The sequence below is a fragment of the Pantoea sp. Lij88 genome, assembly GCF_030062155.1.
In the GTDB taxonomy this organism is placed as follows: Bacteria; Pseudomonadota; Gammaproteobacteria; order Enterobacterales; family Enterobacteriaceae; genus Pantoea.
Window position 1 is genome coordinate 2,414,769 of the sequence record NZ_CP118269.1, and the last position, 56,677, is coordinate 2,471,445.

Annotated in this window: 57 protein-coding genes and 1 pseudogene (2 of these 58 only partly in view); 26 read left to right on the plus strand and 32 right to left on the minus strand. The window is 56.8% G+C overall.

Annotated features, from left to right (window positions below):
• The 10 genes from tssC to exaC all read right to left on the minus strand — a co-directional run.
• A protein-coding gene (tssC, locus tag PU624_RS15045; protein ID WP_003853307.1) for a type VI secretion system contractile sheath large subunit crosses the window boundary here: on the minus strand, nt 1-1,402 show its 5' portion. It extends 98 nt beyond the left edge of the window; the window shows 1,402 of its 1,500 coding nt (coding positions 1-1,402); its start codon is at nt 1,400-1,402; the stop codon falls past the left edge of the window.
• Complete coding sequence (tssB, locus tag PU624_RS15050; protein WP_008925979.1) at nt 1,399-1,932, minus strand: type VI secretion system contractile sheath small subunit; 534 nt, start codon at nt 1,930-1,932, stop codon at nt 1,399-1,401. Before tssB ends, tssC begins: the two co-directional genes overlap by 4 nt.
• 79 nt (nt 1,933-2,011) lie before the next feature.
• Entirely contained in the window at nt 2,012-3,028 is a 1,017-nt protein-coding gene (gene tssA, locus PU624_RS15055) for a type VI secretion system protein TssA (RefSeq protein ID WP_283548004.1), read from the minus strand.
• Nucleotides 3,029-3,044: 16 nt separating this feature from the next.
• Nucleotides 3,045-3,761, minus strand: coding sequence for a type VI secretion system-associated protein TagF (gene tagF, locus PU624_RS15060; RefSeq protein ID WP_003853313.1), 717 nt, complete (start codon nt 3,759-3,761; stop codon nt 3,045-3,047).
• Between the two features lie 14 nt (nt 3,762-3,775).
• A complete protein-coding gene (gene tssM / locus PU624_RS15065) occupies nt 3,776-7,405 on the minus strand; it encodes a type VI secretion system membrane subunit TssM (protein WP_283545634.1) in 3,630 nt (1,209 codons plus the stop codon).
• Nucleotides 7,406-7,408: 3 nt separating this feature from the next.
• A complete protein-coding gene (locus PU624_RS15070; RefSeq protein ID WP_502921573.1) occupies nt 7,409-8,647 on the minus strand; it encodes a DotU family type VI secretion system protein in 1,239 nt (412 codons plus the stop codon).
• A gap of 17 nt (nt 8,648-8,664) precedes the next feature.
• On the minus strand, nt 8,665-10,005 hold the full coding sequence (gene tssK, locus PU624_RS15075) for a type VI secretion system baseplate subunit TssK (protein WP_283548006.1): 1,341 nt from the start codon (nt 10,003-10,005) through the stop codon (nt 8,665-8,667).
• A gap of 5 nt (nt 10,006-10,010) precedes the next feature.
• A complete protein-coding gene (tssJ, locus tag PU624_RS15080) occupies nt 10,011-10,508 on the minus strand; it encodes a type VI secretion system lipoprotein TssJ (RefSeq protein ID WP_283545635.1) in 498 nt (165 codons plus the stop codon).
• A gap of 23 nt (nt 10,509-10,531) precedes the next feature.
• The gene (locus PU624_RS15085) at nt 10,532-11,131 is read right to left on the minus strand and encodes an SH3 domain-containing protein (RefSeq protein ID WP_283545636.1); all 600 of its coding nucleotides are present in this window, start codon (nt 11,129-11,131) and stop codon (nt 10,532-10,534) included.
• 1,054 nt (nt 11,132-12,185) lie between these two features.
• Nucleotides 12,186-13,706 carry an acetaldehyde dehydrogenase ExaC gene (gene exaC / locus PU624_RS15090; RefSeq protein WP_283545637.1) on the minus strand — a complete coding sequence of 507 codons (1,521 nt, stop codon included), beginning with the start codon at nt 13,704-13,706 and terminating at the stop codon, nt 12,186-12,188.
• Nucleotides 13,707-13,938: 232 nt separating this feature from the next.
• Between exaC and PU624_RS15095 the strand changes: the two genes are divergently transcribed.
• The gene (locus tag PU624_RS15095; RefSeq protein WP_283545638.1) at nt 13,939-14,502 is read left to right on the plus strand and encodes a class I SAM-dependent methyltransferase; all 564 of its coding nucleotides are present in this window, start codon (nt 13,939-13,941) and stop codon (nt 14,500-14,502) included.
• Here PU624_RS15095 and PU624_RS15100 read toward each other — a convergent pair.
• Nucleotides 14,490-15,215 carry a glutamine amidotransferase gene (locus PU624_RS15100; RefSeq protein WP_283545639.1) on the minus strand — a complete coding sequence of 242 codons (726 nt, stop codon included), beginning with the start codon at nt 15,213-15,215 and terminating at the stop codon, nt 14,490-14,492. The genes PU624_RS15095 and PU624_RS15100 overlap by 13 nt on opposite strands.
• 173 nt (nt 15,216-15,388) lie before the next feature.
• On the opposite strand from PU624_RS15100, the gene PU624_RS15105 reads away from it, so the two are divergent.
• Together PU624_RS15105 and PU624_RS15110 are read left to right on the plus strand one after the other, a co-directional pair.
• The gene (locus PU624_RS15105; protein WP_283545640.1) at nt 15,389-16,273 is read left to right on the plus strand and encodes a DMT family transporter; all 885 of its coding nucleotides are present in this window, start codon (nt 15,389-15,391) and stop codon (nt 16,271-16,273) included.
• 46 nt (nt 16,274-16,319) lie between these two features.
• Nucleotides 16,320-17,699 (plus strand): CoA transferase, encoded by a 1,380-nt coding sequence (locus PU624_RS15110; RefSeq protein WP_283545641.1) that lies wholly within the window; start codon nt 16,320-16,322, stop codon nt 17,697-17,699.
• 1 nt (nt 17,700) lies between these two features.
• Here PU624_RS15110 and PU624_RS15115 read toward each other — a convergent pair whose 3' ends face one another.
• The 3 genes and pseudogenes from PU624_RS15115 to PU624_RS15125 form a co-directional block, all read right to left on the minus strand.
• On the minus strand, nt 17,701-18,267 hold the full coding sequence (locus PU624_RS15115; RefSeq protein ID WP_283545642.1) for a TorD/DmsD family molecular chaperone: 567 nt from the start codon (nt 18,265-18,267) through the stop codon (nt 17,701-17,703).
• 28 nt (nt 18,268-18,295) lie between these two features.
• A pseudogene (locus tag PU624_RS15120) lies at nt 18,296-18,478 on the minus strand (phosphatase); the annotation flags it as partial.
• Nucleotides 18,479-18,846: 368 nt separating this feature from the next.
• Nucleotides 18,847-19,536, minus strand: coding sequence for a hypothetical protein (locus tag PU624_RS15125; protein ID WP_283545643.1), 690 nt, complete (start codon nt 19,534-19,536; stop codon nt 18,847-18,849).
• An 80-nt stretch (nt 19,537-19,616) separates the two neighbouring features.
• Here PU624_RS15125 and PU624_RS15130 point away from each other — a divergent pair, with 80 nt between their 5' ends.
• The gene (locus tag PU624_RS15130; protein WP_283545644.1) at nt 19,617-19,871 is read left to right on the plus strand and encodes a hypothetical protein; all 255 of its coding nucleotides are present in this window, start codon (nt 19,617-19,619) and stop codon (nt 19,869-19,871) included.
• Between the two features lie 274 nt (nt 19,872-20,145).
• On the opposite strand, the gene PU624_RS15135 is transcribed toward PU624_RS15130, so the two are convergent.
• Both PU624_RS15135 and ghrA read right to left on the minus strand, forming a co-directional pair.
• A complete protein-coding gene (locus PU624_RS15135) occupies nt 20,146-20,883 on the minus strand; it encodes a phosphatase (RefSeq protein WP_283545645.1) in 738 nt (245 codons plus the stop codon).
• A gap of 39 nt (nt 20,884-20,922) precedes the next feature.
• Nucleotides 20,923-21,864, minus strand: a complete 942-nt coding sequence (ghrA, locus tag PU624_RS15140; protein WP_283545646.1) for a glyoxylate/hydroxypyruvate reductase GhrA — start codon at nt 21,862-21,864, stop codon at nt 20,923-20,925.
• A 210-nt stretch (nt 21,865-22,074) separates the two neighbouring features.
• On the opposite strand from ghrA, the gene treA reads away from it, so the two are divergent.
• Both treA and PU624_RS15150 read left to right on the plus strand, forming a co-directional pair.
• Nucleotides 22,075-23,760, plus strand: a complete 1,686-nt coding sequence (gene treA, locus PU624_RS15145) for an alpha,alpha-trehalase TreA (protein ID WP_283545647.1) — start codon at nt 22,075-22,077, stop codon at nt 23,758-23,760.
• A gap of 191 nt (nt 23,761-23,951) precedes the next feature.
• Nucleotides 23,952-26,051 carry a TonB-dependent siderophore receptor gene (locus PU624_RS15150; RefSeq protein WP_283545648.1) on the plus strand — a complete coding sequence of 700 codons (2,100 nt, stop codon included), beginning with the start codon at nt 23,952-23,954 and terminating at the stop codon, nt 26,049-26,051.
• Nucleotides 26,052-26,118: 67 nt separating this feature from the next.
• Here the strand turns inward: PU624_RS15150 and PU624_RS15155 are convergent, their stop codons facing one another.
• Complete coding sequence (locus PU624_RS15155; protein WP_013357556.1) at nt 26,119-26,367, minus strand: GlsB/YeaQ/YmgE family stress response membrane protein; 249 nt, start codon at nt 26,365-26,367, stop codon at nt 26,119-26,121.
• A gap of 211 nt (nt 26,368-26,578) precedes the next feature.
• Here PU624_RS15155 and PU624_RS15160 point away from each other — a divergent pair, with 211 nt between their 5' ends.
• Together PU624_RS15160 and PU624_RS15165 are read left to right on the plus strand one after the other, a co-directional pair.
• Nucleotides 26,579-27,313 carry a flagellar brake protein gene (locus PU624_RS15160; RefSeq protein WP_283545649.1) on the plus strand — a complete coding sequence of 245 codons (735 nt, stop codon included), beginning with the start codon at nt 26,579-26,581 and terminating at the stop codon, nt 27,311-27,313.
• Nucleotides 27,314-27,409: 96 nt separating this feature from the next.
• Nucleotides 27,410-28,540, plus strand: coding sequence for a mechanosensitive ion channel family protein (locus PU624_RS15165; protein ID WP_283545650.1), 1,131 nt, complete (start codon nt 27,410-27,412; stop codon nt 28,538-28,540).
• A gap of 51 nt (nt 28,541-28,591) precedes the next feature.
• On the opposite strand, the gene PU624_RS15170 is transcribed toward PU624_RS15165, so the two are convergent.
• From PU624_RS15170 to PU624_RS15205, 8 genes are all read right to left on the minus strand, one after another.
• Entirely contained in the window at nt 28,592-30,010 is a 1,419-nt protein-coding gene (locus PU624_RS15170) for an L-fucose/L-arabinose isomerase family protein (protein WP_283545651.1), read from the minus strand.
• 20 nt (nt 30,011-30,030) lie between these two features.
• A complete protein-coding gene (locus tag PU624_RS15175) occupies nt 30,031-31,518 on the minus strand; it encodes an FGGY family carbohydrate kinase (protein ID WP_283545652.1) in 1,488 nt (495 codons plus the stop codon).
• A 2-nt stretch (nt 31,519-31,520) separates the two neighbouring features.
• Nucleotides 31,521-32,465: a transketolase family protein gene (locus tag PU624_RS15180; RefSeq protein WP_283545653.1), complete on the minus strand. Its 945-nt coding sequence runs from the start codon at nt 32,463-32,465 to the stop codon at nt 31,521-31,523.
• Nucleotides 32,458-33,288: a transketolase gene (locus tag PU624_RS15185; protein ID WP_283545654.1), complete on the minus strand. Its 831-nt coding sequence runs from the start codon at nt 33,286-33,288 to the stop codon at nt 32,458-32,460. Before PU624_RS15185 ends, PU624_RS15180 begins: the two co-directional genes overlap by 8 nt.
• A gap of 133 nt (nt 33,289-33,421) precedes the next feature.
• Nucleotides 33,422-34,528: an ABC transporter permease gene (locus PU624_RS15190; protein WP_283545655.1), complete on the minus strand. Its 1,107-nt coding sequence runs from the start codon at nt 34,526-34,528 to the stop codon at nt 33,422-33,424.
• Between the two features lie 2 nt (nt 34,529-34,530).
• Entirely contained in the window at nt 34,531-36,045 is a 1,515-nt protein-coding gene (locus tag PU624_RS15195; protein ID WP_283545656.1) for a sugar ABC transporter ATP-binding protein, read from the minus strand.
• Complete coding sequence (locus tag PU624_RS15200; RefSeq protein WP_283545657.1) at nt 36,045-36,644, minus strand: DUF2291 family protein; 600 nt, start codon at nt 36,642-36,644, stop codon at nt 36,045-36,047. The genes PU624_RS15195 and PU624_RS15200 overlap by 1 nt, the downstream gene beginning before the upstream one ends.
• A gap of 2 nt (nt 36,645-36,646) precedes the next feature.
• Nucleotides 36,647-37,588, minus strand: coding sequence for a D-ribose ABC transporter substrate-binding protein (locus tag PU624_RS15205; protein ID WP_283545658.1), 942 nt, complete (start codon nt 37,586-37,588; stop codon nt 36,647-36,649).
• Between the two features lie 183 nt (nt 37,589-37,771).
• Between PU624_RS15205 and PU624_RS15210 the strand changes: the two genes are divergently transcribed.
• Entirely contained in the window at nt 37,772-38,728 is a 957-nt protein-coding gene (locus PU624_RS15210) for a sugar-binding transcriptional regulator (protein ID WP_283545659.1), read from the plus strand.
• A gap of 10 nt (nt 38,729-38,738) precedes the next feature.
• Here PU624_RS15210 and emtA read toward each other — a convergent pair whose 3' ends face one another.
• Nucleotides 38,739-39,368, minus strand: a complete 630-nt coding sequence (emtA, locus tag PU624_RS15215) for a membrane-bound lytic murein transglycosylase EmtA (protein ID WP_283545660.1) — start codon at nt 39,366-39,368, stop codon at nt 38,739-38,741.
• A gap of 164 nt (nt 39,369-39,532) precedes the next feature.
• On the opposite strand from emtA, the gene ldcA reads away from it, so the two are divergent.
• The gene (ldcA, locus tag PU624_RS15220; protein WP_283548007.1) at nt 39,533-40,456 is read left to right on the plus strand and encodes a muramoyltetrapeptide carboxypeptidase; all 924 of its coding nucleotides are present in this window, start codon (nt 39,533-39,535) and stop codon (nt 40,454-40,456) included.
• A gap of 22 nt (nt 40,457-40,478) precedes the next feature.
• Nucleotides 40,479-41,141 carry an MBL fold metallo-hydrolase gene (locus PU624_RS15225; RefSeq protein WP_283545661.1) on the plus strand — a complete coding sequence of 221 codons (663 nt, stop codon included), beginning with the start codon at nt 40,479-40,481 and terminating at the stop codon, nt 41,139-41,141.
• On the opposite strand, the gene PU624_RS15230 is transcribed toward PU624_RS15225, so the two are convergent.
• From PU624_RS15230 to PU624_RS15240, 3 genes are all read right to left on the minus strand, one after another.
• A complete protein-coding gene (locus tag PU624_RS15230) occupies nt 41,142-41,555 on the minus strand; it encodes a GNAT family N-acetyltransferase (RefSeq protein ID WP_283545662.1) in 414 nt (137 codons plus the stop codon).
• Between the two features lie 16 nt (nt 41,556-41,571).
• Nucleotides 41,572-41,955 carry a hypothetical protein gene (locus PU624_RS15235; RefSeq protein ID WP_283545663.1) on the minus strand — a complete coding sequence of 128 codons (384 nt, stop codon included), beginning with the start codon at nt 41,953-41,955 and terminating at the stop codon, nt 41,572-41,574.
• 183 nt (nt 41,956-42,138) lie between these two features.
• A complete protein-coding gene (locus tag PU624_RS15240) occupies nt 42,139-42,318 on the minus strand; it encodes a hypothetical protein (RefSeq protein WP_283548008.1) in 180 nt (59 codons plus the stop codon).
• A 214-nt stretch (nt 42,319-42,532) separates the two neighbouring features.
• Between PU624_RS15240 and PU624_RS15245 the strand changes: the two genes are divergently transcribed.
• The 3 genes from PU624_RS15245 (at nt 42,533) to PU624_RS15255 (ending at nt 44,515) form a co-directional block, all read left to right on the plus strand.
• Nucleotides 42,533-42,862, plus strand: coding sequence for a hypothetical protein (locus PU624_RS15245; RefSeq protein ID WP_283545664.1), 330 nt, complete (start codon nt 42,533-42,535; stop codon nt 42,860-42,862).
• 61 nt (nt 42,863-42,923) lie between these two features.
• Nucleotides 42,924-43,481 carry a hypothetical protein gene (locus tag PU624_RS15250; RefSeq protein WP_283545665.1) on the plus strand — a complete coding sequence of 186 codons (558 nt, stop codon included), beginning with the start codon at nt 42,924-42,926 and terminating at the stop codon, nt 43,479-43,481.
• Nucleotides 43,482-43,504: 23 nt separating this feature from the next.
• A complete protein-coding gene (locus PU624_RS15255; RefSeq protein ID WP_283545666.1) occupies nt 43,505-44,515 on the plus strand; it encodes a Ppx/GppA phosphatase family protein in 1,011 nt (336 codons plus the stop codon).
• Between the two features lie 15 nt (nt 44,516-44,530).
• On the opposite strand, the gene PU624_RS15260 is transcribed toward PU624_RS15255, so the two are convergent.
• A complete protein-coding gene (locus tag PU624_RS15260) occupies nt 44,531-44,743 on the minus strand; it encodes a DUF2767 family protein (RefSeq protein ID WP_013357535.1) in 213 nt (70 codons plus the stop codon).
• Nucleotides 44,744-44,930: 187 nt separating this feature from the next.
• On the opposite strand from PU624_RS15260, the gene PU624_RS15265 reads away from it, so the two are divergent.
• The 4 genes from PU624_RS15265 to PU624_RS15280 all read left to right on the plus strand — a co-directional run bounded on the left by PU624_RS15265 (nt 44,931) and on the right by PU624_RS15280 (nt 47,240).
• Nucleotides 44,931-45,179 (plus strand): ElaB/YgaM/YqjD family protein, encoded by a 249-nt coding sequence (locus tag PU624_RS15265; protein ID WP_090962124.1) that lies wholly within the window; start codon nt 44,931-44,933, stop codon nt 45,177-45,179.
• 165 nt (nt 45,180-45,344) lie between these two features.
• Nucleotides 45,345-45,515 carry a hypothetical protein gene (locus PU624_RS15270; RefSeq protein ID WP_175501410.1) on the plus strand — a complete coding sequence of 57 codons (171 nt, stop codon included), beginning with the start codon at nt 45,345-45,347 and terminating at the stop codon, nt 45,513-45,515.
• Between the two features lie 334 nt (nt 45,516-45,849).
• A complete protein-coding gene (locus PU624_RS15275) occupies nt 45,850-46,911 on the plus strand; it encodes a glycosyltransferase family 9 protein (RefSeq protein WP_283545667.1) in 1,062 nt (353 codons plus the stop codon).
• On the plus strand, nt 46,911-47,240 hold the full coding sequence (locus tag PU624_RS15280; RefSeq protein ID WP_283545668.1) for a DUF1493 family protein: 330 nt from the start codon (nt 46,911-46,913) through the stop codon (nt 47,238-47,240). The genes PU624_RS15275 and PU624_RS15280 overlap by 1 nt, the downstream gene beginning before the upstream one ends.
• On the opposite strand, the gene PU624_RS15285 is transcribed toward PU624_RS15280, so the two are convergent.
• Nucleotides 47,234-48,244, minus strand: coding sequence for a glycosyltransferase family 9 protein (locus tag PU624_RS15285; protein WP_283545669.1), 1,011 nt, complete (start codon nt 48,242-48,244; stop codon nt 47,234-47,236). The two genes, PU624_RS15280 and PU624_RS15285, sit on opposite strands and share 7 nt — an antisense overlap.
• Nucleotides 48,245-48,587: 343 nt before the next feature.
• The gene (gene icd / locus PU624_RS15290) at nt 48,588-49,838 is read right to left on the minus strand and encodes an NADP-dependent isocitrate dehydrogenase (protein WP_008925947.1); all 1,251 of its coding nucleotides are present in this window, start codon (nt 49,836-49,838) and stop codon (nt 48,588-48,590) included.
• 104 nt (nt 49,839-49,942) lie between these two features.
• On the opposite strand from icd, the gene rluE reads away from it, so the two are divergent.
• The 8 genes from rluE to PU624_RS15330 all read left to right on the plus strand — a co-directional run.
• Nucleotides 49,943-50,605 carry a 23S rRNA pseudouridine(2457) synthase RluE gene (rluE, locus tag PU624_RS15295; protein WP_283545670.1) on the plus strand — a complete coding sequence of 221 codons (663 nt, stop codon included), beginning with the start codon at nt 49,943-49,945 and terminating at the stop codon, nt 50,603-50,605.
• A 44-nt stretch (nt 50,606-50,649) separates the two neighbouring features.
• A complete protein-coding gene (locus tag PU624_RS15300; protein WP_003849831.1) occupies nt 50,650-51,123 on the plus strand; it encodes an NUDIX domain-containing protein in 474 nt (157 codons plus the stop codon).
• 42 nt (nt 51,124-51,165) lie between these two features.
• Nucleotides 51,166-52,278, plus strand: a complete 1,113-nt coding sequence (mnmA, locus tag PU624_RS15305) for a tRNA 2-thiouridine(34) synthase MnmA (protein ID WP_283545671.1) — start codon at nt 51,166-51,168, stop codon at nt 52,276-52,278.
• A 42-nt stretch (nt 52,279-52,320) separates the two neighbouring features.
• Nucleotides 52,321-52,962 carry a high frequency lysogenization protein HflD gene (gene hflD / locus PU624_RS15310; protein WP_283545672.1) on the plus strand — a complete coding sequence of 214 codons (642 nt, stop codon included), beginning with the start codon at nt 52,321-52,323 and terminating at the stop codon, nt 52,960-52,962.
• Between the two features lie 44 nt (nt 52,963-53,006).
• Nucleotides 53,007-54,377: an adenylosuccinate lyase gene (purB, locus tag PU624_RS15315; protein WP_283545673.1), complete on the plus strand. Its 1,371-nt coding sequence runs from the start codon at nt 53,007-53,009 to the stop codon at nt 54,375-54,377.
• A gap of 104 nt (nt 54,378-54,481) precedes the next feature.
• Complete coding sequence (phoP, locus tag PU624_RS15320; RefSeq protein ID WP_003849836.1) at nt 54,482-55,150, plus strand: two-component system response regulator PhoP; 669 nt, start codon at nt 54,482-54,484, stop codon at nt 55,148-55,150.
• A 2-nt stretch (nt 55,151-55,152) separates the two neighbouring features.
• On the plus strand, nt 55,153-56,613 hold the full coding sequence (phoQ, locus tag PU624_RS15325; protein ID WP_283545674.1) for a two-component system sensor histidine kinase PhoQ: 1,461 nt from the start codon (nt 55,153-55,155) through the stop codon (nt 56,611-56,613).
• Between the two features lie 57 nt (nt 56,614-56,670).
• Nucleotides 56,671-56,677, plus strand: the 5' portion of a protein-coding gene (locus tag PU624_RS15330; RefSeq protein ID WP_283545675.1) for a ribosomal protein uL16 3-hydroxylase. Its footprint extends 1,121 nt past the window's final position; 7 of the gene's 1,128 nt are visible here — the first part of the coding sequence; its start codon is at nt 56,671-56,673; the stop codon falls past the right edge of the window.

The following is a 56,677-nucleotide window of genomic DNA, read 5'->3' on the forward strand; positions in this document are numbered from 1 at the left end:
CGGCGTAATAGCCTGGATTGTCTTCCTGCTCTTCCACATTCACCTCGGCAGCGGCCAGCGGCTTGCGTGACTTGGTCTCCTGCGAGGAGTTAGCCGGATCGCCATCGACATAGTTCATCACCCAGTCGTTCAGCCAGCGTTCCATCTCGTCACGCTCGCGGAAAGAGCCGATCTTGTCACGCACGATGCACTTCAGGTAATGCGCGAAGCGGCAGCAGGCGAACAGGTAAGGCAGACGCGCGGCCAGACGGGCATTGGCGGTGGCATCGGCATCGTGATACTCCATTGGCTTCTGCAGTGACTGCGCACCGATAAAGGCAGCGAAGTCAGAGTTTTTGCGATGCACCAGCGGCATAAAGCCGTTTTTCGCCAGTTCCGCTTCGCGGCGATCGCTGATGGCGATTTCGGTCGGACACTTCATGTCCACGCCGCCGTCATCGCTCGGGAAGGTGTGACACGGCAGATTTTCAACTGCCCCGCCCGACTCCACGCCGCGGATCGCCGTGCACCAGCCGTACTCTTTGAAAGAGCGGTTAATGTTAGCGGCCATGGCGTAGGCAGCATTGCTCCATGTGTAGTTGCCGTGATCGGAACCGTCGGTCTGCTCTTCGAAATCGAAGCTGTCGACCGGGTTGGTGCGGATGCCATATGGCAGACGCGCCAGGAAGCGCGGCATCACCAGACCCAGATAGCGTGCATCTTCCGATTCACGCAGGCTGCGCCAGGCGGCATATTCAGTGTTCTGGAAGATCTTGGTCAGATCGCGTGGATTCGCCAGCTCCTGCCAGGACTCCATCTGCATAACTTCCGGCGCGGTGCCGGTAATGAACGGACAGTGCGCCGCCGAACCGATACGGGCCATCTCACCCAGCAGCTCAACATCCTGCGGGCTGTGATCGAAGTAGTAGTCACCTACCAGGCAGCCAAACGGCTCGCCGCCGAACTGACCATACTCCTGCTCATAAATCTTCTTGAACAGCGGGCTTTGATCCCAGCCGGCACCCTTGTAACGCTTCAGAGTCCGACCCAGCTCCTGCTTGGAGATGCTCATAAAGCGGATTTTCAGCATCTCGTCAGTTTCGGTATTGTTCACCAGATAGCTCAGACCGCGCCAGGCGCTCTCCAGCGACTGAAACTCTGGATGGTGAATAATCTGGTTCACCTGTTGCGACAGCTTTTCGTCGATCTCCGCAATCAGCGCCTGGATGGTGCGATACGCATCGCTGGAGACGGTGACGGTGTTCTCAAGCGCCTGCTGCGCCAGAGTTTTCACTGCGCTTTCGACCGCCGCGCGCGCCTGATCACTTTTCGGCCGGAACTCTTTATTCAGCAGTGCACTGAACTCATCCTGACTGAAACTGGCTGCGCCCTGCGACTGCGGTTGTTGTGAAGTCTGCGTCATGCCTGCGGCTCCTTACCTTCAGTGGCCTCATCCTGCTTTGGCAGATGGGTCAGGGCCTGCAGCAGCGTAGGATCCTGCAGCACTTTACCAATCAGCTCTTCAGCGCCGTTTTTGCCGTCCATATAGGTCAGCAGGTTCGCCAGCTGGGTACGCGCTTCCAGCAGCTTGCTCAGCGGCTCGACGTTGCGGGCCACCGCGTCCGGCGAAAAGTCATCCATGCTGTCAAAGGTGAGATCGATGTTCAGCTTGCCTTCGCCGTTCAGGGTGTTGTCTACCTGGAATGCGGCGCGCGGCTTCAGCGCTTTCATGCGCTCATCAAAGTTGTCGATGTCGATCTCAAGGAATTTACGTTCGTCGATGCCCGGCTGCGGCTCCAGCGGTTTACCCACCAGATCCGCCAGCACGCCCATCACAAACGGCAGCTGGATTTTGCGTTCCGCGCCATAAATTTCCACGTCATATTCAATCTGAACGCGAGGCGCGCGATTGCGGGCAATGAACTTCTGCCCACTGGATTTGCTTGTTGCCATGGTTTTCTCCATCAATGATGCGCGGATAATGTGTCACAGCAGGCGCGCAGGTCCCGCTGTGTGAGTGGGTCACGCCTGCTTAGTCGCGACGTCCGAAAATGGTTTCCAGCTGATGTACGCCATCGGGTGCCAGTTCGCGGATGATCTCCAGGAAGTCGCGCTCGATTAAGCGCTGCACCCGGTCGATCATCAGCGGGGCCGGATGGCTCGGCTCATGCTGAGTGAAGTAGAGCTTCACCTTTTCCAGCATCAGCTGGGCATCGGCGCGGGAATTGATCTGTACCGTGCGCCAGTCCGCGGCAGCACGTGGAGTTGCTGCGGCAGCCACCGGTGCAGCCGCTTCTGCGGGCTGTTCCGCCGCTGCAGTGGGTATCAGCTGGCTGAGGTCGGTGGCCTGGCAGCGTTCGGCGATCTGCGCAATCTGTCTGCGCAGCAGTGTCAGTTCCGGCACTGCCGCATCGCCCAGCCGTTCGGCCACGGTTTCGCAGATGGTCTGCAGCCGCTCATGAATCTGCAGCACCGCCTCAATACCGGGCTGGTCGCCGCGCGCCAGTTCGTCGATCAGACGCGGCAGGCCACCAGGGTAGTCTGCTACCTCGGTTTTGCTGCCGTCGCACAGGGCGGCCGCATCGCGCAGCGAGATACCGTCAGACGGATAGCGCAGCAGCCAGCACTGACGCACCGCGCCACTTAGTTCAGTCTTGTCACCCAGCAGCGCCAGGGCATTAATACGGTAGAAGGGATCCTGCTCACCGTACTCTTCCAGCCGGGGCCACAGCGGCTCCCAGTAGAGCAGCAACGCCTGTTCAATCAGCTTCAGCCCCTGGGCATAGCCCGGCAGCCCTTTCAGCTCTGTCCAGGCGTGAGTCAGCGCCAGCATTACCCGCAAATCTTTGCTGCGGGCCAGTAATGCGATCGCCAGCTTCTCGACTTTGTTCCAGTCGGCGGGTTCGGCCGGAATGATGGTGTCGCCGAACTGCTGTTCCGCTTTACCGGCGCTGGCCTGCTCCATCGCCTGAAAATCGGCGTCGTACTCCAGGTTATCGCCGCCAGGATTGTCCTCACTGACCGGAGCCAGCAAAGCCTCTGTATTCATCGTCATGCGTGTCGCCTCAGGATTCAAACATCGGGGGATAAAGTCCGTTTCGTCCCGGCTTTGCCCCACCGGCCGGATCAAACAGCAAGGAAAAGAGCTGCGCGGTGAAGTTACCGCTGTGGACCTGGGTATAAAGCGGGAAACCGTCGCTTTGATTGGTCCACCAGAAACTGGTGTAGAACTGCGGGTCGAAGTTCTCGCCCGGCAGCGCCCAGTTCAGCGTCGAGGGCGTGTCGCCATGCCCGATGACGTTGAGAATATCTGACGACTCACCCGCTTCCTGCGGCGGTTGCGGCTGCGGAATGCTGATCAGCGCCTGATCCAGCTGCTCCGGCGATCCGCCGCCCTGAACCACCCGCAGCAGCGTATTGCCCACCTGCTGGTACCACTCGCCGGAACGGGCCAGCAGGGCTGGTGACCACTCGGCGGGGGTGAAGTGGCGCAGCGCGCAGAGCGGATAGTTACGCCCTACGCTATCCCGTGCGGCGATCAGGCAGCCCATCTGGATCAGCTGACTGCCCAGCATCGGCGGCACCACAAAATTCCAGACCGGCGCGTTGAGGAACGGGCGCGACGGGGCATTTTCACTCTCCTGGCTGCTCTGCCAGTGATGCAGGCCCACCTGAAACCAGCTGGACCATTGGCGATAGAGCACGTCAGGAAAGCGGCGCTTCACAAAGTCACCCGCGCTGGGCAATTTGCCGTACCAGCAGGGTGCAGCGTAATGAGTCATTGTCGGGTCCTGTTTCAGGGGCAGCTAAAGCCGGGAAGCTGGAACGGGTTACGAATGCTGCCAGGGGTAAACGACAGCGTGACCTGATGGCCTTCCACGCTGAACGTGGCTTCGCGGGTCAGGCCGCCTGCAGCGGTAACACGGGCGCGATCAAAGAAGCGATTGAGCGCCCAGGGGCCGCTGGTGACGAGCGTCGACGTGGTGCCGTTGGTCAGGCCCAGCTGCATCCGCACCTGGCTGGTGCCGCCAGGGCCAGGCCAGCTGACCATCTGCACCGCCTGCGGCCCGTGGCTGTAACGCAGGATCTGTCCATCCACATCCAGCGTCAGGTTGAGAATGTCGTTGTCCATTTTTACGGTGCGCAGCGTGACGCGGAAGCCTGGTGTGGTTGCGCCGTTGGCAAAGAACGCATCGCGGATTGACTGCGCCTGCTGGAACGGCCGCAGTAACGCTTCGCCACCTGGCAGAGTTTTACCGTCGATACCCGGCGTAAAGCGCCACGCCGCGTTAGTGGTATCGACCTTGCTGGCCAGATTATCGCGGAAGAAGCTATCCATCATGCCGCTGCCGGGGGCAAACATCCGGGCCAGATCGTCCGGCGTCACTTCACTGCGCGCGGAGCGAACCAGCGGATAACGCCCGGCGATCGCCTGACGGCAGAAACTGCCGACTTCCATGGTGATGCGTTTACGGACGTTGTCCATGTCGCGGCGCTGCGCATCACTGCTGGCGCCAACCGCCATGCTGGAGACCATATTCTGCAGCGACCCCGGCAGACGTCCGGCGCTGGCCTGCAGACGACTGATCGCATCGCTGGCCGGTGGCGGCATCCCGCTGTTGGCGGCATCCTGCACCGCCGTGAGGTAGCGATAGAGATCGTCAATCTGGTGCAGGAAATCATCCACCGCCAGCACTTTGCTGCCCTGCTGTAATGGCTGAGCCAGCTCAATGACCGGCGCAAAATGCACGGCAACCGCCTGCTCCGGTGACACCTGGGTTGCCGCCTGTCCACGCGCCGCAGCCGCCTCAGGCGAGGTAAACAGCGCTTCAAGGGTGCGGGTGGCGCTGTTATCCGCTGGCTTCGCGGCCTGCGCGGTTTTCTCATCGGGCTGCGCCCGGTTCAGCGTCAGCAGATTGCTGAGATTGATCACCAGCTGGCGCAGCGGAGAATGGTTACCTGACAGCAGACGCGCGGTGTTGATGCGTTGTGAAAGATCGGCGCTGCTGTTGAGCTGGATGTCGCTCAGGAACTGCTCCCACTGGCGGATGTAGTCCTGGACATAAAGCTGGCGAACCGCGAGATCGGTCTGCTCACTTTTCTGCTGCGGCGCAGCACCGTCCAGTACCCAGAGATCGTCCTGATAAAGCGCCTGCGTTACGGGGGCAATCTGCTTGTCCACATGCTGCCAGTAGCCATCGGGTGTATAGAGACCAGACACCCCGTCATTGACCGACTTACCGCTTTTACGCGAAAAAACCAGCTCGCTCTGAGGACCGCCCAGCGCCGCCAGGGTGACTGGCTGCAGGCTGTCGCTGCGTGAAAGCAGGCGTTTGAGTCGTCCATAGACGCGCTGTGACAGCGGCATCTGATTAATGAGCGCCTGCTCGCGCTTGACCAGCGCATCATCTTTCGCATACGGCGACGAGTGAATCTGCGTCTCCAGCAGCTGTTGCAGATGCCACGCCAGCTGTTTTACCTGCTGCTGGGTGACGTTCTGCGGCAGCTCACGTGAAAGATTCAGCATCAGCCACGCCTGCAGGAATTTGCCATCGTAGTGCTTCGGCTGATAGAGCATCTGATACGCCTTCAGCGCTTCATAGCTGTAGTCCGCGTCGCTGCCGTTGTCATTGCGCAGCCAGCGGGTGATGTTCTGCGCTACCTGCGGCAACAGCAGCTGTTTCAGCGCTTTGTCGTAAAGTGCGCGGGTCGCATCGCTGACTTCGGTGCCGCGATAAAGCCCCATACGGCGCGTCAGCGGTGGGGACTCCAGCGAGAAGTCGGCGCTTTCCGGCAGATGCAACAGGGTGTTGAGATAAGGCACCAGCGCAAAGAGATCGCCATTGACCTGCTGCTGAAGCTGATCGCCCAGTTGCTCAACCTGCGGGCCTTTAGCGGCCATCTCCTGCAGATAGGTTTTGTTCTTGCTGTAGCTGGTGAGCCACAGTCCGCCCGCCACCAGAAGCAGTAACAGCAGCGCCAGATAACCCGACCACAATCCGGCGCGGTTACGCAGCTCCCACCAGCGGTTGCTGCCCGCCAGACCCGACTCCTGGAAAATCACATTTTCCAGCACCCCTTTCAGGAAGAAGCTCTGGCCTTTGTTCTGCGGAATCGGTGCCTCTTTATTGACCTGATCCCAGCTTCCCGATTCGCCTGCCTGCTGTCCAGGGAGATTCAGCGCGCGGTTCAGCTCGCCCATTACCCGGTCAAACGGCAGTCCTTCCTGGGTGCCGCTGGCAAAGTAGATGCCGCGTGGCGCGAACTGGGTTTCAAAATCGGAGCGGGCAAACAGCGTGTCGAGTGCCTCTGCCAGCAATGGACGCAATGCCGCGAACTCCTGCGGGAAGAGATAACTTTCGGCTCGCGCCTGCGCATCACTTTCTGTCAGCAGCCGATCGGCCAGTCCGGCATCGAGCCGCTGTTGCAGCAGTGAATACTCCTGCTGGAACTGGCTGTTCAGCTCGAAATCAGCAGCGGACGCTTTCGCCCACGGGAAAGTGAATCCCCAGATCTGTTCACGCTGCGCTTTATCCAGCGAGGCAAAGTAGCTGCGGAAGCCTTTGAGCAGGTCCGCTTTGGTGACCAGTACGTAGACCGGGAAGCGGATCCCGAGACGATCGTGCAGCTCCATCAGCCGCTGACGCAGCGCCAGCGCCTGGTTGCGCAGCGCTTCGGGCGACTGGCTGAGCAGATCGGAGACGCTCAGGGTAACGATGACGCCGTTGATCGGCTGACGTCCGCGATATTTACGCAGCAGGTCGAGGAAATGATGCCATTCGCTGGCATCACTAGCCTGCTGACTCTCCTGTGTACTGTAGCGCCCGGCGGTATCGAGCAGCACGGCGTCGTTGGTGAACCACCAGTCGCAGTTGCGGGTGCCGCCAATGCCGCGCAGCGCCGACTTCCCGAACTTATCCGCCAGCGGAAACTGCAGGCCGGAGTTAACCAGCGCGGTGGTTTTACCGGCACCGGGTGCACCGATGATCATGTACCACGGCAGCTGGTAGAGATACTGACGGCCAAAGCGCTGCGCCCAGAACGGCGTGCCCTTGCTGCTGTGGCGCTGGAAGTGCGCCTTTTTCAGCATCTCAGTGGCTTCTGAGAAACGCCCTGCCAGCACCTGCTCTTCACTGGTCAGGCGCTGACGATCGGCTTCCGGTGCATCGCTTTTGCCGGTTTCCAGGCTCGACATCAGCTTGCGGTTGAGCCAGAAATTGTAGAGCCGCGGAATCGCCTGCCCCAGGCCCCAGACCAGATAGAGCAGCGCAATACTGATCATGCGGTTCTGCTCTGGCTCAAGCGGACGCGAATCAACGATAGAGAAGACCGGGCCAATCACCCAGATGATAAAAGAGAGCGCGGTAATGCCGACAAAGCCCCACGCGAGGCGGCTGGTCAGCACCGCAAACAGAATATTCAGCATGGATCAGTTCCCTCTCGCCAGGCCGTTGAGTTCGGCATGCGTCGCATCCGGCGCCACCAGCAGTGTGATTTCAACACGACGGTTACGTGCGCGGTTTTCTGCGCTGTTGTTCGGCACCAGCGGATTGCTTTCGCCACGCCCTTCCGCTTTCACTCGTGACGGATCGGCCAGTTGCTGTTGCAGCAGAGACTGGACTGACCGGGCACGCGCCAGCGAAAGCTCAAAGTTGGAGGCGAAGCGTGCGCTGCGGATCGGTACGTTATCGCTGTAGCCAATCACCTGAATCTGACCGCTGACGTTGTTCATGGCGGCGGCGATGCGCTGGATCACGTCGATATAACGTCCGCGCACCTCGGTCGCCGCCGAGGCAAACAACCCATCCCCTTTCAGCGTCACCACGCTGCGGTCCGCTTCATCACGCACCGCGACCAGACCGGCATCGATTTCCGGTTTCAGGAAGGCGCGCAGGTTCAGCGTGGCAGGCGGTGGCGGCGCAGGGTTACCGATCTTCACTTCCGGCAGCGCCGTCTGATAGATGCGGGCCAGCACCGGCGAGGTGTAGTCACCCAGACGCCAGTTGAGCACGATATAGAACAGACAGGCCGCCAGCCCGGCCACTGCGGCGCAGGCCCACAGCGGGATCATCGGTCGCCACAGCTTGCGCAGCACCGGCTGATCGGTGGGATGCGGTGACAGCGCCGTCGCGTAACTGCCGCGCACGCTTCTGATCATCTGCAGCAGACGCTGTTTGATGGTCTCCAGCTGCGAGCGGCCGTTGTCCAGCACCCGGTAGCGTCCTTCGAACCCCAGCAGCAGGCAGAAGTAGATCAGTTCCAGCATCAGAATGTGACGTCTGGGGTTCTGCGACAGCTTGGCCAGCAGCTGGAAAAACTTCTCGCCGCCCCAGGTTTCGTTGTGAAAGGTGACCAGCAAGCCGTTGCTGGTCCAGACGCCGCGACTGCCCCATGGCGTCAATGCCGCCGCCTCATCCAGTGCGGTACAGAGGCAGTAACGTGCGCCGATGATCACTTCATAGCCGAGACCAGACTGCTGGCAGCTCAGCTCAAAGCGCCGAATCTGATCGATCAGCTGCTGGCGCAGTTGCGCCGGGTCTTCATGCGATACCGAATGGCGGATCTGCGGAATCGCGTTAATCAGGGGGTTGGCCGCCGCAACCAGCACATTCTGATGGCTGGCATCCGGCGCAAGATCGCTGTGTGATTTTTGTTGTTCCTGCATCATGCTGCGTGCTCAGTTTATTATTCTGACTGACTGCGGATGGCCCAGAACTCCATGTTCAGGCCCGGAAACTCACCGGCAAGATGCAGCGCAAAAGCGCCCGAGCGCTCCATCTCTTTCCATAGCTCGCTGTTCTTATCCAGTTCGAAATAGCTGTATCCGGCATGCCACGGGATCTGCGGCGGCGCGCCGGGCATCGCCCGAAGTGCCAGACCCGGCAGCTGCAGCTGCACCAGATCGCGGATTTTGCTGACCGGCGCGACTTTCATCTGCGCCGGGAAGTGAGTTTTGAGGGTGTCGGCCGGCACGCTGGCTTTCACCGCCAGCACAAAGCCAAACTCGTGCACCATGCTGCTCTCCGGCACGGTGGCGACGTTCAGGCCGTGCGAACGCTGGGTCAGCGGCAGCTGAATGGCGCTCTCTTCCATCACCTGCGACAGCCCCTGACGCAGCAGCAGCGACAGACGACTGAAGCAGCTGTGCAGATCGTCATGATCGTAGAGTGGCAGCGAATCCGGTGCGCGGGCTGGCGTCCAGGTGCTGAGTTCCGCCGCCAGTTGCAGCCAGTGGCTGTAGAGCGTTTCAGGATGCAGCAATGGCAGATGTTGCAGATGGCTGTGCAGGCCAAGCTGACGATTGAGCAGCGCCAGCAGCATAAAATCGACCATATCCGCGCTGTTAAAACGGCCGGTGCCCGGTGCGCGCTGGCTCAGCTGCTGACTGCGTTGCTGGATCAGCCCATGCAGATCGTTAAACATGTTCTGCAGCGGACGGCTGCTGTTCAGGGTCAGCATCGGCGGGATGTAGTCGCTGTCGAGCCGGATATGGTTGTCGCTGCGTTTTTCAATGACCTGCGCCACACCCATCGCGGTCCACTCGGCGGTCAGATCCTGTTCCAGCATCAGACGCAGCCGCAACTTGCCGAACTGCACCGTGGCGCTGCCCACCGCCTGCGCGTTGTCATCTTCCACATCCGCTTCCCAGGCGAGATAGCGCGCCAGAGAATCCTGCGACTCCTGAAACGCGACCGCCTCGCGACCATTGCGCCGGGCCGGTATCGCCAGCACTACTTTGCTGCGGTCAACTGAGGACGGCAGATCCAGGGGTGCCGGGCCATGCTGCGGCTGGCTGAAGGAGAAGAACGTGCCGTCAGGCAGACAGCCGCTGGCAGCACTCAGCGCCAGTTTCCCCTGGCGCAGCAGCGCTTCATCGAACTCCAGATCGTAAAAGCCCCACGTATAGGCGCGCTGAGACTGGCCCCACTCACGCAGCGTGCTGAGAAGATAATTTTCGGACTGCTGGAAATGGTGAGGACGCAGAAACATCCCCTCGGTCCAGACCACCTTTTCGGCTCTGTTCATAGGCATCACTGTTTTTCCACGCGAAGGCCATTAATCCCTGCCACGATGCGGGCATTCAGCTCGCTATCGTTACGTTTCCAGAACGCCCAGAATGACGGCGACTCGCCTTCGGGAACCGGCAGAGAGAGACGCCAGACCTTGCCGTCCAGCGACTGATATTCCGCCATGATGCCGATAAAGCGCGCTTCCGGCAGACTGCGGATGCGCAGCGTTTTGCTGCGCTGTTCTGGCGTCAGGAAGAACTGCTGGGTGTTGAGCTGGGCGCTACCCAGCGCGGTTGCGGACTGGTTTTGCAGGGAGTAGAAGTCCGCTGACATGAACTCTGCATCGGAGCTCAGTAACACCACGCGGACTTTCAGCGGCGCGCCGCCGTTAAGCTGATTCTGCCCCTGCACATCCAGGTTGTAGTAAGCCACCGGTGGTGTGCTGTCGCTGCTGCACGCTGCCAGCAGCCACACCAGCAGCACGATCAGCCCACGACACAGTTGTGTTGTTCTCATCATCAAGCCCTCCCTGCTCAGTGCGATTAGTTAATGATCCAGGTTCCGTTACTGCTGTTCTGACAGGCGGTGCTGTCACCGTTGACCGCGACGCAGGTTTTCTTCTTGCTGCTGCTGCGCGCGCGACGTTTTGGCTGATCGGCTTTAACGGTCTGGTCGTAAAGGTCGCTTTTCACCACGGCGCGGAACGGCACATAGCCCGTCAGCTGCACGGTTGCCTGCGGTGCGGCAGGCTGAGCAGCATCTTTCACGGCAGCGGTGGCGTTCTCTGGTTTAGCTTCTGCAGCGGCCTGGGCGGGTTCACCCAGCGCCAGCCAGTTGTTCTCTACCTGGCCAATCACGGTGTAGCTGTCACCGGTTTTCAGCGTTTCAACGACCTTGCCGCCGTAACCTGGCTGGCTCATTACCGAGCCAGGATAGAGCGCGCGGTAGGTTTCGTTTACCGGACTGAACTGCGCGGGCGGTTTAACGGCATAACGGTGGCTGATAGCCACACCGTCTACCGTGCTGGTGACCAGCGTGTCATCGGTCATTTTTGGCGGTGTTTTACAACCGGCGACAGAGAAAACAAACATCAGGCCTAACGCAATACGGAGCTTCACCATTTTTTTCATGTTGTGTTCCATTCATATCCTGGAGAGTGGCCAGAGGCCGGTTGTCAGTGTTGAAAATCGGGAATAGGTCTTTAAAAATTTGACTTAGTGCCACGCAAAAAGACAATTCTTAAACAAACAGCGCAAAACTCTCGCGTGATGAGACGGAAAACGATCAGCGAAAGTTAAGTATAAAAAAGCATCACTGGAGACATACGCGGGAAACGGGAGGAATCTGACCTGGCAATAAACGATCAGAAACATGATCAATTTTTTCCCGGCAAATTTGAGAAGGCAGGCAAAACCCAAGCTTTACTAATGCCATCCCTGGTCGAAAAACCAACATACTGGATAAGATTCCCAATAACAGAGTTATTCGCTTACGAAATAATATGACTTAACACATCTGCCATACATCTCATTAAAGCGATCTTATTCAATAACTTACAAAAATTTTGTCATTTCATAGCTACCGCACGAGCCAGGTAGTCCCTGCCCGTGGGTTAGCGATTACAATCCATGTGTAAATATAAGCTGCGAGTTTACAGAAGATTGACAAAATTTCAACGGGCCACTTTCAGAAGAATTTACTTTAGAAACACTTAAGAAATTAAGTTAATCCAAATATGTTTCCTTTTTAAGTACCCGATCAGGACAAAGCTCAACAACCTGCAAAAATCTGAAGTATTTTTACACATTCATCCGTTTATTTCGGTATCACCATTAAAAATACTCATGTTAAGAATGGTTCTGATTGTGGAGGAGAGAAAAGCCACGAGCCTCAACAGGTCGTAGTGATGAGCCGTTCCGGGCGAAGACATCCTCCAGAAACCTGGTGTTATCAGGGTGTTAACAGATATGAGGGCATAAAAGCAGCGGATATAAGCTGGAGAAGAGCAAACGGAGTTAAGCGAAACGCTAAATGGGCCAGCTGCCCGTTCAGACATGACTGATTAATTTTTCTTTAGAAAGTACGATTGCCGATAAGTTTAAGTGTGTCAGCAGGTTACAGCTGAATGGGCACAAAAAAACCACGCCGGAGCGTGGTTTTGGTGGCTGTAACGGGTAACCCGACAGGGGTATAAAATCAGAAAAAGCCTAGCGGCTCGATGCTGTAGCTCACCAGCAGGTTTTTGGTCTGCTGATAGTGATCCAGCATCATTTTATGCGTTTCACGGCCGATACCCGACTTCTTGTAGCCGCCAAAAGCGGCGTGCGCTGGATAGAGGTGATAACAGTTGGTCCAGACGCGACCGGCTTTAATCGCCCTGCCCACCCGATACGCACGGTTGATATCGCGGGTCCACACGCCCGCACCCAGCCCATAAATAGAGTCGTTGGCGATGCTGATCGCTTCCGCTTCATCTTTAAAGGTTGTGATGCCGATAACCGGGCCAAAGATCTCCTCCTGAAACACCCGCATGCTGTTGTTGCCTTTCAGCAATGTTGGCTGGATGTAGTAGCCGCTGTTGAGTGAGTCATCCAGCTTCTCTACGCCGCCGCCCACCAGCACTTCGGCACCCTCCTGACGGGCAACCTCAAGGTAAGAGAGAATTTTATCGAACTGTTGTTGCGACGCCTGCGCGCCCACCATGGTCTCGGTATCCAGCGGATCGCCTCGTTTAATGGTTTTTACGCGCTTCATCACGGCCGCCATGAACGGCTCGTAGATCGACTCATGCACCAGCGCGCGCGACGGACAGGTACAGATTTCGCCCTGGTTCAGGAAGCCGAGCACCACGCCTTCGGCAGCTTTCTCAATAAAGCTCTCTTCCGCCTGCATGATGTCTTCAAAGAAGATGTTCGGTGACTTACCGCCCAGCTCAACTGTTGACGGGATCAGGCTTTTCGCGGCCAGCTCCAGAATATGACCGCCGGTGGCGGTAGAGCCGGTAAAGGCGACTTTGGCGATGCCGGGATGAGAGGCCAGCGCCTCACCCGCCTCTTTACCGAAACCGTGCACCACGTTCAGCACGCCCGGCGGCAGCAGATCTTTAATCAGATCGACAAAAATGGTGATCGACAGCGGCGTCTGTTCTGCCGGTTTCAGTACGACGCAGTTTCCCGCACCCAGCGCCGGAGCCAGTTTCCAGGCTGCCATTAAGAGCGGGAAGTTCCACGGAATAATCTGCGCAACCACGCCCAGCGGCTCATGGAAATGGTAGGCGGCAGTGAACTCATCAATCTCTGCCGCACTGCCCTCCTGCGCCCGGACACAACCTGCAAAATAGCGGAAGTGATCGACAGCCAGCGGCAGATCGGCCGCCAGAGTTTCGCGCACCGGTTTACCGTTATCCCAGGTTTCATAGACCGCCATGGTCTCCAGATGCTCTTCCAGCCGATCGGCAATTTTCAGTAGCAGCAGAGAGCGTTGTTGTGGCGAGGTCTTGCCCCAGGCATCAGCTGCCGCCGCCGCAGCGGCCACAGCGTTATCAACATCGGCAGCGTCTGAGCGCGGAAACTCACCCGCCGCAGAGCCGTTCACTGGCGAGGTATTGGTGAAGTAGTTGCCTTTCACCGGCGCGACGAATTCACCATTAATGAAGTTGCCATAATTCTTTTGTAGTGTGATCAGAGAACCCTGTTCTCCGGGGGCGGCGTAACGCATGATCATTCTCCTGACAGGTGACTGATGTAACAATGATGAAACTTATTATTAACATGAAGGATCATTGAGAGCCTGTCAGGTCTGTTATCCGGAAACTGTGACCGCCCCGAAGGAATAGGCGTTTGCGCTTCGTCTTTAGATAATTCCGACTTTTCCCCAAAAGGCTGGCAAGGGAGAAACTTGTGCGGCACAAAGGAGTCAACCTGAGGATGAATTCATTCTGGAGATGAGCATGCTGGCTTCAGCTATTACCCTGATGCGCGCTAAAGCCCATTTCGTGCATCAGTTTATCCGCAACCCACGCATGATGGGCAGCATTACGCCCTCGTCAGAGGCGCTGTGCCGCACCATGATCGAATCGGTGGAATGGCCTGAAAAATTACGTATTGCCGAACTCGGCGCGGGCGACGGGGTGCTGACGCGGCGGATACTGGCGCAGATGTCAGCTGACGCCACCCTCGATGCCTTTGAAATCAGCAGCACGCTGGCAGACAAGCTTGTTGAGTTGGACGATGCGCGCATGACCGTGCGCACCTGTTCCGCTGAGTACCTGAGCGGCGAGTATGACGTCATCTTCTCCGGCCTGCCGCTGCTGTCACTGCCGCCTGAACTGCGAGAGGCGATTCTGCGCGCGGTCTATAACGCTCTTGGCCCGAACGGTATTTTTGTGCAGTTCCAGTACACCTCGCTGACCCAGCCTGATCTGTCACGCTACTTCACCTGGGAGCGCCAGCGGGTGCTGAAAAATGTTCCCCCCGCCTGGGTCTATCGCTGCACGCGCCACTACGCGCCCTGAGCATGCTCCACTGCCGGGCGCGTCTGTTGCCAGAACGTCACCAGCAACTCTCGCGCCCAGTCTTTCCCCTCAATCTCGTTTGCCCCATCCTCTGTGCAGCCCTGTGGCGTACAGATGGTCATGATGTGCCGTGAAAATTCAGGATGAAACTGCACGGAGAGCGCCTGCGGCGTATAGCGCACAATCTGGCAGCCATCGCGCGCAGACGCAGCAAGCACCTGGGCCTGAGGTGGCGCGCTGATAACCGACTGGCGATGCGACAGCCAGACGCTGAAATCCTGTGGCAGTTTCTGCAGCAGCGGATCGCGCTGCGCCTGAGCTGAGCAGCGGATTGGCAACAGACCGCGCTCCCAGCCGTTGGGATTATCTGCGACTTCACCGCCCAGCGCATAAGCCATCAGCTGATGACCGTAGCAGACGCCGAGCAGCGGCAGATCATGATCAATCGCTGCCCGAATCCATGCGGCGCTGCGTTCGCTCCATTCAGCGTGGTCGGTGACCATCGCCCAGGAACCGCTCAGGATCGCCCCGGAAATCTGATCGAAATCGGGTAACGCTTCGCCCAGATGGGGCCGGACAATCAGGTATTCATCAGGTTGCAGGTTTAACGCGTCGATAAACCAGCGCGGCTGTTCACCAATCTCTGAGACGACGTTTGCGGGTGGGACTTCAAGCTGAATTAACGCAAGGGGTAAGGCGGACGTTTGGGTCATACCGAATCGGTTCCTTTAAGAAGTCGTTTTAAATCAGTCTGCCAGCATCGCGCGCGAAAGTCTCATCAGGCTGCGCCGCAATTGCAGAAAATTTGTCGCTGCGATTGGCTGGAATGCCGCAGTTCGTGCCATCATTAGCGGGCTAAGCAAAAAATCATCGAAAGGATATTATCGTGGCTGTGCGGCATTTTTTTCTGATTCTGATGGTGGTTTCCATCTGGGCCTTCAATAACGTGGCAGTGAAATGGGGCCTGCTGGAACTGCCGCCCCTGTTTCTGACGTTTATGCGCTTTGTGGTCGTAGCCATCGTGCTGGTGCCGTTTTGCCGGATTAACCGTCAGCAATTGCCCTGGCTCTTGCTGCTGGCGTTTACGTTCGGCTTCATGCACTTCTCGCTGCTGTTTGTCGGCCTGCGCTATACCGATGCCGGCACCGGTGCCATTGTCGTGCAGCTGGGTACGCCGATTGCAATGCTGCTGGCGATGGTAGTGCTGAAAGAGAAGCTGAAGCTGGTGCAGCTGATGGGCATTATGATCTCGCTGAGCGGCGTGGTCGTGCTCTCCGGTAGCCCGACGATTCCGTCCTGGTGGGTGCTTTGTCTGCTGCTGTGCAGTGCCACCGGCTGGGCCGTCAGTAACCTGATTGTGAAGAAGTCACCGCCTATAAAGCCGCTGACGATGACCGGATGGATTGCGTTTCTGGCGATTCCGATCGTAGGCGTTTCCAGCTTTGTGATGGAGTCAAACCAGCTCTATGCCCTGCAGCATGCAGGCTGGCACGGCTGGTTCGCGATTCTCTACAGCGCCATCGCCTCATCGATTGTGGCTTACACGTTGTGGTATATGCTGCTGAAGAAATATAACGTCAATCTGATCATGCCCTACTCGCTGCTGACGCCGGTTTTATCCGTGCTGATGGGGATTGTAGTTCTGGGCGACAGCCTGAACAGCTTTAAGATTATTGGTGCATCACTGGTGATCCTCGGCACGGCTATCGCGGTGATTAACCTGCGTAACCTGCGGATGCATGCCCGCTTCCCGCGCCTGCGGCGGCGTTAATTCCGCGTGCTATGCTTGAGAAATGACCTTTCTCAGGGAGCACAACATGGACTTAAAGCTCGCCGCTTCGTTGTGGCAGCAGATGCAGCAGGGATTGCGGGGTCGCGACGACGCCTTGCCTCTTCCCGCTTTCGTTGATCGCGCCACCTTCTCTTCTGCCTTTGCCGTCAGTGAACTGGCGGCCACCAGCATCGGTCTGGCAACCCAGGCTGCTGCCGATTTAATCGCCACCTCCCGCCCTGAATTTCCTTCTCCGCCCATCACCGTCAATGTGCGACTGGCGTCGCGCTGGTTTCAGCAGAGCTTCTATCCGCTGAACCGCACTTCGCCCGTGATGTGGGATGCGTTTGCCGGTGACTACCGCAGCCGCGATGGCTGGATCCGCCTGCACACCAATGCCGCGCATCACCGGCTGGCGATGGAGCAGGTGCTGGGCGCGCACACCGATCGCACCGCGCTGGCAAAGCAGGTTCAGCAGTGGCAGGCCAGCGAGCTTGAGCAGGCAATTATTGATGCGGGTGGCTGTGCCGCAGAAATGCGCAGCGCCGCTGCCTGGCAGCAGCATCCGCAGGGTCAGGCTGTGCAGCATGAGCCGCTGTTTAGCTGGCAGTCCACTCAACAGGCAGCTGCGCTGGCATGGCCGCTGGCAAGAGCCCGTCCTTTACTGGGCATTAACGTCCTGGATCTGACGCGGATTATTGCCGGACCGGTCGCCACCCGTTTTCTTGCCAGCCTGGGTGCCAGCGTACTGCGCATCGATCCGCCCGGCTGGCAGGAGCCAACGCTGGATGAGGAGATGAGCGGTGGCAAGCGCCGTGCGGTGCTCGATCTGACTCAGCCCGCCGATCGCGAGCAGTTTATCCGTCTGCTACGTGAAGCCGACGTGCTGGTGCATGGCTATCGGGCGGATGCGCTGGAACGGCTCGGGTTTGACGCGCAGACCCTGCAGTCACTCTCACCTGGCCTGGTTGATGCCGGGCTTAATGCCTGGGGCTGGAAGGGGCCGTGGCGCAACCGCCGGGGCTTTGACAGTCTGGTGCAGATGGGATGCGGCATTGCTGAACGGGGCATGCAGTGGCAGCAGAGTGATAAACCGGTCCCGCTGCCGGTGCAGGCGCTGGATCATGCCAGCGGCTATCTGCTGGCGGCGGCGGTACTGGAGGGATTACGACGACGCATCACTGAGGGGCACGGCAGCCAGGTCCGGTTGTCGTTGGCCCGCACCGCGTGGCTGTTGCAGCAGCACCCCGCAGGTCAGAACGCAGCTTCCGGCATTGTGCCGCAGAATAAAGACAACCAGCCCTGTTACGAGTTAACGCCGTGGGGGTTTGGCGTGAGGCTACAGGCAGCCTCCTGGCTACCCGGCACCCCACAGATCTTTGCAACGCCAGGCTGTGCGCCGGGCACGCACCCGGCGAGGTGGTGAATCAGGCTTCAGGCGTTTCTTCGCTGCTATCCAGCAGTTCGTTGTACATCGCCTGAATCGCTTCGCGGCTCAGCATCGCCAGTGTGCGATAGAACGCGGTGGTCGCGTGCGCTTCCACTTTGCCCAGGAACGTACCGCACCACGGCAGCAGATACTCTTCAAACAGCGCCATCTGCGCTGCGCTCTCATCTTCCTCTGACTGATCTTCCAGCCATGACGCGGCCAGCAGCAGCACACCAAAATGATCGGCAGGCGCATCGCTCAGCGGCATGCCGCGTGAGGTTAAGAACGCACGGACTTCCGGCTCCGTTTTGCCTTCCGGCCACTGTGAAGCGTAAGGCGGCACATTACAGTCGCTGCCAACAAACAGCGCGTTGTAATCGGCGGCCAGCGCCTGCGGATCGCTGTTCTGTTGCAGACGGGTCAGCAGCTCATCCTGCTCCAGCGGCCACTGCGACTGCAGTTTACCTTCACGCAGCAGAGTGAACAGCGGCACCAGCAGCGGGTCCTGCGGCTGACGATTAAACAGTGAGCCGATCACGCGGCACAGAATGGAAAACTCATTCATGAGTCAGATTTCCTTGAGGCAAAATAAATTAAAAGTCAGCCAGTTCAGCAATATGTTTGCCGCTACGCATTTCCAGAAAGTCGAGCAGGCGACGCGGCGTGACATTTAACACCCGATCCTCGGGAAAATCCACCTCGCGGGCGATTCGCAGGCAGTGATCGAAATGCCCGAGCGTAAACGCGGTGTGGGAATCGGAGCCAAATGCCAGCCGTCTAACGACATCGACATCGACATCGACATCGACGATCTAAAGAATGGTGCTGATCTGGTGTCCGATAAATCCAATCTTACACATAACAATCTCTGCCGGAGACATAGTCAATACGTCTAACATTATCTTACAACAACCACTTGATTTAAAAGAATAACCTACTTTTCATAATATGCTTTTTTACTAGTAGAACCGAAAATATTTCCCACTAAGATAAATTATTAAAATAACCCACAAGAAAGCGAAAAATAAACCATATGCAGGAAAGTAGCTTGCAAACAAAATAGCCCCAGCCAGACCTACAGCTGGTGGTATGAGTCCAAAGAAGGATTGGCTCACCCAGGCATATAACCAGCGAAGAATAGTTTTCATTTTGTTAGAATATTATTTAATAACGTTAAAACCTGGTCTTCATTAGTGGAGCCTGATTTTTGCAAATAAATTATTTTCGACATTTCCGGCTCAATCAGATAATAGAACATTTCCATATTATTATTATACAAGTCAAAGTAATACTCCGCATCATCGAACCTTAACTTTCTTGCTGCTTTTGTAGCCACCTCAAACTTACCATAAAACTTGAAAGCGGTTACGGCATAAGAGCTTGTAGTATTAATTATTTTGATGTGTGATTTTTTAAAATCCCGAGACTCCGTAATCACAAGCGCGATTAACTGCGCTATCGCAATTTTAGAGAATTTAGCAGAAGCATAGTCAGAAGCTTTTTCAGCTAACAATCTCTGTATGTTTTGGATCCCGTTATCATCGATACGGCTCAGTTTTTTTCTGAAGTAAATTTCTACCATATCTAATACTACGTCTTGCCGGGAAAACAGCATCCTGAGTTGCTTCAGGTATCGCAGATCCTCTCGCTTAAGTTGTTTACACACATCTTTGTAGTCATCAAAAAAACATGAACCATAGCCGCTTGCACGCTGAGCACCTGATAGAACACTCCTTCCTGTATCAAGCGTCGTTTGTTGTAACTCAATAAGGGCCTTTTCAAAGTTAAGTGCAATGGTTCGCTCTGCTTGTAGTTTAAGTTTCAGATAAGACATGCTCATACTCATCCTTTTGTGTAGAATTCCTTATATAACGATTGTATACTGAACTGAAAGCTATGCAAGGAGAAGCGCTTATGAAAAGGATCAAATGGGTAGTTTTATACATTGCATTCACCCTGTTTTATCTTATGTTAATCCCAGAAATTATATTCCGATATCTTTCAGAAGATGCTTATATGAAGCTTGGGGAAATCTTAAATCCATTTCAGATTTTCCCTTCAACAGTGAATGCATTGTTTATAGCAATAATAATCTCATCATTATTGTTATCATTTTTAACAGTCAAAATAATACAGCGTACAAGTAACCGCCGCGATTCTGCTCTTTAATTTAACATAATATATAAGAGTAGAATGGTAATCGAAACGTTCGCTATTACCCGCTTTGGCGAACAGCCCCCTAAAATGAAAACCCAACTCAGTAAGGTCAGGTTTTTTAGTAGTAAGTATTCTTTCGGTTTTAACCTGTATGTCGTGCCACACTGCCTTTCCGAGTTGATAAGGGACAAGGGCATGGCGAAACACTCACGCTAGCCATTATATCTCTGATAATAAAAGCGGGATTTATATTTATAGTTAGCGTATTGATTACACGCTCCTACCGCTAAAAGTCAGCCAGTTCAGCAATATGTTTGCCGCTACGCATTTCCAGAAAGTCGAGCAGACGACGCGGCGTGACATTTAACACCCGATCCTCGGGAAAATCCACCTCGCGGGCAATTCGCAGGCAGTGATCGAAATGACCGAGCGTGAAAGCCGTGTGGGAATCGGAGCCAAACGCCAGCCGTCCACCGGCATCGCGCACGGCGGCGGCGATAGCCCGGCAGTTAGGTTCACTGCCCGGACGCGAGTGAGTAAAGGAGGAGTTGTTCAGCTCCAGCGCCACGTCGTAATGCGCTGCGGCCTCGGCAATCGCCGGGATATCGACAGGGAATTTCGGGTTACCCGGATGGCTGATGATATGAACCAGCCCGCCCGCCATGGCAGCGATCATCGCGTCCGTATGATGCTTTCTGTCGCGCGGCGCATAAACCGGCTCGTGAAAACCGGCGACGATCAAATCCAGCGCATCGAGCATCGGGCCGGAACAGTCGATCTCGCCCTGCTGGTTTTTGATATTGGCTTCGATACCGCGCAGAATCCCCACGCCATCGATCACGCGCGGCCAGACCCGCATATTAATAAAGTGCCAGTAGTGCGGCGCGTCGGCCATATCGGGGCCGTGATCGGTAATGGCAAACAGTTTCAGGTCGGTTTGCTTCGCCTGGGTGACGTAGTCGTGCAGCGTGCTGTAAGCATGCGTGCTGGCGATGGTGTGCATATGCAGATCTACCGGATACATCCTCTTCTCCTGCTGAGTGCCCCAGACGGGGCCGGTTCATTAATAGCCGCGCTGCCGATCAACCCTGCCCTGCGGCGGCTCGCCTGCCTGATCCTGATTAATGGCGCGGGCGATGTAGTCGATAGCTTCGTCGATTAAGGTTACCGCCGCATTATGGGGCGTAATCGTGACACGCGGATGTGACCAGAGTGGATGCGCCTCCGGCAGCGGTTCAACCTGAAAGACATCCAGTGCCGCTGCTTTCAGCTGCCCGCTATTGAGCGCGGCCAGCAGGTCATCTTCCACCACCTGCGCACCACGCGCGATGTTGAGGAAGAACGCGCCGTGCGGCAGCTGCTGTAAAAAGTGCTGGTCGATAAGATTAATGGTCTCGGGCGTGCTTGGCAGCAGGTTGATGACCACCCGCGTCTCCTGCAAAAAGGCAGGTAGCGCATCGCGACCGGCAAAGCTGGTCACGCCGTCGATTTCTTTGGGTGAGCGGCTCCAGACGCGTAACGGGAATCCCCAGGGTTTCAGGCTCTCCGCCACGCTCTGCCCCAGCACGCCCGCGCCCAGAATGCCGATAGTGAAGTTTTCGCGCGTGTAAGCGGGCAACGGCTGCCAGCACTGCTGTTGCTGCTGAAGACGGTAGTCGTCAAAACGACGGAACCAGCTCAGCACGCTATGCACCGCATACTCCTGCATCTGGCGCGCCATACCGGTATCTTCCAGCCGGTACAACGGCACGCTGTCGGGCAGCATCTCAGGATGCTGTTGCAGCTGTTTCAGAATTTCGTCTACGCCTGCACCCAATGCAAAAACGCCGCGCAGTGTGGCGCGTCCCTGTAGCATCTCGGTGGGCGGGGAGCGGACCAGCGCGTAATCGGCCGGACCGTTGTCGCCTGGCTGCCAGGCACGTACCCGCGCCTGGGGCAGACGCTGTTGTAAACCGTTAATCCAGGCCGCTGCAGACTGCGACGGGTGATACCAGATGATCTCCATCCTGCTCTCCTTTTTTTCTTTCAGCGTCGGGGAAAAGCGGAGTGAGAGCAAGAAAAAACCCGCGTGATAAAGCGGTTTTTTCCATAAAAATAATTCCCGTGGCTTCACATTTCCGGCTCGCTTCAGGGTGAAGTGGTCAGTTTGCGTCTAAAGTTGGTCCTGTGGTCAATGCGTTACGCGCGGCCGCGTTTCGGACAAGGAGAAAAACCGATGACAAAAATTGAGGTAAACGCCGATCAACGGCGTCAGCGTTATGCGCCCTTTCTGCTCACGTTGCTGCTGAGCGTCCCCGCTTTCACCACGCATGCCGACGACAACAGCCGCATGCTGAATAATCAGCCGCAGCCGCCGGACGTTCGTTTAGGGCCGCTGTTTAATGCTGTGCAGCAGGCGAAGTTCTATCCCGATCAAAAAACCTTTGCGGATGCGGTGCCGAAATTCGATCCCGCCTCGATTCTTGCCGACTGGCAGATGCAGAAGAAACAGCGCAACTTCGATCTCAAACATTTTGTTGATACCAACTTCACCCTGCCCGCTGCCGGTGACAAATATGTCCCGCCCGCCGGACAAAATCTGCGTGAACACATTGATGGCCTGTGGCCGGTGCTGACGCGCACCACCGGCAGCGCGGGTCAGTATGATTCGCTGCTGCCGTTGCCGAAGCCCTACGTGGTGCCAGGCGGTCGCTTCCGCGAAGTCTATTACTGGGACAGCTACTTCACCATGCTGGGGCTGGCCGAGAGCGGACACTGGGACAAAGTGCAGGATATGGTGGACAATTTCGCCTCGCTGCTCGACCGTTATGGCCACATCCCCAACGGCAACCGCAGCTACTACCTGAGCCGTTCGCAGCCGCCATTCTTCAGTATGATGGTCGATCTGCTGGCAACCCACGATGACGGCAAAGCCTATACCCGCTACCTGCCGCAGTTGCAGAAAGAGTATGACTACTGGATGGCCGACAGCGATAGCGTCGCAGCCGGTGCAGCCAGCAAGCGGGTGATTAAGCTGGCGGATGGCACGCTGCTGAACCGTTACTGGGATGCGCGCGACGTGCCACGCACCGAATCCTGGATGGATGACATTGTTACCGCGCAGAAAGCGCCGCAGCGTAATAAAGCCGAGCTCTATCGTGAGCTGCGTTCCGGTGCGGCGTCGGGCTGGGATTTCAGTTCGCGCTGGTTTACCGACGCGCACAACCTGTCGACGATCCGGACTACTCAGCTGGCCCCGGTTGACCTTAACAGCCTGATGTTCCATCTGGAGCAGACGCTGTCGAAAGGTTATCAGATGAACAAACAGAGCGATCTGGCGAAGCAGTTTGCCGATCGCGCCGAGAAGCGCCAGGCGGCGATCAACCGCTATCTCTGGGACAGCAAACAGAACTGGTACGCCGACTATGACTGGCAGAAAAAGGAAGTTCATCCGCAACTGACGGCGGCGGCCCTGTTCCCGCTCTATCTGCAGGTCGCCAGTGATAAGCAGGCTGAAAGCACCGCCAGCGCGGTAGAAAAACAGCTGCTGAAACCCGGCGGTCTGGTGACCACTACCGTGAACAACGGCCAGCAGTGGGATGCGCCGAATGGCTGGGCACCGCTGCAGTGGGTTGCCGTGGAAGGACTGGAGCATTACAACCAGCCAAAACTGGCGAAAGAGGTCGGCTTACGCTTCCTGCAAAACGTTCAGAACACCTATGACCGTGAGCACAAGCTGGTGGAGAAATATGTCGTTGATGGCAAAAATCTCGGCGGCGGTGGCGGCGGTGAATATCCGCTGCAGGATGGCTTTGGCTGGACCAACGGCGTCACGCTGAAACTGCTGGATAAGTACTGCCCGAAAGATAAAACCTGTAACAGCGCCCACGATATTCCTCAGGCGTCTGCCTCGCAAAACTGATCCACTCTGGATACCTCTGGCCCCGCCGGAGGTATCCGCACCCCCTTTCAGCGAATTTTACTTGACCTTCTTACATCAACAGGCAAAATTGCAGCCAATTTACAAAAGGTAATAGTTCTCATTATGATAATGAGATTGCCTATCAATAATTTTATCCACCTGCCTGAACCTTTGCCAAGAAAGGAATTTTGATGAAACTGTCATTGTCGCTGAAAGGTTATATTCGCCTCTGCACCCTGGCGCTGACTGCGCCTGCTCTGAGTTATGCTGCCGATATGGTGGTCACTGCACAACCGCAGGAAGATTCGACCTCGCCGACCCAGGGTTATCTGGCGACCACCAGCCAGGGCGCAACCAAAAGTGATCGTCCATTGATCACCACGCCGCAGTCGATATCCGTGGTCACCCGCCAGCAGATGCAGGATCAGGGTGCGCTGACCCTGAATCAGGCGCTGGGTTACAGCTCCGGCGTCTTCACCAACTTCGGCGGTGCTGCTACCCGTTACGACACCATTGCCTTACGTGGCTTCCACGGCGGCGATGTCGATAACACGTTCCTCGACGGCATGCGGCTGATGAGCGACGGCGGCAGTTTCAACGGCCTGCAGGTGGACAACGCTTTCCTTGAGCGCATTGACGTGATCAAAGGCCCCTCTTCTGCTCTGTATGGTCAGACAGTACCAGGCGGGCTGGTCAATATGGTGACCAAACGTCCTCAGTTCAGCGAAGAGGGTCACATTCAGTTGCAGGCGGGCAGCAACGCCACCACCGGCACGATGTTTGACTACACCAATGCCATCAATGACCAGTGGGCGTTTCGCCTGACCGGCGTGACCCGCAACAGTGATACCCAGTACGATCACACCCGCGAAGAGAAATACGCGCTGATGCCGCAGCTGATGTGGCAGCCGGATGAAGATACTCACCTGATCCTGAAAGCTTATCTGCAGAAAGATCCGTCGGGCGGTTATCACGGTTCTGTGCCGGGTGACGGCAGCCTCACCGAACACAATGGCTACAAGCTGAGCAACGGCTTTTATGAGGGCAACAGCGATCTCGATCAGTTCAAGCGCCGCGAGCAGATCTACAGCTTCGATTTCGCCCATCGCTTTAACGACGTCTGGTCATTCTCCTCGACGGGCAGCTACAGCCACTCGAATGTCGATCTCGATCAGGTTTATCAGATTGGCTGGGATGAAAATAATCCCGATCTGCTGAACCGCTACTACTCAGGGGAGCGCTCGTCGCTCTCCGCCTGGTCGACCGATAACCGCTTACAGGCGGAGTTCAATACCGGCGAACTGGAGCACCGCGTGACGCTGGGTGCCGAGTATCATCGTTACAAAAATGAGATCAGCGCGGCGGGCGGTTCGGCTAATCAGCTGAATGCCCTGACCGGTGAGCAGGTGGGCGACATGCCGGATTACACCTGGGCGGACAAAACCCGTCGCTACTATCAGACCGGCCTCTATCTGCAGGATGAGATGAAGCTGGATCGCTGGCATCTGGATCTCTCCGGCCGCTATGACCGCATCGTCGCCAATAACAGCGGCAGCGATCGTCGTCAGGATGATCACATCAGCGGACGTGCGGCATTGCTCTATGCCTTCGACAACGGTATCTCGCCTTATGTGAGCTGGAGCCAGGCGATTACCCCGACCGCGCTCACCGATCCCAACAATAATCTGCTGAAGCCGACTACCGCTGAACAGTATGAAGCCGGGGTGAAATATCAGCCGGTGGGCACCCGCGATCTCTATAGCGTGGCGGTCTATGACCTGACGCAGAAGGATGTGGCAAACCGCAACGTGCAGACGGCGACTTATTCGCCATCGGGCAAAGTCCATTCACAGGGTATCGAGCTGGAAGCGCGTAATCAGCTCACCCCGCGTCTGAGCACCGTGGCAAGCTATACGCTGAATCATCTGCGCTTCAAAGATTCGGTGGATGGCAACAGCGGTCATACGCCATACGTCACCCCCAACAGCATGGCTGCACTCTGGGGTCACTATCAGTTTGATTACGGTCTGAGTGCGGGTGCGGGCGTGCGTTACATTGGCAAACAGTGGGCAGACAACCAGAACACCACGCGCGTACCGTCTGTGACGCTGTTTGATGCGTCAGTGCGGGCCGATCTCGGCGTCTGGAACAGCAGCCTGAAAGGGGCATGGGTGCAGGTCAATGCTAATAACCTGACCGACCGTACCTATGTCGCGGGCTGTTACGGCACGGGCTTCTGTTACTGGGGCGCGGAACGCAGCGTGATGGCGACAGTCGGTTACGACTTCTGATAGCAGAGTAAAAGATAAAAAAAGGGGACGAATCGCTTCGTCCCCTTTTTTGTTGAAACTGTTACGGTTAACTGCGTACTTTACGGTAAACGAACAGCACCACGATGGCACCGATCACTGCGACCACGAAGCTTCCGAAGTTAAACCCATCAACGCGGCCGAAGCCAAACAGCGTACTGATCCAGCCACCCACTACGGCACCGATAATACCCAGAACGATAGTCAGAATGAAACCGCCACCGTCTTTACCCGGCATAATCCACTTCGCCAGAATACCTGCGATTAAGCCAAAGACGATCCAGGAAATAATACCCATCTGTTGCTCCTTCCTTTTTATGATTAAATCGTGAACGCCTGATTTATCAAGCGGTTTACCGCGATAAGTATAGCCAGCTTTTTGAAAAATGCTTGCCCGCTCACACTTATTATTCATGAATAGCAAATTAAAGCTTTTTTTAGTCGCGCCGATAACCGAAACGAGACAAAAAAACAGCATAAAAACAGTAACCCCCCTTGTGGAGCAGGACGTGAAAGAAGCCGACCAGGAACAATACTTAAAACGTGGCACGCTGGCGGTTCTGGGCGTTATTAAAGACCTGCTGCGGCATCAGACGCCGCTGCTGGTGCGCTTTCCGCGTGGGCAGTTTATCAGCCGGATGCTGACTGCCGATAAAGATCGCCTGGTGTTTGACCTCGGCAGTAATAACCTGGACAACGACTACGCGCTGACCAGCGACGATCTGAGCATCACCGCTGAAACCTTTGGCGCGAAGATAGAATTCAGCCTGGCCTCACTGGAAAAAGTGGAGTTTGAAGGCTTACCCGCATTCAGCGCGCCGCTGCCGGACCTGCTGTGGCAGATTCAGCGACGGGAATTTTTTCGGGTCTGCGCCCCGATGGAGCCGCAGTTCTGGTGTCACACCGTGTGGCCGGATGGCAGTAAAACGCGCCTGCGGTTACAGGATCTCTCCCTGGGCGGTCTCGGCGTGCTGGTGGATGAACCGCTGCCGGAAGGCTTGCAGAACGGCGACAGCTTCAACACTTTCCGGGTCGAACTGGGTGAATATGGCATTTTTGAAGTGCCGGTGAAGCTGCTGAACATTGGCGAGCGCTGTGTCGTAACCCGCAAAAATGAAACCCTGATTACACCCCGCCTGAGCTTTCGTTTTGCCACGCTGAATCCGGCGCAGGAGCGACAGCTTCAGCAGATTATTTTTGCACTTGAGCGCCTGGCGCGCGATAAATCGACCCGATTCCAGTAACTGCTTTATGGGTGCGCCACACAGGTGGGCCGCATCCAGGCTATGCTTCTTGCTTGTTTTCTTTTAAACCGGAACCCAGCAAGGAGACCCTCCCCAATGGAAAACTGGCTCTCTTCACGTCGTTTTCAATCCCTCTTTTTTAATCAGGAACTCTGGCTCAACAGTGCCATCGTGGTGGCCTCCACCCTGGTGATTTACTGGGTGTTGCGTACCCTGATCCGCTTTATCTCCAACCGGATTGCTCTTTACAGCGAACATCGTCATGTCCGCGCCACCGCGATTCTGGTGGAGATATTGCGCAGTACCAGCCAGACCCTGCTGCTGATCTTCTCACTGCTGATTGCCCTGAAGTTTGTCGACCTGCCTGCGTCCTGGAGCGTGACCATCGCGCACGGCTGGTTCCTGGCGCTGATTGTGCAGCTTGCGCTGTGGATCGACTGCGGCATCCGGCTATGGCTGAAAAGCCTGTTGCGCGATCCGCTGCATGTGCGTAACCCGGTGACGACAGTCATCCTCGGCATTCTGCTGCGGGTAGTAGTCTGGATCATGATGTTCCTGGCGATTCTGTCGAACGTCGGCATTAACATTACCGCGCTGGTTGCCAGCCTGGGCGTCGGCGGTATCGCGATTGCGCTGGCGATTCAGACCGTGCTGAGCGATGTCTTTGCGTCGCTGGCGATAGGTTTCGATAAGCCGTTTGAGCATGGCGATTTTATTGTCTTTGGTGACATTGCCGGTTCCATCGAGCATATCGGCCTGAAAACGACCCGGTTGCGCAGCCTGAGCGGTGAGCAGATTGTCTGCTCAAACACCATTCTGTTGCAGCAGACTATCCACAACTACAAACGCATGCAGCAGCGCCGCATCGTGTTTAAGTTTGGTATCAGCTACGCCACACCGTCTGAGCAGGTCCGGGAGATCAGCCCGCTGGTGAAAGAGATTATTCAGGGCGTTGAGACCACCCGTTTTGACCGCGCCCACTTCCTGGCTTTCGAGGACTCAAAACTGACCTTTGAAGTGGTCTATTTTGTGCTGGATGCGGATTACAACAAGTACATGGACATCCAGCAGGAGATTAACCTGCAGCTGATGGCGGCGCTGGAAGCACGCAATATCCGCTTCGCCTTCCCGATTCGTCAGGTTGAGTTCAGCGGCGGCAATCTGCCACCGGTGGATCTGGTGGCGGTAGAGAATGAAGATGGCGAGGTGCGCAGGATGGCGCGCTAAGCCGGTGCCCGCTTTCCCCTGAACAGGAAGGCGGGCATTCAGCCTTACCGCTTACTGATGCCGATAGCAGCTCACCCCGAGATACTCACTGAACGCCTCCTGCAATACACCGGCCGTGGCTGAGTGGTTCATCGCCACGTGATGCTCAAAGCCATTCCGGCAGATCCACGCCAGCAGCGTTTCCAGCTGCGGCACCTGAATCACTGCACGACAGCCCACCGTGTCCAGCGGATCGGTGACCGACATCCCCTCGCCCACATAAGCTTTAATTTCGCCGCTGAAGTCGTCGGTTGAGAGGCGGAAGTAGGTCAGATCACCCTGTTTCATCCGGCCATGTACCGCGCCGCAGGTGTTCTCTTTGCCCACGGTGGTGCCGATGATATCCGCCGTACCCATGGTCGGTGACTCCAGGCTGGCGCTGGCGAAGTTACCGCAGTGAAACAGCACGCATTTATCCCGTTCATCGCCGAAGTTGTTGTTCCAGTCCGCCAGCGAGGCGGGACTCAGCGAACAGCTGGCGAGCGCATACATCGACAGCGCACCCATCACATCCACTTCACAGGCGCTGGGCATCAGCTGGCCCGACATCACGCTCATGATCGAGCAGACGTTAATCCCCAGATTCTCCTGCAGGGAAGTCCAGCACTGAATGGCGGTGGTATCAATATCGTTGTCGCTGATCCACTCGCTGATCACCACAAACAGTTTGGCCATGGTCACCAGTTTGTCACCCGGAATGCCGCGCGCATCGGCGTTGGCCTCCAGAATTTCACGCTTCTCTGCTACGCGGATATCATCATCGCGCAGCCGGTTGGTGCGGGTAAAGATCTCCGATAAATCCAGGGTTTCCACCGCGATGCCCATTTTCTCCAGCAGCTTTTCGCTGTAACGCACGGTGTTGAATCCGGCGGGCCGCGCACCAATCGCCCCGACGCGCACCCGCCGCATGGCATTCACCACCCGGCAGAGCTGGCTGAACCGTTGCAGATCCTGCATAAAGACCTCACCGCTCAGGGCGCAGACGTGCTGGCGGGTCAGGGTAAACGGGATGCCATACTGGCGCAGGTTATTGCAGAGCGAAATTTTGCCGCAGAAGCTATCGCGGCGGGTCGCCAGCCCCATTTTATCGAGGTTGTCCTCTTCCGCCTGCACCAGCACCGGCACATTCAGCCCGGCCAGACGCAGAGCCTCGGCAATGGCTTTTTCATCGCCAAAGTTAGGCAGCAGCACCACAATGCCGTGAATTTTCTCACGGTGCTGACGAAACAGCGCGGCGCAGATTTTCGCCTCCTGCCGCGTTTCGACGCCGCCCAGATTGGTCCGGGTCTCATCCAGCATCACCGTATTGATGTTCATCTTTTCAAACAGCGCGATCGCCTGCTGGCGCGCTTCGCCCACCAGATAGCTGGGGAAAAAGCCCCGGTTGCCAATAATGACACCGAAGGTTAACTGCTGAGGGAGTGTTGACATGGCTCTGCTCCGGATAGGGATTAATGTGGCTGATAACGACAGCGTGCAACGGCATCGATCCAGCCTTTATAGTTTTCCTGCATACGCTGCGCGTTCTCTTCACGCGGCATGATGACGCTGCCGCCCTGCAGCGCCTGCATATCACTGCCCTGCTGCCACCATCCCAGCACTTTGCCTGCCAGCAGCGCCGCGCCCAGCGCGGAGACCTCGGCGGTGGGAACCCGCTGCAGCGGCCGCTGTAACACATCCGCCTGCAACTGCATCAGCCAGCTATTTTCGGTGGCGCTGCCATCCACACAAAGTGCCGGAAGCTGCTGGCCGCTGGCCTGCTCCATCGCAAAAAAGACGTCGGCGATTTGCCAGACGATTGACTCCAGCGCCACCCGCGCCAGCACGTCGGGCGAGGCGGCATCCGTCAGGCCGCACACCATGCCGCGCGCCTGCAGATCCCACCAGGGCGCGCCCAGGCCAGAAAGCGCCGGGACAAAATAGATGCCCTGATTGTCATCGCAGCGCTGCGCCATTGCGGTCAGCGCGCGCGGATCCGACACCCCGAGCAGTTTACCCAGCCAGGCGGCGCCGGAACCGGTGTGGGTGATGTTGCCTTCAAACGCATAGCGCAGCGTGCCGTCGTGCCACGCCACCGTGGTGCTGAGGCCGTTTTCCGTCAGCAGGGGTGTCGCCATGGACATCATCAGTGACGACCCGGTGCCATAGGTGGCTTTCACCACTTCAGACTCGCCGCGCCGCTGCGCCTGTAAAGCCGCGTGGGAGTCACCGATGCGCGCCAGAATCGGCGTGCCTGGCGGTAAGCCATGAATATCGCTTACCGCGACCACGCCCTGTTCACTGGCAGAGGCGGTGATGCGTGGCAGTGCGGCGCGCGGCAGCTGAAACAGCGCCAGCAGTTCGTCGTCCCAGTCGTTGAGGTGCAGGCTGTAGAGCTGCGTGCGGGAGGCGTTGGCATGATCGGTAATAAAGACTTCGCCTGCACTCAGCTGCCAGCTGAGCCAGCTGTCGACCGTTCCGATACACAGCTCACCGGCTGCGGCCCGCGCCGCGCCGTCCGGGATGGCGGCCAGCATGCCGGTCAGCTTGGCGGCCGGAAACATCGGGTCAACGGCCAGGCCGGTTAAGCCGGTGATGCGTGGCGCTTTGCCCGCCTGACGAAGATCGCGGCAGAAGGACTCGGAGCGTCGATCCTGCCAGCTCACCAGCGGCGTCAGCGGCTGACCATCACGCCGCTGCCAGATCAGCACCGACTCACGCTGATTACTGATCGCCACGGCCGCCACAGGCGCACCGTCGCAATCCGCCAGACAGTGGGTGATCGCCTGTTTTACCGCCTGCCAGATCGCCATAGGGTCCTGCTCGGCCAGTCCGGGCTGCGGATGTTGCAGGGTTAAACTGTGACTGCCGCGCGCCACCACCCGGCCATCGCGATCAACCGCAATCGCCTTGGCATTGGTGGTACCTTCGTCGATCGCCAGAATCAGGGGTCCCACCATTTTTATGCTCCTGCGCAGATGCGCGCTGCACTGTTGACCACGCTGCGGGCATCAATGCCATGATGGGCGCGGGTAGAGGCGCGATCGCCTGCAATCGCATATTCCCCATCCGGAATGCCGAGCCGTAACAGCGGGATGCCACAACCGCCTTCCGCCAGCACTTCGGCCACCAGACTGCCGACACCGCCATTGACGTTATGCTCTTCAACGGTAATCACCGCTGGGTAGTGATTTAACAGGTTGCGCAGCTGTTGGGTATCACAGGGTCGAATCGATGGAACCGCGATCACACCGGCTGAAATCCCCTGTTCAGCCAGTTGCTCAGCAGCGTGAACCACCTCGTGAACCGTCGATCCCATCGCCACCAGCGCGATGTCGCTGCCTTCCCGCAGCACATCGATCGCGCCCGGTCTGAACCGGTAACTTTCATCGTGCAGCTGCGGCAGATCTTTGCCATCCAGACGGATATAGACCGGCCCGACATGCTCAAGGGCATAATCGATGATCTGGCGGCACTCCAGCGGGCAGGAAGGCGCATAGATCTCGATGTTGCCGAAACCGCGCATTACCGCGATGTCATCAATGCTGTGGTGGGTGCTGGCTAACGGGCCGTAGCTGGCCCCGGAATTCAGCCCGAACAGTTTGACGTTGGTGTTGTTGTAGCAGACATCGACTTTGACCTGCTCATTGGCGCGAGACACCAGAAACGGCGCGGCGTTACAGGTCACGGCGACTTTGCCGCCCAGCGCCAGACCGGCCGCCGTGCCCACCAGCGTCTGCTCGGCGATGCCGACGTTTATCAGCCGGTCGGGAAACGCCTTAATAAAGGGGGCGATTTTGGCGGTGGAGGTGGAGTCGGCCACCACCGGCACCAGATCCACCCCGCGATTCACCGCGTCGATGAAAGCCGTGACCATGACGTTGGCTAAATGTTGTGCATTACTCATCTTTCAGTTCCTCCAGTGCCTGCGCGATCTCTTCGCCTTTCGGCACCCGGTGATGCCATTCCGCCTTGCTCTGGATAAAGGAGACGCCAAATCCCTTCTCGGTATGCGCGACAATCACCTGTGGCTTACCGTTCTTAGGCAGGTTTTCAATGGTGTCGACGACGGCTGCCATGTCATTGCCGTTGCACTCCGTGACCTCCAGGCCAAAGGCGCGCCATTTTTCCGGCAGCGGATCGGTGTTCATGATGTCGCGGGTCGCGCCCGCCAGTTGCAGCTTGTTCTTGTCATTGATGATGATCAGGTTGTCGAGGCCGTAATGCGCCGCGACCAGCGCCGCTTCCCAGTTGCTGCCTTCCGCCAGCTCACCATCACCGGTGACCACAAAGATGCGGCGCGAACTGTTATCTTTTTTCGCTGCGATGGCGATGCCCACCGCCACCGGCAGACCGTGCCCCAGCGCGCCAGTGTTCAGCTCGACGCCCGGCGTTTTCTGCCGGACCGGATGGCCGGGCAAATGCGAGTCGGCGTGCTGATAGGTCGTCAGCCAGTCGGTCGGGAAGTAGCCCGCCTCCGCCAGCACGCAGTAGTAGCCCCCCACCGCGTGGCCTTTGGACTGGATGTAGATGTCGCGCTGATGATCGTCCGTGCGATCCGGCGCGCAGTTCAGAATGCGGAAGTAGAGCGCGGTGAGGATCTCCACCTGCGACAGGTCAGCACCCGTATGACCGCCTGCCGGGCTGCCTGCGTTAAGCTGGATGATGCGGCGGCGGATAGCCCGCGCCCGGCGCTCAAGATCATCGACCGGAAGATTGAAAGGATTCATACACTACCTCTGAATTTTAAATCGGTTATGAATATATATTCACGTCAGTTAAAAAAATTTGTCCGCGAAACTGCCTGTTAAACCGGGCAGGCCGATCTCTGCTCAGCAGCCCGGCCAGCCCGGTTCAGTGCCATCAGGGTTTAGCCGGTGTGCCCTCCCCGATTAACGCTTTCTGCGCCACAACTGCCGCCTTCTGCTGCATCCGGCTCTGGGTCTGGTCGATAATGACCGCGATGATGATGACGATGCCTTTGATCACCATCTGCCAGAATTCACTGACGCCCATCATGATCAGCCCGTCCGCCAGGAAGCCGATGACAAACGCGCCAATCAGCGTGCCGACAATCGTGCCGCGTCCGCCCGCCAGCGAGGTGCCGCCCAGCACCACAGCCGCGATGGCGTTCATCTCAAAGGCGGTGCCGTTCGCCGGATGGCTGGCGACCAGTTGCGAGGAGACCACGATGCCCGCAATCGCCGCGCAGAAGCCCGACAGGGTGTAGACCAGAATTTTCACCTGCCGGGTTTTCACGCCCGACAGTTCCGCGGCGCGCTCGTTGTCACCGATGGCATAAACCTGGCGACCAAACGGCAGACGGCGGGCGATATAAGCGATGACCAGCGCCAGCACCACCATCATCCAGATGGCGTAAGGCAGCCCCAGAAAAGTCCCTGCGCCAATCCGATCAAAACCGGTGTTCCCCAGAAGCGGGTTGCCCTGCAAACCGGGAAAGGTCTCGCCGCCCGAAGTGAGCATCGCCGCGCCGCGCAGGATGTACATGGTGCCCAGGGTGCAGATAAAGGGAGCGACGTTGTAGCGGGTAATGATCCAGCCGTTGCCCGCGCCAATCAGCGCGCCGATGAACAGCACCACCGGCACAATCACCCAGACGCTGGGGAAGATGGCGATGCCAAACATCGGCAGCACAATCCCTTTGGTGATCAGCCAGCCAGCGATCATGCCGCACAGCCCTAAAGTGGCCCCAATCGACAGGTCAATTCCCGCAGTGATAATGACAAAGGTGATACCCAGCGCCAGAAAGGCGTTGATGGCGATGTGCTTCACCATGATCACCAGACTGCCGGTGGCGAGAAAGTCCGGCACGGTGATAGCGAAGAAGCCGACGATCAGAATCAGCGCAATGAAGGTGCGCAGCTTCAGAAGCAGCAGCAGAATGCTTTCACGTGAACTGAACGCTTTAGCCGGAAGTGTGTTCAGCGCGACGCTGTTATTGCTTTTCATGCTCAGAACCCCTGCGCACTTGCTTTCACCAGCGCTGCCTCTTCCGCCTGGTCGCGGGGAAGATCAGCCGTAAGTTTGCCGCCCGACATCACCAGGATGCGGTCGGCAACCGCCATAATCTCTTTCAGGTCTGAGGTGGAGAACAGCACGGCAATGCCCTGCTGCGACAGCGCCACCATCATGCGAAAGACTTCTGCTTTGGCGCCGACATCAATGCCGCGACTCGGCTCATCCAGCAGCAGCAAACGGGGACTGGTCAGCAGCGCGCGGCCAATCACCACTTTCTGCTGGTTGCCGCCACTCAGCGCACTGATGGCGACCTCCGGCGAGGAGATTTTGATCGCCAGGTTGCCCACCGTCTGATTCACCGCCTGCTGCTCCGCCTGATGCGCAATGGCAAAGCGGTGCGACAGTCGCCGCCACAGACTGGCGATGGTGAGGTTACTGGCGACCGACGAGACCGGGAAAATTCCTGCGCGTTTGCGATCTTCGGGCACCAGACTCATGCCCATGCGGATACGATCGGCGGTCGGCAGGCGGGTCGGCAGCGGTTTGCTGTCGAGCCACAGTTTGCCCAGATAGTGGCGCTGGCTGCCGAGCAGACATTCAAACAGCTCGGTACGGCCTGCCCCCATCAGCCCGTAAATCCCGACGATTTCCCCGGCCCGTACCTGAAAACTGACATCATCGACCAGGGTATTGCCGTTGGGGCTGACGCAGGTGATGTGCTGCGCCTCCAGCACCGGGGCGCCAAACTCACGCTCATCCGGCAGGAAAGTGGTGACCGGTTCACTGCCCAGCATCTCGCGCACGATCCACGGCACATCGATGGTGCTCACCGGCGCTTCGGCCTGAAAGCGTCCGTCGCGCAGAATGGTAATCACGTCGCCAATCGCCATCAGCTCTTCCAGCCGGTGGGAGATATAGATCAGGGTGACGCCCTGTTGCGTCAGGTCGCGGATCACCCGGAACAGGATCTCCACTTCGGTTTTACTCAGCGCGGAAGTCGGCTCATCGAGGATCAGGATGTCTGCATCCTCGGCCAGCGCTTTGGCGATCTCCACCAGCTGCTGCTGACCCACTTTGAGATTGCCGACCCGCTCGCCGGGCGAAATGGGCTGGTCGAGACGCGCCATCAGTGCGGCGGTGCGGCGTGCCTGTTCCGCTTCGTTGATGGGTGCCAGGCCACGCTGGATCTCCCGGCCCAGAAACAGGTTCTCCGCCACCGTGAGGTTTTCAAAAAGGTTCAGCTCCTGATGCACCATACCGATGCCGTGCCGGGCGGCGTCACGGGTGCTGCTCAGCGTCAGCGGCTTACCATTCAGGAACAGCGAACCGGCGGTAGGCTGCTGCACGCCCGCCAGAATCTTCATCAGCGTCGATTTGCCCGCGCCGTTTTCACCAATGATGACGTTAACTTTGCCGCGCCAGACCCGGTAGTCGACGCGATCCAGCGCCAGCGTGCCGGGAAACAGCATTGAGATCTGTTCGGCCCGCAGAATAATTTCATCGTCCATCAGGGCGTCCCCCGCTTCAGCTCAACCGCCACCACTTCTTCAACACTGTTCTGCCCGATGCTGACGGCCAGCAGCGCCTGCACTGGCTGGTTGACCCAGCTGGCATCCAGCGGCGGCAACTGCTTCACCGCATGACGGTTCAGCGCCCGGGTCAGCTGGGCGTACTGCACCTGATTCGTGAATTCGTCGAAACGGAAACCGGCGGCATCCCGGATAGCATTACTGCGCAGCACCGGCCCGACGCTGACCCCCACCGGTTTACCGTTGATCATCAGCGTCAGCGTGCGTTCACGCGGGTTACTCTCATCAAAGGCGCTGGCCGTCCCGCTGGCCCGCACGAAGACGCTTTCACGCCCGCCGGGTTTAACCGTCTGGCTTTTCGCCTCCATGTCGGCCCAGCTCAGCGCGTGACCGTTCGCGGTGGTCATGACGCGCGGCTGCCAGGTCTCCTCCGCGATCTGCTGCGGCGTCTGGGTGGTATAGCTGGGTTTCGCGTGCGGATCTTTTGGCATGATCGGGTTTCCATCCGCATCCAGATCCACCACAGTGCAGGCGCTGAGCAGCGCCATACCGGTCAATACCGCCAGTATCCGTTTCATCGTTATTTCGCCAGGTTGAAGTTTTTCAGCTTCGCGGCATTGCTTTCGTCAATCAGCACGCAGTCCATCAGCTGCTTCTCCTGTTTCTGCGCTTTGCCGTTCTTCAGGTAGTAATCCGCCTGCGTGACCGCCATCTGCGCCTGATCCCAGCCCGGTTGCAGCACTGTCGCTTTGATATTGCCTTTATTGAGGATGGAGTCGCGGGTGTAGTCGCTGCCGTCAAAACCCACCACGATCACCGAGGTTTTCCCGGCGGCCTTCAGCGCGGCTTCCGCGCCCAGCGCCATCGTGTCGTTACCGGAAATCACGCCCACGATGTTGGGGTGTTTCTGCAGCAGGGTTTCCATGCGGCTGAAAGCTTCGGTCTGGCTCCAGTTGGCGCTCTGCTGCGCCACCATTTTCATGTCGGTGTAGTCATCCAGCACGTCGTGATAGCCCTGTGAGCGCACGCCCGCGTTGGTGTCAGACTCTTTGCCCAGCAGTTCGACATAGTCCCCTTTGCCGCCCAGCAATCTGGCAAACTTCTCTGCGCCCAGCTGCGCGCCCTGGTAGTTATTGGAGACGATCTGCGCCACGGCGATGCCGGTTTTGTTGATTTCCCGGTCAATCAGGAAAACAGGAATACCGGCATCTTTGGCTTTCTGCACCGGCCCGACGGTGGCATCTGCACCGGCGTTATCCAGAATGATCGCTTTGGCTTTGCGGCCAATCGCGGTCTCAATCAGCTGGTTTTGCTTGTTCACATCATCGTCGTGCGACGCCACCAGCGTGGCGTACCCCAGCTCTTTGGCACGGGCCAGGGCGCCTTCCGCCTCGGCTTTAAAGAAAGGGTTGTCATGGGAAGGAGTGATAATCGCCAGCAGGCCTTGCTCAGCCGCCAGCGCCGTTGCAGAAAAAGCGATCATCGAAGCCAGCAGGGTCAGTTTAATCAGAGGACGAGTCATTATTTTTCTCCGCTTGAATATATATTCATATGCGATTTTATATGCATAATGACTATGCGCCTGCGCTGGCACGGCGTCCAATGCGCGATCGTTAAAAAGCGAAAACGATCACAAATTAGCCTGCGTTGTGATTTTGATCAACCTGGTTAACAATACCGGGCAGATTCAGAGAAGGAAAAACCGATGGCAAAACAGGATGAACAGCGACTGATGGTGAAGATTGCCACCCTTTACTATGTCGAAGGGTTGAAGCAGTCAGAGATTGCGCAGTCGCTGACCCTCTCGCAGTCGTTTGTCTCACGCATTCTTAATCGCAGCGTGAAAGAGGGTGTGGTCAAGATCAGCGTGGTGCCACCGGCGAACGTCTATCCGGAGCTGGAAAAGGCGATTGAGCAGACCTATAACCTGCCGCAGGCGATTGTGGTGGATGTGCCGGATCAGGCGTCGTCGCTGCAGATTAAGCAGGCGATTGGCTCAGCGGCCGCTCACTATCTGGAGACCCGGCTGCGCAACGATGAGCTGATTGGCATATCGTCGTGGAGCGGCACTATCCGGGCGATGGTGGATGCGCTGCATCCGCTTAACAGCGCCTGCAAAGGAGTGATCCAGCTGCTTGGCGGCGTCGGGGCCAACGGCAACGTGCAGGCGACGATTCTGACGCAGAACCTGGCCGCGCTGCTGAACTGCCCCGCCTGGCTGCTGCCGTCGCAGTCGATTGAGCATTCGGTCAGCGATCGGCAGCGACTGTCGGCCAATGCAGAAGTGGCCGAGGTGCTGAGTAAGTTTGAGCAGGTCGATCTGGCGATTGTCGGCATTGGCGATCTGGAGCCGTCGGCGCTGCTGCGCAATTCCGGCAACTACTACGATGGCAAAATGCTGCAGACGCTGGCAGCGCGCGGCGCGGTCGGGGATATCTGCCTGCACTATTTCGACGCCTGCGGGCAGCCGGTGCTGAAAGCCGAAGAAGATCCAGTCATTGGAATGGAGCTGGCGCAGGTGAAACAGTGTCCGCAGGTAGTCGGTCTGGCAGGCGGACGGGAGAAAGCGCAGGCGATTCGCGGTGCGCTGCTGGGTGGCTACATTAAGGTGCTGATCATCGACTATCCCACGGCGCGGCTGCTGCTCACGCCGCAGTATTAATCATTTCCGGTCAGATGGTGCGGTAGGCTGTAGTGACTTTCCACAGATAGCGCGGCGCCTGTGCGGCCGGATGCTTGTTCTGCACATGCTGATAGAACTCATCCGGTGACATGGCGTTGATCATCGCAATGGCCCGATCGCGATCGCTGGAGAAGGTCCGCAGCAATGCGCCTGCGCCGTTGGCATAAGAGACGATGGTGGCGTAGCGCAGCGTCAGCGGATCGCGAATGCCCGACAGAGCGGAATTCTGCAGAATACGGATATAGGCGGTGCCGATATCGATATTTTTGGCCGGATCGCGCAACTCCGCATTCGACGGCTGACCCCGACGGCCCAGCGTGCGATAGACTTCGCGCCCGGCGGTTGAGGCTTTAATCTGCATCAGTCCCACCGCATTAGAGCGGCTGACTACGCCCGGATTTCCACCCGACTCGACACTGATAATGGCGCTGATCAACTTCTCATCAACGCCATAATGACTGGCGGCATCTTCGGTAAACATTGCCCATGTCCCATTAACACTGGATGGGGGTGCCTGAGTTAGCGGCGTGTTGCGTTGCTTAACGGCCTGGTGCGGTGGCTCGCTGGCACAGCCGGTCAGGAGTAACGCTGAGAGTATAAGGTGTCGGATTTTCAGCAATTTTTCGTCTCGTAGCTGTTGTGGCGAATGCTATCATACCCATGCAGCCTGAGAGCAAAATTACCGTTTATCCTAAATGCACGAAAATGTGGCGCGTACCGTGACTTCAGCGAGGCTTTTCGCCATCATCGCCGTAAGTCAGACGCTTACAGCAGGAAAGTATGATGATTTCACGTTCAGTTCGTCTTATCTCCCCCTCCGGTTACTGTCACAACCAGCCTGCAGCCCTGCAGGGCATTGCGCGCCTGCGCGCGGCCGGTCATCAGGTAGAGAACGAGCAGGTGATCACCCGCCGTTTTCAGCGTTTCGCCGGAACAGACGCAGAGCGCCTGGCGGATATCAACCAGCTTGCCAGCCTCAGCACCCTGCCCGATATCGTGCTGGCGGTACGCGGTGGTTATGGGGCCAGTCGGTTGCTGGAATCCATCGACTATATTGGCCTGCAACGCCGCTTGCTGAACCAGCCGCTGGCACTGTGTGGCCATAGCGATTTCACTGTCATTCAGCTGGCGCTGCTGGCGCAGGTTGGCCTGATTACCTTCAGCGCACCCATGCTGGCCGGTAATTTTGGTGCCGCGACCTTATCTGAATTTACCCTGCACCACTTCTGGCAGGCACTGACATCACCTACAGTAGAGGTGAAATGGCAGAGCGAAACGCCAGATCAGGGTGAATGGCAGGGTACGCTGTGGGGCGGAAACCTGGCGATGATCTGTTCACTGATTGGCACGCCGTGGATGCCGCAGATCGAGAACGGCATTCTGGTGATCGAGGATGTAAATGAACATCCGTTCCGCATTGAACGCATGCTGATTCAGCTGCAGCAGAGCGGCATTCTGGCGCGACAGCGGGCGATCGTCACCGGCAGCTTCACCAGCACGGCTCTGACAGAGTATGACAATGGGTTTGACTTCGATACCGTCTGGCAGCACGTGCGCGACACTACCGGTCTGCCGGTCATCAGTGGATTAGATTTTGGTCATGCCGCTGATACCGTCACACTGCCGCTGGGTGCCAGCGCACGATTAGCCGTCAGCCAGGGCAATGCCCATTTGCAGGCGACCGGGCACCCCGTCCTGCGGGAATAGAGAGCGTTTCAGGAGATCGACATTGAAGCCGTTGTATGACGATTTGTGGATCTCAACCCCGGAATTCCCGGTGGAAGATGCCGTTAATGACCTGATGATGCATGGCTTTATGCTGCGTCATCCGCGCGGCAATCTGTTGATTGGCCGCGTAGAAAACCCACTCGATCATGAAGTGATTGCCGAATCCGGCGGCGTGATCCGCCACTATCTGACCCACTGGCACGAATCCGCGCCCGGCGCGGCGGTGATCCAGCAGCGCTTCAGCAGCGCGCTGTATTGTCACAGCCGGTCGCTGGGCCCTGTCAGCCGTTTTGCTGAGCCTGATGACACCTTTACACAGCAGGAGACGCACTTCGGGGATTTCCATCTGCTGCCGACGCCCGGACATACGCCAGGCAGCTGCAGCTATCTCTATAGTTCGCCGCTGGGGCTGACCTATCTGTTTGTCGGCGATACCGTGACGCGGTCGCACGACAACTGGATCTCAGTGCTGGTGCCGGAGAGCAATCCGGCTGAGCTGAGCCAGACGCTGGAGTTTTATCGCTCGCTGCGTCCCGACGTGGTGCTGATGAGTACCACGCGCGGGCATCTCTCCTGGAAAAAAGTCACGCTGCAGAGCTGGCTGGCGGCGATTGATGAAGCGGAACAGCATCCGCTGGATCTGCGGGAGAATCCGCTGTTCTGACTACAAAATTTTAGTCAGATAGTGCCGCTGATGATGATCCACATAGTTCGCCAGCGTCAGCCGCAGGGTGTAGCCGAGTTTTTCATAAAACGGCCGCGCCTGAAAACTGGCGGTATCGACCTGCGCATAGCGGCAGCCGCGATCCCGCGCTTCCTGCTCGGCGGCCTGCATCAGTTTGCTGCCTGCCCCCTGTCCGCGTAACGACTCACTCACCCACAGCATATCTATCCGCAGCCAGCTACCGGTGGTTGAGCCGGTCAGCCCGGCCAGCTTTCTGCCCTGCTCATCACGAATAAAAACGCCAATCGACCTGATCGTATCCACATCATAAAATTTGCTGTTAAACGCATTCAGGCCCAGCCGGACCTCATCCAGATCCTGTGCCGTGACGTTGTCGGTAATCTCAGGTTGCATAATGTCTCCAGGGCGGTTAACTGTCGGAACGCTGACGATCGTCATAGCGCTCCAGGCTCAGCGCATCCACATCGCGTTTTTCGGTGCGGCTGCAGGGCAGCAGTTTATCGCTGTCACGATAGACAAAGAAGGTGGCCTGGGTGCGCTGGTTCACAATCAGCTGATCGCCATTGCGAAAGCGGGTAATCGCCACCTTATCGCCCGCTTCTAAGCGGGTACGCTGCTGACCGGCGGCAATCTGGAAGTGATTTTCCGGCCACATCAGGGTGGTTAAGCCATATTCGGCTCGTGAAACGGTCATGGTCGCCCGGCCGGGACAGTTAAGCTGAAATTCGGTTTCGCTCCAGGCGGGTGCGACGTGACAGGCCAGCAGGCCCAGAGCAATTAACGCAGCCTTCATGCTGTGTCTCCGCTGATTTTATTAGAGATTTTTAGCTTAACACATTAAAGAAAAGAGGAGTGGCGCAGGGAAAATGAAACCAGACCATTAAAAGATGGAATCGGAGTGCGAAAAAGCTGAAAGTTGAGAAAAAATAAAGTAACCCGGTCAGCGTAGCAGGCTGCCACACTGGCCGGGTAGTGATCATTCAGCGGCCACTTCGGCGGCCACCAACATCAGCGCCAGCCCGGCATTCTCAGTGTCATAAGCCTGCATTGCTGCACGAATACCCGCTGAGCAAGCGATCACCTGTTGCTTCTTATCGGCTTCTAACTGGTCAATCGCATGGCGAATAATCATTAGACTTGCTTCTTCTTCGTTCATCATTTATCCCTGAATTTGCCTAAGTGGTGCGCAAAGGAGCCAAGAATAACGTTTATTGATAAGCAAAGTCACCCCTTTACATTCCTGTTGCTTAACGATTAAACAAATCTCAAACAGGAAGCGCAACGGAAACTGCTATGATTAAAGGATTAATGGCGCGGCAGGATAGACTCTGCGCCAGGAAACTCCCAGGGATTGAAGCAGGTAAAAAATCATGATGCGATTCAGCATTTTTATCCTTATCGCGATGCTGACTGGATGTTCATCTGGCCCGAAAGGGGTGGAATGTCCGGGTGAGGTCTCGACAATTTATGGTCAGTCGATGGGGCAGACCCAGGGCGTGATTTTTGATCTGGTTAGCAGCTTCACGGTGACCCGGGATAATGTCAGCGTGAAGAGTGGCCCCCTGCAGTCGCTGGATCGGTTTAAGTATGTTCCGTCGGCCGTGACACCCGAAGGCTACTATGCGCAGCGCCTGTCCGATAAGCAGTTCCGCCTGATTAATCCTTACCAGGACACCCAAATCACCTGGACCTGTCCATAAGGGATGAATCCTGCTGCCAGATGGTTTATTGTCAGGAAACGTCAAGCAGCAGGTCTCCCCGATGGAAAAGCGTCTGGATAACAACGGTTATATCGACTTCCCCTTTCCTGCCACCCGCAATGCGGACGGCTCAGTGAATCCGTGTGGTTTTGATCTGACGCTGGAAACCGGTCGCCTTGAGGAGATCGCGGTGCTGAACCGCTCAGCGAATCTGCGGCGGCTGGTTGAGGAGATCAATCTGCAGGAAGGGCTGTTTATGACGCTGGCCTGTGACTGGCAGCAGCAGCCTGATGCGGTCTGTGGCTTTATTGACGTCGCTTTTCGTCCCGATCTGCCGCAACACGGCTTTGATGAGGCTCTGCAGCTGGAAGCGAATTTTTATCGCTACCTGACCGGGCAGGAGAAGCAACATCAGATGCCCGCAGAGATGCTGGTCAATTATGCCCGTTCGGTTCTCGACTGGAGCTGGTCGCCGCTGCGCCAGCGTCAGCGCGAGTATGAAAAGATCACTATTCAGTTTTATTGCCCGCAGGCGGATGACGCCGAATGGTGTTTTGATCACCTCCGTCATTTCCTGGTGAGCGTCTATCCGGCCTGCGTCGCCGGCCGTTCACTCTGATCCCCACGTCTCCCGGAGTCGCTATGCGTTCTGCTGCGCTGTCTGCTTTCACGCTGTTCTGCTCACTGTTTTTTGCCGCCGCGGCCCAGGCCGATCGCTGCCAGCAAATCCGCGCCGGTCTGGATATCGGTTCCGGCACCACCAAAATTGCGGTTGCGCGCGTCAATGTCTGCCAGTTGCGCATCGAAAAAGTGCTGTATCAGGATCAGCGCGCCGTAGCCTGGAACGACGCATTAGCGCATTCAGCAGATAATCAGCTCAGTCCGGCGATAGCCCAGGAAGGCGCAGCCGCCCTGCAGCAGCTCGTTGCGCACGCTGAGCGATTTCATCCCCAGCGCATCAGCGGCGTGGCTACGGCGGTGTTCCGCAATGCCACCAACGGGCAGGCCGTCATTGACCAGTTGCAGCGCCAGAGCGGTGCACAAATCAGCATTATTTCACAGCAGCAGGAGGCGAAACTCGGGTTTCTCTCTGCTAAAGCCGCGCTTAACGATCCGGCGATCCGCGATGATCAGTTGCTGGTCTGGGATATTGGGGGCGGGTCGATGCAGATGACCGCCTGGCGACAGCAGGCAGGCAAGCCGGTGGCCGATATCTATCAGGGCAAGCTGGCCTCAGTGACGCTGAAAAACTTTATTCTGACCGTGCTGAAGAACAGCCCGGAGGCTAAATCCCCGAATCCGATTGGCTCGTGGCGGCAGTCGGTGCTGCGCTTTGTGCAGTTTTACGCGAAGAATGAGGTCAGCCCGCAGATTAAACAGGATGTGGCGGGTCGTCGGGTCATTGGCATCGGGGGCGTGCACGGTTTTTCGATCCGCAATCAGTTACCGGGCAAACCCAACCGCTATACGCTGGCGGCGTTAAGCAAGCTGTCGCAGCAGCAGGTCTGGAAAGGTGACAGCGAGTTATCTGGCGACTATCGAGCCACCGACGTCAGTAATCTGTTACTGGTGGAAGGCTATATGCAGGCGCTGAAGATAGATGAGGTCACGATTGTTGAGGCCAGTCTGATTCAGGGCGTGCTGCTGCAGTAGCGCAGCGCTCCCCTGCTATACGTCGGGTTTGACCAGCCGGATGGCATGATCCAGCATCCGCTGCTCATCCCGTTCACTATGGGCGCGCTGCTGGCGGGTACGTTTTAGCAGGTCGTAGATTTCGCCCCGTCGGGTGTCATGGCCGCGCTCCATCAGCACAATCACCGCATCGCCAATCACCCGGCAGACTTCGTCATAGTCATCATCATTCAGTGCATCACGTTTCATCGCTTCTCCTCCGGCTGTGGCTGCCTGTGCCGCCTTTTCAAAGGCTAGACAGGAAATGGCTGGCCCGCAAACACCGCGCCATTAACAGCCAGAAATGATTTTTTAGCCCGATATTCATCGCTGGAAGAGCAGAATTCACTATCTTTGCTACGCTTTGAGGGTCTCACTCAAAACCAAGGAGCAATAAATGTCAGGAAAAATCGAAGATAAAGTAAAAGAAGCCGCTGGCGCAGTTCAGGAACAATGGGGTGCAGCAACCGGTTCATCTGAGCATCAGGCTAAAGGCGCAGCACGCCGTTACACCAACCAGGCAAGCTATGCTGCCCGCGACGCTGCTGAAACCATCCGCGATCAGGTTCAGTCCAATCCTGTCGCTGGTCTGGCCGTTGCTGCAGGCGTTGGCGTGTTCATCGGCTTCCTGCTGGGTCGCAAGTAATACCGCTGAACGTCATCAGAACGGGAGCCACTGGCTTCCGTTTTTTTTTGCTCCGACGCGCTTCGTCCGCTGAGAAACATCTGAAAGATAAGCCTTTTCAGACCAGCGTGCCGTGAGACTCTATGCTTAATTACGTTCTCTTTCTGACAACATCAAGGTGACCTTATGAAAACGATTTCTGCTCTGCTGCTGGTTGCAGCAACTTTCACCTCTCTGGCGGGCTGCTCGCAGAAGAGCGACGCGATTAAAGACGATGGACGCCCTCATGCACCAAGCGGTCAGTCTTCACCGGGCGGTACGCTGGGTTCCGGTCCGGTGGGTCAGCCCCAGTCGTGATGCCCTGCCCCGGCATGTTTGCCGGGGTTTGTTTTATATTCCTGCAGCACATCGTTCTCCTCACAAAATCTCGCTAATAATTACCCCGCTATTAATTTTCCATGTAATCAAAATCACTCTCATTCATTAAAAAAATTACCCATTATTTTTTTCATTTAATTACAAAATTCAAAGTGCATTTTTATTAAAGTAAAAAAATCGGGTGAAATTCAAACAAAAATTAAACAGTTCAAAAAAACATCCTGCCATAATGAACTTTCGCTATAGCGCTAATCTCTAACCTTCCATAATATTTTTGATTAAATAACATTGGTAATTTCAAGAGAATTCAGACGTGAAGAAAAAAAAGATTTATCTGATAGACCGACTTTTAACGCTTTATTCTCGATTCTCCAGCAGAACCAGACCACAGGCCTTACAGACGCTGGCACCCGCCACGGTGGTGATTTACTCGACTACGGCACTGGGCGACTTTCTGATGAATACGCCGGCTATCTGGAGCCTGAAAAATCGCTTTCCCACCAGTCAATTTGTTCTGGTTTCCAGCAAGAAAAATAAAGATCTGGTCAGCCGTTATAACTGGTTTGATAAGATCTATATCTGGGATAACAAGATTGCGAATTTCCTGCCGCTGTTTTTCAAACTGCGCCGCCATAAACCCGATCTGTCAGTAATATTACACGCTCATTTCCCTTACGATATTATGAGTTCAGTACTGACCGGCAGTCAGGTGATTGTGCGCGATCATTACGGCAGCGAATCACCTGTACTGAATAAATATCTCGATCACTATTCAGGCTATTTCGACGACCACACTATCAAACGTAAGCTCAAACTGATTGAAGCCCTGGGCGCAGAGACAGAACCGACCCGGATGCATCTTCCGGAACTGAACAACAGTCCGACTGCAAAGGCTGACCATCGCCGTATCGGTTTTCAGTTAGGGGCATCAAAAGATATCCGCCGCTGGCCGCTGGCCTCATTCAGTCAGCTGGCGACAGCGTTGCTTGAACGCTGGCCTGATACTGAGATTGTCGTCACCGGCACCGCCGCTGAGCAGCCTCTTGAAAGGGAATTTATCGAAAGCCTGCCTCTGCACTGCCGCGCGCGCGTGACGCCGATGGCGGGTAAAACTAACCTCGGCGGCCTGATTAGCCTGATTCAGACGCTGGATGTGCTGGTTACCGGAGATACCGGTCCGCTACACATCGCCGTGGCCGCGCAGACGCCAACGGTCAGCCTGTTCTCCACCGCCAATCCGCGCTATACCGGCCCCTGCCAGGACAGCGATCGTCACATCATTATTCACCGCCCGGATAAAACCTCGTCTCAGCATCCGATGGCGTCGATCAAGGCCGAAGAGGTCGGGCTGGCCGTGGCGAAACTGGTGGGATAATGAACGATCTGACTCAAGCCATCATTGCGCTGATTGAATACCACAATCAGCCAACCCTGCTGGGCTGGTTCCGCAAAGTGGATGGGGCAGATTTTCATCTGCAGCAGCTACCGCTGAATGAAGTAGAATTTGCGATTCTGATGAGCGATTTTTTTGCTACCTTCGGCGTCAGCTCAGAGCATTACGATGAAACACGCTACTTTCCGGCGTCGCATTCGCGGCGCTTTACGCCTGCCGGATGGTTTAACGCAGGCGGATATTATCCCTTAACGGTAGCCATGCTGTGTGAAGCGGCCAGCCTGGGACGCTGGCCTGAAGGGGATTACTGAATAATGGTATGGGCGAAGGCGTCATAAACCTCGCGGCTGCTCAGCGCGTTGACATCACGTGACGCCGGTTGCAGCACCTGATAGTTAACCTGCCACGGATGCCAGCACGCCGGATCGCTGTCGCCAAACAGCGCCACCACCGGCAACCCCAGAGCGGCACCAATGTGCATTGCCCCGCCATCACTGCTCACCAGCCCCTGACACAACGACATGGCCGCAATCAGCTGCGGCAGGCTGGTGGTTGCCACCGCCTTGATTGGCAGGTGCGGGCAGAGCGCCATAATCTCACGCGCTTTTTCATCATCACCCGGATGACGCGGATTATCGCGGCTGCCGGGTGACCACAGCAGCATAATCTGGCAGGAATGACGGGCCGCGATTTTTTCGATCAGCCCGGCAAACCGCGTGGCTTCCCATTGCTGGCTCGGCTTACGGGCACTGATTTGCAATGCATAGACCGGCAAGGTGGAATCAATCAAGTGGGTGTCACGCAGGCTGGCCGCAATCGCCGCATCCGGCCGCAGCGTCAGTTTGCCTGGCGCGGTAGCGCTGAGACTGAAGGGCCGCCCCAGACTGAACAGGGTTTCACTGATATGGCATGGTGACTGACCTGGCGGTGGTAACAGATCGGTAATCAGCGGATGCGACTGTTCACCCAGGGCAATCACTCTGGCAGGCCTGACAGTTTTGACCCACTTCATACCATGCTGATCCCAGCGGCTTTTAGCCAGAATCACGGCATCGTAGCGCTGCTTTTTCAGGGTCAGCATCAGCTTCAGTCGCTGTAATACACAGGCCAGTCGTCCCTGCCCTGCCTCACGGTGATGCAGCTTGGTGTAATAGAAGAGCTGCCTGATATCGGGATTATGCTGCAACACAGGCGCAGCGTAATTGTTGGTCAGCACATCAACCTGATGCTGGCCCGACTGCGCCAGCGCACTGATCAGCGGCGTGGTCAGTAAAGTGTCGCCAATATTATCCCGGCAAATTATTAAAACCCGCATGTCTGACATCCTCTGCGCACAGGCTACGCCGTACTGGCTGAATAAAAGTGAGACTCACCCGGTTAACGTTCTGAAAACGATAACGTAACGGTATAGTTAGCAAATTAGTCAGCTGAGTGTCAGATTGGTTCCATTGTTGCGGCACGGTTAAAAGAGCGGAGCCAGCAAAAAAGCCTGGCAACGCACCTGAATGATTAGCCGGGCTATTCTTCGCAATCAGCAAAGTGATTATCTGTTGAATACGCAATGAGTGAGCAGCTGGCGTAAAAGGAATCCAAAACCGTGAATAGCAGACACAAAAAAGCCCGCACAGCGTTTAACGCTATGCGGGCTTAAGCAGATATTACATATTTTCGATGATCGCGTCACCAAACTCTGAACATTTCAGCAGTTTAGCGCCATCCATCAGGCGTTCGAAATCGTAAGTCACAGTCTTGTTAGCGATAGCGCCTTCAACACCTTTAACAATCAGGTCAGCCGCTTCGAACCACTCCATGTGACGCAGCATCATTTCTGCTGACAGAATCACTGAACCTGGGTTCACTTTATCCTGACCGGCATACTTCGGTGCTGTACCGTGAGTCGCTTCGAACAGTGCACATTCGTCACCGATGTTAGCGCCTGGTGCGATACCGATACCGCCAACCTGCGCCGCCAGGGCATCAGAAATGTAGTCACCGTTCAGGTTCATACAGGCGATAACGTCATATTCTGCCGGACGCAGCAGGATCTGTTGCAGGAACGCATCAGCAATCACATCTTTAACGATGATCTCTTTGCCGGTGTTCGGGTTTTTGAACTTCATCCACGGGCCGCCGTCGATCAGTTCGCCGCCGAACTCTTCTTTCACTAACTGGTATCCCCAGTCTTTGAAAGAGCCTTCGGTGAACTTCATGATGTTGCCTTTGTGAACCAGGGTCAGTGAATCACGATCGTTGGTGATGGTGTATTCCACTGCCGCGCGCACCAGACGTTTGGTACCCGCTTCTGAACACGGCTTAACGCCGATACCGCACTGCTCAGGGAAGCGAATTTTCTTCACGCCCATCTCTTCGCGCAGGAACTTGATCACTTTGTCCGCTTCGGCAGAGCCCGCTTTCCACTCGATACCTGCATAGATATCTTCGGAGTTTTCACGGAAGATCACCATGTCGGTCTCTTCAGGGCGTTTAACCGGGCTTGGCGTGCCTTTGTAGTAACGCACAGGACGCAGGCAGACGTAGAGGTCAAGCTCCTGACGCAGGGCTACGTTCAGTGAACGAATACCGCCGCCGACCGGGGTGGTCAGTGGGCCTTTGATAGCCACGCGATATTCTTTGATTAAGTCGAGAGTTTCCTGTGGCAGCCAGACATCCTGGCCGTAGAGTTCAACTGATTTCTCACCGGTGTAAATCTCCATCCAGGAGATCTTACGCTCGCCGTTGTAGGCTTTCTTCACCGCTGCGTCGACCACTTTCAGCATGACCGGGGAAACATCAACACCGATACCGTCACCCTCAATGTAAGGAATGACTGGATTGTTTGGCACTGTAAGCTTGCCCTGATTCAGGGTGATTTTCTGACCTTCCGCCGGAACAACTACTTTGCTTTCCATTAACCTCTCCTGGGCGTTTGTTAATGATTTGTAAGATGCGCGTCAATACTACTTGAATATTTCCGTCACGCCAATCACCGCAATTTCACGTTATAATGCGCCGAATGTTTCTTACTGCAAAGCCCATGCGAAAAACAACTCAACGAATTCACCAGGATAAACGATTCAGCCGCCCGACGCGTGATGCAGGGCGTGCCCCTGCCCGCCCTGCGGCTCCGCGCCGCGTGATCTTATTTAACAAACCGTTCGACGTTCTGCCCCAGTTCACCGACGAAGCGGGCCGCCGCACCCTGAAGGATTTTGTCAGCGTCGCAGAAGTCTATGCCGCCGGTCGCCTCGATCGCGACAGCGAAGGATTGATGGTGCTGACCAACGACGGCGCCCTGCAGGCCGCGCTGACGCAGCCCGGAAAACGGACCGGCAAGATCTATTATGTGCAGGTGGAAGGCGAACCGCAGGAGGCGGATCTGCAGCCTCTGCGGGATGGGGTTAATCTGAAAGATGGCATGACCCTGCCGGCAGGCGTAGAGAAAGTGGCTGAGCCTCAGTGGCTTTGGCCACGTCAGCCGCCGATCCGCGAGCGTAAAAACATCCCGACGCAGTGGCTGAAAGTCACGCTGTATGAAGGCCGTAATCGTCAGGTGCGCCGGATGACCGCCCATGTCGGCTTTCCGACCTTACGGTTAATTCGCTACGCCATGGGACGTTACACGCTCGACGATCTGGCGCCGGGTGCGTGGCGCGAACTCAGCGATAGCGCCTCTTAAGAACCGGTTTTTTATAACCTCAGGTTAACAATTGCGGAGAAGAGATGTTTAAACCTCATGTTACTGTCGCCTGTCTGGTCCAGGCCGAAGGTGAATTGCTGGTGGTGGAAGAGACGATTAACGGTCGTGCCACCTGGAACCAGCCTGCCGGACATCTCGAAGCGGATGAAACGCTGCTGGAAGCCGCCGAACGCGAACTCTATGAAGAGACCGGCATCGCGGCATCGATGCACTATTTCATCGGGATAAACCAGTGGATCGCGCCCGACAGTACGCCTTTTGTGCGTTTTCTGTTTGGCGTAGATCTGGCGGAAAAAGCGCCAACCCAGCCGCAGGACAGTGACATCGATTGTTGCTGGTGGCTGCCGCCAGCGCAGATTCTCACTGCGTCTAACCTGCGTTCGCCGCTGGTCGCTGAAAGCGTACGACTGTGGCAACAGGGCACGCGCTACCCGCTACATCTGGTCAGCCCGTTCCAGTGGCCGTTTCACGAGGGTGCGCGCCTGCCTTCTGCATGATAGAATGCGCCGCCTGTTTTTTTATCGTAATGCGAGCGTGTCATGTCTGACAACAGCCAGAAAAAAGTGATCGTCGGTATGTCCGGCGGCGTCGATTCTTCCGTTTCCGCCTGGTTACTGCAGCAGCAGGGTTACCAGGTTGAAGGCCTGTTCATGAAGAACTGGGAGGAGGACGATGGCGAGGAGTATTGTACCGCCGCGGACGATCTGGCGGATGCGCAGGCTGTGTGCGACAAGCTGGGTATGAAGCTGCACAAAGTTAACTTTGCCGCTGAATACTGGGATAACGTCTTTGAGCATTTCCTCGAAGAGTACAAAGCGGGCCGCACGCCGAACCCCGATATCCTCTGTAACAAAGAGATCAAATTCAAAGCGTTCCTGGAGTTCGCCGCTGAGGACCTGGGCGCAGATTTCATCGCCACCGGTCACTACGTGCGTCGTCAGGACGTAGCCGGCCAGAGCCAGCTGTTACGCGGTCTGGATGGCAACAAAGATCAAAGCTACTTCCTCTATACCCTGAGTCACGAGCAGATTGCTCAGAGCCTGTTCCCGGTCGGCGAGCTGGAAAAACCGGAAGTGCGCCGCATTGCCGAACAGCTGGACCTGATCACGGCGAAGAAGAAAGATTCGACCGGCATCTGCTTTATCGGCGAGCGCAAATTCCGCGACTTCCTGGCCCGCTATCTCCCGGCTCAGCCTGGCGAGATTGAAACCACGGAAGGCCAGATCGTCGGTGAACATCAGGGGCTGATGTACCATACTCTGGGACAGCGCAAAGGTCTGGGTATCGGCGGCCTGAAAGAGAGCAAAGATGATCCCTGGTATGTGGTCGACAAAGATGTGGCGCGTAACCGCCTGATTGTCGCCCAGGGCGGCGATCATCCGCGTCTGATGTCCGTTGGCCTGATTGCGCAGCAGCTGCACTGGGTCGATCGCCAGCCGATTACCGCCCCGCTTCGCTGCACCGTGAAAACCCGCTATCGTCAGACCGATATTCCCTGTGAGATTATTCCACACGGCGACGATCGGATTGAGGTGCGTTTCGATGAGCCGGTTGCGGCGGTCACGCCCGGCCAGTCCGCGGTGTTTTATCTTGGCGACGTCTGCCTCGGTGGCGGTATTATCGAACAGCGCCTGCCGTTAGTGGCGGAGTAAGCGGGCTCAGCCCGCGTTGATGACGCGTAAACAGGAGTAACCGTGGCGAAAAATTATCAGGAAATTACGCTGGCGCTGGCGGGCATCTGTCAGTCCGCCCATCTGGTGCAGCAGCTGGCTCAGCAGGGTCACTGCCAGCCAGAGGCGCTGACCGTTTCCTTGCGCAGCGTGCTGGACCTTAATCCTGGTTCCACGCTGGCGGTGTTTGGCAACAATGAAGCCAACCTGCGTCTCGGACTTGAAACGCTGATGGCGGTGCTGAACAGCAGCAGTCGTCAGGGCGCAGGCGCTGAACTGACGCGTTACACACTGAGCATGATGGTGCTGGAGCGCAAGCTCAGCGCCAGTAAATCCGCCATGGCGACGCTGGCACAGCGCATCTCTCAGCTGGATCGCCAGCTGGCGCATTATGACCTTGAATCAGACACCATTCTCAGCGCGATGGCGGCCATCTATGTGGATGTGATCAGCCCGCTGGGTCCGCGTATTCAGGTCACCGGTTCACCTGCGGTGCTGCAGAATACGCAGGTGCAGAGTAAGGTTCGCGCCACTCTGTTAGCCGGTATCCGCGCTGCCGTATTGTGGCAGCAGGTCGGCGGTGGCCGACTGCAACTGATGTTCTCGCGTCAGCGTTTGCTGCGTGAAGCGAAAACCCTCTTATCCCGGCTGCCACTGACTTACTAAGTCGGTGCGGCAAAACACTGCTAAATGAATCAGGAGTTGCACTGATGGAATTATCCTCTCTGACCGCCGTCTCACCTGTCGATGGTCGTTACGGCGATAAAGTCAGCCCGCTGCGTGCGATTTTCAGCGAATTCGGTTTGCTGAAATTCCGCGTTGAGGTTGAAGTTCGCTGGTTACAAAAACTGGCCGCGACCGCAGAGATCAAGGAAGTTCCTGCATTTGATGCCGACGCAAACGCTTTCCTTGATGCGATTGTCGCCGGTTTTTCAGAAGCAGATGCAGCACGCATCAAAACTATTGAGCGCACCACCAACCACGATGTGAAAGCGGTTGAGTATTTCCTGAAAGAGAAAGTCGCCGATCTCCCTGCCCTGCACGCTGTTTCTGAATTTATCCACTTCGCCTGCACCTCAGAAGATATCAACAACCTGTCGCATGCCCTGATGCTGGAAACAGCCCGCCGTGACGTGATCCTGCCTTACTGGGACCAGCTGATCAGCGCCGTGAAAGGTCTTGCCAGCGAATACCGTGATATTCCGCTGCTCTCACGTACCCACGGCCAGCCGGCAACGCCGTCGACCATGGGTAAAGAGATGGCTAACGTTGCTTATCGTCTGGAGCGTCAGTTACGTCAGCTGAAGCAGATTGAAGTGCTGGGCAAAATCAATGGTGCGGTCGGTAACTACAATGCCCACATTGCCGCCTATCCCGAAGTGGACTGGCACGTGCTGAGCGAGAACTTCGTCACCTCGCTGGGGATCACCTGGAACCCGTACACCACGCAGATTGAACCGCACGACTACATCGCTGAGATGTTCGACTGTATCGCCCGCTTTAACACCATCCTGATCGATTTCGATCGCGATATCTGGGGTTATGTGGCGCTGAACCATTTCAAACAGAAGACCATAGCGGGCGAAATCGGCTCCTCCACCATGCCGCACAAGGTCAACCCGATCGACTTCGAAAACTCCGAAGGCAATCTGGGTCTGGCGAACGCGGTGATGCAGCATCTGGCCAGCAAACTGCCGGTCTCACGCTGGCAGCGTGACCTGACCGACTCTACCGTGCTGCGTAACCTCGGCGTGGGTGTGGGTTATGCGCTGATCGCCTATAAGGCGACCCTGAAAGGTATCTCCAAGTTGGAAGTGAACCGCGACCGTCTGCTGGACGAGCTGGATCACAACTGGGAAGTGCTGGCGGAACCGATCCAGACGGTGATGCGCCGCTACGGGATTGAGAAGCCGTATGAGAAGCTGAAAGAGCTGACGCGCGGCAAACGCGTGGATGCTGCCGGTATGCAGGCCTTTATCGACAGTCTGGCGCTGCCGGAAGAGGAAAAAGTGCGTCTGAAGCAGATGACGCCTGCAAACTATATTGGTCGCGCTATCCAGATGGTTGACGATCTGAAATAATGCCCACCGCAGACCGGCCCGGTCCGGTCTGCGTTAACATCTTGTTTAATACATTTCGCGTATACTTTCTGCAGGTTGACTCAAACAGAGTGTAAGGAATTTCTATGCGTGTTCTGGTTGTTGAAGACAATGCCCTGCTGCGCCATCATCTCGCCGTCCAGCTACGTGACATGGGCCATCAGGTCGATGCCGCCGAAGACGCCAAAGAAGCCGACTATTTTCTTCGCGAACATCTGCCCGATATCGCACTGGTCGATCTCGGCCTGCCGGATGAAGATGGCATGTCGCTGATTCGCCGCTGGCGCAGCGATGCCGTGCGCCAGCCGATTCTGGTGCTGACCGCCCGTGAAGGCTGGCAGGCGAAAGTTGAAGCGCTGGAAGCCGGTGCGGATGACTACGTCACCAAGCCGTTCCATATTGAAGAAGTCGCGGCACGCCTGCAGGCGCTGATGCGCCGTAACAGCGGTCATGCGTCGCAAATCATCGATATGGCCCCGTTTCAGGTGGATCTCTCCCGCCGTGAACTGACGGTTAACGAAGAGCCGGTGAAGCTTACCGCCTTTGAGTACACCATTGTCGAGACGTTGATCCGCAACGCGGGCAAAGTGGTGAGTAAAGACTCGCTGATGCTGCAGCTCTATCCTGACGCTGAACTGCGCGAAAGCCACACCATCGACGTGCTGATGGGTCGTCTGCGCAAAAAGATTCTGGCGTTGCACCCTACCGACGTGATCGCCACCGTGCGTGGCCAGGGTTACCGCTTTGACCTCTGACCATGTCCTGGTTTAACCGTTACCGTCCTATTTCGCTGCGCGCCCGCTTTCTGCTGGCCTCCGCAGCAATAGTTCTGTTCCTCTCCCTCTCTTACGGCATGGTCGCGGTCATTGGCTATGTGGTGAGTTTCGATAAAAATACCTATCGCGTGATGCGCGGCGAGAGCAATCTGTTTTTTACGCTGGCGCAGTGGCATGACAGTAAGCTCACCATCGCCCAGCCGGAAAGAATGACGCTCAACTTCCCGACGCTGGTGTTCATTTACGATGAGCACGGCAAGCTGCTGTGGCAGCAACGCGATGTGCCGGAGATCCGCAAAAAGATCCGCCGTGAATGGCTGCTGAAGCCCGACTTCTACGAGATTGATACCAGCAACCGCACCAGCATGGTGGCGATGGGCAATAACGTGAATGCTAAGCAACGGCTCAACGACTGGGATACCGACAGCAACGATACCTTTACCCACTCGGTCGCCGTTAACCGTTACGATGCCACCACCAATCTGCCTGCACTTACCATCGTGGTGGTCGACTCGATCCCGCAGGAGTTGCAGCATTCTGATGTGGTCTGGTCATGGTTCAGCTACGTGCTGGCGGCAAACCTGATACTGATTATTCCGCTGCTGTGGCTGGCGGCACACTGGAGTCTGCGACCGATTGGCGCGCTGACACAGCAGGTGCGTGAACTGGAGACCAGTCAGCGCGAGAATCTGGCGGATAATCCGCCGGCCGAGCTGCGCAGTCTGGTGCGCAACCTCAATCTGTTGCTGACCAATGAGCGGCAGCGCTATACCCGCTATCGCACGACGCTGTCTGATCTGACCCACAGTCTGAAAACCCCGCTGGCCGTGCTGCAGAGTACTCTGCGTTCGCTGCGTAACGGCAAAGAGCTGACGGTGGAACAGGCTGAGCCGGTGATGCTGGAGCAGATAAGCCGCATCTCACAGCAGGTCGGTTATTATCTGCATCGTGCCAGCATGCAGGCCGACCACAATCCGCTACAGCGCGATATCCATTCCGTTTCCGGTCTGCTCGACAAACTCTGTTCGGCACTGAATAAAGTCTATCAGCGCAAAGGCGTGGCGATTACGCTGGATATCTCCCCGGAGCTCTCCTTTATTGGCGACCAGAATGACTTTATGGAAGTGCTGGGCAACGTGCTGGATAACGCCTGCAAATATTGCCTGGAGTTTATCGAAGTCAGCGCTTTTCAGAGCGAAAATGCACTCCATCTCTATATCGACGATGATGGTCCGGGCATTCCCGAGAGCAAACGCGATTTAGTCTTTGTCCGGGGACAGCGCGCCGATACCCTGCGTCCCGGTCAGGGACTCGGTCTGGCGGTGGTGCGCGATATTCTTGAGCAATATGAGGGTAACGTAATCGCCTCCAGCAGCACGCTGGGCGGAACACGCATGGAAGTGGTCTTTCAGCGCCAGGAACCCGAACATCACCGCGAGTAGAAAACCCTCAGGGCTGTTATACTTGCTGGCATTTACAGCCCTAAGCGGAACCCTTTTATGGACT

Coding starts and splice junctions, on each gene's coding strand:
- tssB (WP_008925979.1), bottom strand. CDS start 1,932: ATGGCAACAAGCAAATCCAGTGGGCAGAAGTTCATTGCCCGCAATCGC.
- tssA (WP_283548004.1), bottom strand. CDS start 3,028: ATGAATACAGAGGCTTTGCTGGCTCCGGTCAGTGAGGACAATCCTGGC.
- tagF (WP_003853313.1), bottom strand. CDS start 3,761: ATGACTCATTACGCTGCACCCTGCTGGTACGGCAAATTGCCCAGCGCG.
- tssM (WP_283545634.1), bottom strand. CDS start 7,405: ATGCTGAATATTCTGTTTGCGGTGCTGACCAGCCGCCTCGCGTGGGGC.
- PU624_RS15070 (WP_502921573.1), bottom strand. CDS start 8,647: ATGATGCAGGAACAACAAAAATCACACAGCGATCTTGCGCCGGATGCC.
- tssK (WP_283548006.1), bottom strand. CDS start 10,005: ATGAACAGAGCCGAAAAGGTGGTCTGGACCGAGGGGATGTTTCTGCGT.
- tssJ (WP_283545635.1), bottom strand. CDS start 10,508: ATGATGAGAACAACACAACTGTGTCGTGGGCTGATCGTGCTGCTGGTG.
- PU624_RS15085 (WP_283545636.1), bottom strand. CDS start 11,131: ATGGAACACAACATGAAAAAAATGGTGAAGCTCCGTATTGCGTTAGGC.
- exaC (WP_283545637.1), bottom strand. CDS start 13,706: ATGCGTTACGCCGCCCCCGGAGAACAGGGTTCTCTGATCACACTACAA.
- PU624_RS15095 (WP_283545638.1), top strand. CDS start 13,939: ATGCTGGCTTCAGCTATTACCCTGATGCGCGCTAAAGCCCATTTCGTG.
- PU624_RS15100 (WP_283545639.1), bottom strand. CDS start 15,215: ATGACCCAAACGTCCGCCTTACCCCTTGCGTTAATTCAGCTTGAAGTC.
- PU624_RS15110 (WP_283545641.1), top strand. CDS start 16,320: ATGGACTTAAAGCTCGCCGCTTCGTTGTGGCAGCAGATGCAGCAGGGA.
- PU624_RS15115 (WP_283545642.1), bottom strand. CDS start 18,267: ATGAATGAGTTTTCCATTCTGTGCCGCGTGATCGGCTCACTGTTTAAT.
- PU624_RS15125 (WP_283545643.1), bottom strand. CDS start 19,536: ATGTCTTATCTGAAACTTAAACTACAAGCAGAGCGAACCATTGCACTT.
- PU624_RS15130 (WP_283545644.1), top strand. CDS start 19,617: ATGAAAAGGATCAAATGGGTAGTTTTATACATTGCATTCACCCTGTTT.
- PU624_RS15135 (WP_283545645.1), bottom strand. CDS start 20,883: ATGTATCCGGTAGATCTGCATATGCACACCATCGCCAGCACGCATGCT.
- ghrA (WP_283545646.1), bottom strand. CDS start 21,864: ATGGAGATCATCTGGTATCACCCGTCGCAGTCTGCAGCGGCCTGGATT.
- treA (WP_283545647.1), top strand. CDS start 22,075: ATGACAAAAATTGAGGTAAACGCCGATCAACGGCGTCAGCGTTATGCG.
- PU624_RS15150 (WP_283545648.1), top strand. CDS start 23,952: ATGAAACTGTCATTGTCGCTGAAAGGTTATATTCGCCTCTGCACCCTG.
- PU624_RS15155 (WP_013357556.1), bottom strand. CDS start 26,367: ATGGGTATTATTTCCTGGATCGTCTTTGGCTTAATCGCAGGTATTCTG.
- PU624_RS15165 (WP_283545650.1), top strand. CDS start 27,410: ATGGAAAACTGGCTCTCTTCACGTCGTTTTCAATCCCTCTTTTTTAAT.
- PU624_RS15170 (WP_283545651.1), bottom strand. CDS start 30,010: ATGTCAACACTCCCTCAGCAGTTAACCTTCGGTGTCATTATTGGCAAC.
- PU624_RS15175 (WP_283545652.1), bottom strand. CDS start 31,518: ATGGTGGGACCCCTGATTCTGGCGATCGACGAAGGTACCACCAATGCC.
- PU624_RS15180 (WP_283545653.1), bottom strand. CDS start 32,465: ATGAGTAATGCACAACATTTAGCCAACGTCATGGTCACGGCTTTCATC.
- PU624_RS15185 (WP_283545654.1), bottom strand. CDS start 33,288: ATGAATCCTTTCAATCTTCCGGTCGATGATCTTGAGCGCCGGGCGCGG.
- PU624_RS15190 (WP_283545655.1), bottom strand. CDS start 34,528: ATGAAAAGCAATAACAGCGTCGCGCTGAACACACTTCCGGCTAAAGCG.
- PU624_RS15195 (WP_283545656.1), bottom strand. CDS start 36,045: ATGGACGATGAAATTATTCTGCGGGCCGAACAGATCTCAATGCTGTTT.
- PU624_RS15200 (WP_283545657.1), bottom strand. CDS start 36,644: ATGAAACGGATACTGGCGGTATTGACCGGTATGGCGCTGCTCAGCGCC.
- PU624_RS15205 (WP_283545658.1), bottom strand. CDS start 37,588: ATGACTCGTCCTCTGATTAAACTGACCCTGCTGGCTTCGATGATCGCT.
- PU624_RS15210 (WP_283545659.1), top strand. CDS start 37,772: ATGGCAAAACAGGATGAACAGCGACTGATGGTGAAGATTGCCACCCTT.
- ldcA (WP_283548007.1), top strand. CDS start 39,533: ATGATTTCACGTTCAGTTCGTCTTATCTCCCCCTCCGGTTACTGTCAC.
- PU624_RS15230 (WP_283545662.1), bottom strand. CDS start 41,555: ATGCAACCTGAGATTACCGACAACGTCACGGCACAGGATCTGGATGAG.
- PU624_RS15235 (WP_283545663.1), bottom strand. CDS start 41,955: ATGAAGGCTGCGTTAATTGCTCTGGGCCTGCTGGCCTGTCACGTCGCA.
- PU624_RS15240 (WP_283548008.1), bottom strand. CDS start 42,318: ATGAACGAAGAAGAAGCAAGTCTAATGATTATTCGCCATGCGATTGAC.
- PU624_RS15245 (WP_283545664.1), top strand. CDS start 42,533: ATGATGCGATTCAGCATTTTTATCCTTATCGCGATGCTGACTGGATGT.
- PU624_RS15250 (WP_283545665.1), top strand. CDS start 42,924: ATGGAAAAGCGTCTGGATAACAACGGTTATATCGACTTCCCCTTTCCT.
- PU624_RS15255 (WP_283545666.1), top strand. CDS start 43,505: ATGCGTTCTGCTGCGCTGTCTGCTTTCACGCTGTTCTGCTCACTGTTT.
- PU624_RS15260 (WP_013357535.1), bottom strand. CDS start 44,743: ATGAAACGTGATGCACTGAATGATGATGACTATGACGAAGTCTGCCGG.
- PU624_RS15265 (WP_090962124.1), top strand. CDS start 44,931: ATGTCAGGAAAAATCGAAGATAAAGTAAAAGAAGCCGCTGGCGCAGTT.
- PU624_RS15270 (WP_175501410.1), top strand. CDS start 45,345: ATGAAAACGATTTCTGCTCTGCTGCTGGTTGCAGCAACTTTCACCTCT.
- PU624_RS15280 (WP_283545668.1), top strand. CDS start 46,911: ATGAACGATCTGACTCAAGCCATCATTGCGCTGATTGAATACCACAAT.
- PU624_RS15285 (WP_283545669.1), bottom strand. CDS start 48,244: ATGCGGGTTTTAATAATTTGCCGGGATAATATTGGCGACACTTTACTG.
- icd (WP_008925947.1), bottom strand. CDS start 49,838: ATGGAAAGCAAAGTAGTTGTTCCGGCGGAAGGTCAGAAAATCACCCTG.
- rluE (WP_283545670.1), top strand. CDS start 49,943: ATGTTTCTTACTGCAAAGCCCATGCGAAAAACAACTCAACGAATTCAC.
- PU624_RS15300 (WP_003849831.1), top strand. CDS start 50,650: ATGTTTAAACCTCATGTTACTGTCGCCTGTCTGGTCCAGGCCGAAGGT.
- mnmA (WP_283545671.1), top strand. CDS start 51,166: ATGTCTGACAACAGCCAGAAAAAAGTGATCGTCGGTATGTCCGGCGGC.
- purB (WP_283545673.1), top strand. CDS start 53,007: ATGGAATTATCCTCTCTGACCGCCGTCTCACCTGTCGATGGTCGTTAC.
- phoP (WP_003849836.1), top strand. CDS start 54,482: ATGCGTGTTCTGGTTGTTGAAGACAATGCCCTGCTGCGCCATCATCTC.
- phoQ (WP_283545674.1), top strand. CDS start 55,153: ATGTCCTGGTTTAACCGTTACCGTCCTATTTCGCTGCGCGCCCGCTTT.